45 protein-coding genes and 1 tRNA gene are annotated in these 43,026 nt (G+C 57.9%); 31 read left to right on the plus strand and 15 right to left on the minus strand.

Translation table 11 applies throughout. The features are described 5' to 3' along the window. The first annotated feature begins 73 nt into the window (after positions 1 to 73). The 3 genes from HMPREF2760_RS00855 to HMPREF2760_RS00860 are packed head-to-tail and all read left to right on the plus strand — an operon-like array spanning position 74 to position 1,240. A complete protein-coding gene (locus HMPREF2760_RS00855) occupies positions 74 to 580 on the plus strand; it encodes a hypothetical protein (protein ID WP_141746427.1) in 507 nt (168 codons plus the stop codon). Positions 581 to 599: 19 nt separating this feature from the next. Further along, complete coding sequence (locus tag HMPREF2760_RS13180; RefSeq protein ID WP_083304457.1) at positions 600 to 827, plus strand: HNH/ENDO VII family nuclease; 228 nt, start codon at positions 600 to 602, stop codon at positions 825 to 827. Further along, complete coding sequence (locus tag HMPREF2760_RS00860) at positions 824 to 1,240, plus strand: hypothetical protein (RefSeq protein ID WP_070524775.1); 417 nt, start codon at positions 824 to 826, stop codon at positions 1,238 to 1,240. Before HMPREF2760_RS13180 ends, HMPREF2760_RS00860 begins: the two co-directional genes overlap by 4 nt. A 195-nt stretch (positions 1,241 to 1,435) precedes the next feature. On the opposite strand, the gene HMPREF2760_RS12685 is transcribed toward HMPREF2760_RS00860, so the two are convergent. Further along, complete coding sequence (locus HMPREF2760_RS12685; RefSeq protein ID WP_141746426.1) at positions 1,436 to 1,756, minus strand: hypothetical protein; 321 nt, start codon at positions 1,754 to 1,756, stop codon at positions 1,436 to 1,438. 224 nt (positions 1,757 to 1,980) lie between these two features. On the opposite strand from HMPREF2760_RS12685, the gene HMPREF2760_RS00870 reads away from it, so the two are divergent. The 16 genes from HMPREF2760_RS00870 (at position 1,981) to der (ending at position 18,235) form a co-directional block, all read left to right on the plus strand. Further along, a complete protein-coding gene (locus HMPREF2760_RS00870) occupies positions 1,981 to 2,919 on the plus strand; it encodes a tetratricopeptide repeat protein (protein WP_070524779.1) in 939 nt (312 codons plus the stop codon). Further along, positions 2,919 to 3,902 carry an HAD-IIA family hydrolase gene (locus HMPREF2760_RS00875; RefSeq protein ID WP_070524845.1) on the plus strand — a complete coding sequence of 328 codons (984 nt, stop codon included), beginning with the start codon at positions 2,919 to 2,921 and terminating at the stop codon, positions 3,900 to 3,902. The genes HMPREF2760_RS00870 and HMPREF2760_RS00875 overlap by 1 nt, the downstream gene beginning before the upstream one ends. 191 nt (positions 3,903 to 4,093) lie before the next feature. Continuing rightward, on the plus strand, positions 4,094 to 4,903 hold the full coding sequence (locus tag HMPREF2760_RS00880) for a TlyA family RNA methyltransferase (protein ID WP_070524781.1): 810 nt from the start codon (positions 4,094 to 4,096) through the stop codon (positions 4,901 to 4,903). After that, positions 4,900 to 5,811 carry an NAD kinase gene (locus HMPREF2760_RS00885; protein WP_070524783.1) on the plus strand — a complete coding sequence of 304 codons (912 nt, stop codon included), beginning with the start codon at positions 4,900 to 4,902 and terminating at the stop codon, positions 5,809 to 5,811. The genes HMPREF2760_RS00880 and HMPREF2760_RS00885 overlap by 4 nt, the downstream gene beginning before the upstream one ends. A gap of 38 nt (positions 5,812 to 5,849) precedes the next feature. Next, complete coding sequence (gene recN / locus HMPREF2760_RS00890) at positions 5,850 to 7,526, plus strand: DNA repair protein RecN (RefSeq protein ID WP_070524786.1); 1,677 nt, start codon at positions 5,850 to 5,852, stop codon at positions 7,524 to 7,526. 26 nt (positions 7,527 to 7,552) lie between these two features. Further along, positions 7,553 to 8,737 (plus strand): putative cytokinetic ring protein SteA, encoded by a 1,185-nt coding sequence (gene steA, locus HMPREF2760_RS00895; RefSeq protein WP_070524788.1) that lies wholly within the window; start codon positions 7,553 to 7,555, stop codon positions 8,735 to 8,737. Beyond that, entirely contained in the window at positions 8,737 to 9,696 is a 960-nt protein-coding gene (locus HMPREF2760_RS00900; protein WP_070524790.1) for a copper transporter, read from the plus strand. Before steA ends, HMPREF2760_RS00900 begins: the two co-directional genes overlap by 1 nt. Further along, a complete protein-coding gene (locus tag HMPREF2760_RS00905) occupies positions 9,697 to 10,335 on the plus strand; it encodes an NUDIX domain-containing protein (RefSeq protein ID WP_070524793.1) in 639 nt (212 codons plus the stop codon). Between the two features lie 41 nt (positions 10,336 to 10,376). Continuing rightward, positions 10,377 to 11,255, plus strand: coding sequence for a site-specific tyrosine recombinase XerD (gene xerD / locus HMPREF2760_RS00910; protein ID WP_070524847.1), 879 nt, complete (start codon positions 10,377 to 10,379; stop codon positions 11,253 to 11,255). A 46-nt stretch (positions 11,256 to 11,301) separates the two neighbouring features. Further along, complete coding sequence (locus HMPREF2760_RS00915) at positions 11,302 to 12,432, plus strand: hypothetical protein (RefSeq protein ID WP_070524795.1); 1,131 nt, start codon at positions 11,302 to 11,304, stop codon at positions 12,430 to 12,432. A gap of 165 nt (positions 12,433 to 12,597) precedes the next feature. After that, positions 12,598 to 13,476 (plus strand): ParA family protein, encoded by an 879-nt coding sequence (locus HMPREF2760_RS00920; protein ID WP_180952111.1) that lies wholly within the window; start codon positions 12,598 to 12,600, stop codon positions 13,474 to 13,476. Between the two features lie 9 nt (positions 13,477 to 13,485). Continuing rightward, on the plus strand, positions 13,486 to 14,283 hold the full coding sequence (locus HMPREF2760_RS00925) for a segregation and condensation protein A (protein WP_070532543.1): 798 nt from the start codon (positions 13,486 to 13,488) through the stop codon (positions 14,281 to 14,283). Positions 14,284 to 14,299: 16 nt separating this feature from the next. Continuing rightward, positions 14,300 to 14,914 (plus strand): SMC-Scp complex subunit ScpB, encoded by a 615-nt coding sequence (gene scpB, locus HMPREF2760_RS00930; protein ID WP_070524800.1) that lies wholly within the window; start codon positions 14,300 to 14,302, stop codon positions 14,912 to 14,914. 87 nt (positions 14,915 to 15,001) lie between these two features. Then, positions 15,002 to 15,919, plus strand: a complete 918-nt coding sequence (locus HMPREF2760_RS00935) for a pseudouridine synthase (RefSeq protein ID WP_070524802.1) — start codon at positions 15,002 to 15,004, stop codon at positions 15,917 to 15,919. Continuing rightward, entirely contained in the window at positions 15,919 to 16,620 is a 702-nt protein-coding gene (gene cmk, locus HMPREF2760_RS00940) for a (d)CMP kinase (RefSeq protein WP_070524805.1), read from the plus strand. The genes HMPREF2760_RS00935 and cmk overlap by 1 nt, the downstream gene beginning before the upstream one ends. 1 nt (position 16,621) lies before the next feature. Next, positions 16,622 to 18,235: a ribosome biogenesis GTPase Der gene (gene der, locus HMPREF2760_RS00945; protein WP_070596372.1), complete on the plus strand. Its 1,614-nt coding sequence runs from the start codon at positions 16,622 to 16,624 to the stop codon at positions 18,233 to 18,235. 38 nt (positions 18,236 to 18,273) lie between these two features. On the opposite strand, the gene HMPREF2760_RS00950 is transcribed toward der, so the two are convergent. From HMPREF2760_RS00950 to HMPREF2760_RS13000, 6 genes are all read right to left on the minus strand, one after another. Beyond that, complete coding sequence (locus HMPREF2760_RS00950) at positions 18,274 to 18,882, minus strand: response regulator transcription factor (RefSeq protein ID WP_070596375.1); 609 nt, start codon at positions 18,880 to 18,882, stop codon at positions 18,274 to 18,276. Next, complete coding sequence (locus tag HMPREF2760_RS00955) at positions 18,879 to 19,991, minus strand: sensor histidine kinase (RefSeq protein WP_070596377.1); 1,113 nt, start codon at positions 19,989 to 19,991, stop codon at positions 18,879 to 18,881. Before HMPREF2760_RS00955 ends, HMPREF2760_RS00950 begins: the two co-directional genes overlap by 4 nt. Beyond that, positions 19,988 to 20,785, minus strand: a complete 798-nt coding sequence (locus HMPREF2760_RS00960) for an ABC-2 transporter permease (RefSeq protein ID WP_070596378.1) — start codon at positions 20,783 to 20,785, stop codon at positions 19,988 to 19,990. Before HMPREF2760_RS00960 ends, HMPREF2760_RS00955 begins: the two co-directional genes overlap by 4 nt. An 11-nt stretch (positions 20,786 to 20,796) precedes the next feature. Then, a complete protein-coding gene (locus HMPREF2760_RS00965) occupies positions 20,797 to 21,735 on the minus strand; it encodes an ABC transporter ATP-binding protein (protein WP_070524816.1) in 939 nt (312 codons plus the stop codon). Positions 21,736 to 21,823: 88 nt separating this feature from the next. Further along, positions 21,824 to 22,666, minus strand: coding sequence for a class I SAM-dependent methyltransferase (locus tag HMPREF2760_RS12435; RefSeq protein ID WP_070708408.1), 843 nt, complete (start codon positions 22,664 to 22,666; stop codon positions 21,824 to 21,826). Between the two features lie 13 nt (positions 22,667 to 22,679). Continuing rightward, entirely contained in the window at positions 22,680 to 22,883 is a 204-nt protein-coding gene (locus tag HMPREF2760_RS13000) for a hypothetical protein (RefSeq protein WP_154737134.1), read from the minus strand. Between the two features lie 94 nt (positions 22,884 to 22,977). Between HMPREF2760_RS13000 and HMPREF2760_RS00975 the strand changes: the two genes are divergently transcribed. Further along, positions 22,978 to 23,760 (plus strand): CE1 family esterase, encoded by a 783-nt coding sequence (locus HMPREF2760_RS00975; RefSeq protein ID WP_227486307.1) that lies wholly within the window; start codon positions 22,978 to 22,980, stop codon positions 23,758 to 23,760. Positions 23,761 to 23,778: 18 nt separating this feature from the next. On the opposite strand, the gene HMPREF2760_RS00980 is transcribed toward HMPREF2760_RS00975, so the two are convergent. Continuing rightward, complete coding sequence (locus HMPREF2760_RS00980; protein WP_083304458.1) at positions 23,779 to 25,077, minus strand: site-specific DNA-methyltransferase; 1,299 nt, start codon at positions 25,075 to 25,077, stop codon at positions 23,779 to 23,781. Positions 25,078 to 25,549: 472 nt separating this feature from the next. Here HMPREF2760_RS00980 and HMPREF2760_RS00985 point away from each other — a divergent pair, with 472 nt between their 5' ends. From HMPREF2760_RS00985 to HMPREF2760_RS01000, 5 genes are all read left to right on the plus strand, one after another. Further along, positions 25,550 to 25,729: an antitoxin gene (locus HMPREF2760_RS00985; protein ID WP_070524820.1), complete on the plus strand. Its 180-nt coding sequence runs from the start codon at positions 25,550 to 25,552 to the stop codon at positions 25,727 to 25,729. A 278-nt stretch (positions 25,730 to 26,007) separates the two neighbouring features. Then, positions 26,008 to 27,417, plus strand: coding sequence for a TetR/AcrR family transcriptional regulator (locus HMPREF2760_RS00990; RefSeq protein ID WP_070524822.1), 1,410 nt, complete (start codon positions 26,008 to 26,010; stop codon positions 27,415 to 27,417). A gap of 415 nt (positions 27,418 to 27,832) precedes the next feature. After that, positions 27,833 to 29,452, plus strand: a complete 1,620-nt coding sequence (locus HMPREF2760_RS00995) for a prolipoprotein diacylglyceryl transferase (protein WP_232755704.1) — start codon at positions 27,833 to 27,835, stop codon at positions 29,450 to 29,452. A 152-nt stretch (positions 29,453 to 29,604) separates the two neighbouring features. Continuing rightward, the gene (locus HMPREF2760_RS13140; protein ID WP_256374294.1) at positions 29,605 to 29,736 is read left to right on the plus strand and encodes a hypothetical protein; all 132 of its coding nucleotides are present in this window, start codon (positions 29,605 to 29,607) and stop codon (positions 29,734 to 29,736) included. Positions 29,737 to 29,880: 144 nt separating this feature from the next. Then, positions 29,881 to 30,954, plus strand: a complete 1,074-nt coding sequence (locus HMPREF2760_RS01000) for a hypothetical protein (protein ID WP_070524826.1) — start codon at positions 29,881 to 29,883, stop codon at positions 30,952 to 30,954. Positions 30,955 to 31,032: 78 nt separating this feature from the next. Here HMPREF2760_RS01000 and HMPREF2760_RS01005 read toward each other — a convergent pair. From HMPREF2760_RS01005 to HMPREF2760_RS01015, 3 genes are all read right to left on the minus strand, one after another. Next, positions 31,033 to 31,106 (minus strand) — tRNA-Pro (locus tag HMPREF2760_RS01005). 87 nt (positions 31,107 to 31,193) lie between these two features. Continuing rightward, entirely contained in the window at positions 31,194 to 31,592 is a 399-nt protein-coding gene (locus HMPREF2760_RS01010; protein ID WP_070563521.1) for a YchJ family protein, read from the minus strand. A gap of 6 nt (positions 31,593 to 31,598) precedes the next feature. Further along, a complete protein-coding gene (locus tag HMPREF2760_RS01015) occupies positions 31,599 to 32,777 on the minus strand; it encodes a bifunctional alpha/beta hydrolase/OsmC family protein (protein ID WP_210386338.1) in 1,179 nt (392 codons plus the stop codon). 96 nt (positions 32,778 to 32,873) lie between these two features. On the opposite strand from HMPREF2760_RS01015, the gene secA2 reads away from it, so the two are divergent. From secA2 to HMPREF2760_RS01040, 5 genes are all read left to right on the plus strand, one after another. After that, positions 32,874 to 35,165: an accessory Sec system translocase SecA2 gene (gene secA2 / locus HMPREF2760_RS01020; RefSeq protein WP_070596385.1), complete on the plus strand. Its 2,292-nt coding sequence runs from the start codon at positions 32,874 to 32,876 to the stop codon at positions 35,163 to 35,165. Between the two features lie 87 nt (positions 35,166 to 35,252). Beyond that, the gene (gene odhI, locus HMPREF2760_RS01025; protein WP_010186533.1) at positions 35,253 to 35,684 is read left to right on the plus strand and encodes an oxoglutarate dehydrogenase inhibitor Odhl; all 432 of its coding nucleotides are present in this window, start codon (positions 35,253 to 35,255) and stop codon (positions 35,682 to 35,684) included. Between the two features lie 106 nt (positions 35,685 to 35,790). Beyond that, a complete protein-coding gene (locus HMPREF2760_RS01030) occupies positions 35,791 to 36,546 on the plus strand; it encodes a transcriptional regulator FtsR (RefSeq protein WP_070524832.1) in 756 nt (251 codons plus the stop codon). Between the two features lie 101 nt (positions 36,547 to 36,647). Beyond that, positions 36,648 to 37,241, plus strand: coding sequence for a bifunctional nuclease family protein (locus tag HMPREF2760_RS01035; RefSeq protein ID WP_070524859.1), 594 nt, complete (start codon positions 36,648 to 36,650; stop codon positions 37,239 to 37,241). 300 nt (positions 37,242 to 37,541) lie between these two features. Continuing rightward, positions 37,542 to 38,102 carry a MerR family transcriptional regulator gene (locus HMPREF2760_RS01040; RefSeq protein ID WP_198530989.1) on the plus strand — a complete coding sequence of 187 codons (561 nt, stop codon included), beginning with the start codon at positions 37,542 to 37,544 and terminating at the stop codon, positions 38,100 to 38,102. A gap of 108 nt (positions 38,103 to 38,210) precedes the next feature. Here HMPREF2760_RS01040 and HMPREF2760_RS01045 read toward each other — a convergent pair whose 3' ends face one another. Genes HMPREF2760_RS01045 through HMPREF2760_RS01055 form a run of 3 tightly spaced genes read right to left on the minus strand, consistent with a single transcriptional unit; the run spans position 38,211 to position 41,250 of the window. After that, entirely contained in the window at positions 38,211 to 39,053 is an 843-nt protein-coding gene (locus tag HMPREF2760_RS01045) for a vWA domain-containing protein (protein WP_070524836.1), read from the minus strand. Between the two features lie 56 nt (positions 39,054 to 39,109). Beyond that, positions 39,110 to 39,964 (minus strand): 3-methyladenine DNA glycosylase, encoded by an 855-nt coding sequence (locus tag HMPREF2760_RS01050; protein WP_070524839.1) that lies wholly within the window; start codon positions 39,962 to 39,964, stop codon positions 39,110 to 39,112. Then, positions 39,961 to 41,250 carry a DEAD/DEAH box helicase gene (locus HMPREF2760_RS01055; RefSeq protein ID WP_070524840.1) on the minus strand — a complete coding sequence of 430 codons (1,290 nt, stop codon included), beginning with the start codon at positions 41,248 to 41,250 and terminating at the stop codon, positions 39,961 to 39,963. Before HMPREF2760_RS01055 ends, HMPREF2760_RS01050 begins: the two co-directional genes overlap by 4 nt. Before the next feature lie 115 nt (positions 41,251 to 41,365). Between HMPREF2760_RS01055 and HMPREF2760_RS01060 the strand changes: the two genes are divergently transcribed. Further along, positions 41,366 to 42,160, plus strand: a complete 795-nt coding sequence (locus tag HMPREF2760_RS01060; RefSeq protein ID WP_232755706.1) for a hypothetical protein — start codon at positions 41,366 to 41,368, stop codon at positions 42,158 to 42,160. Positions 42,161 to 42,391: 231 nt separating this feature from the next. On the opposite strand, the gene HMPREF2760_RS01065 is transcribed toward HMPREF2760_RS01060, so the two are convergent. Further along, positions 42,392 to 43,026, minus strand: a 635-nt coding sequence (locus tag HMPREF2760_RS01065; protein ID WP_148138830.1) for an HNH endonuclease signature motif containing protein, incomplete at its 5' end; no start/stop codon positions are given.

Below are 43,026 nucleotides of genomic sequence, written 5' to 3' on the forward strand. Positions count from 1 at the left end.
GTAAAAGAAGCGGAACTAAACCCAGGACGCTTCAGAGTGAGACGTTCGACCAAAGGCTCATGCAGCAGAGAAGATGCTTCTTGCACCGCGCCTTGAGCGCATCGGCTTATTAGAATCCTTCATATCAGTGCCTTGGCGGGAAAGTAAGGAGTACGCGATGCGGTTCAGCCAAACGTCAGCTACGTTCTCTCATTCCTACAACGCGGCCTTCCTCAAGGACCTGAAGTCCGTGCGCTTCAGCACACAGAATGGCGCTCCTTCCTCTTCCAGGTTTCTCGAGACATTTTTGTCGAAGGGGCTAATACCGCAGGTACGTGATGGGCTCGGCGGTTTGCTGTTCTTAGTCATTATGGTCGTGGCCTCGGCCTGCATTTTCCTCTTCGCTCTTCTGCTAAATGGCTTTGATATCTCGTGGCTGCTTGCGTTCTTTCTTGGCGCGTTGTTGTGTTGTCACTTATGTGTTGTCGCGCGTCAGTGGGTGTTGTGTATCAACAGACTGGTAGACAGGTATTCAATCCGCACAAAGAGGTGTGCCTTCCCCGGGAAGTTGGTGGTGGAATTGGCAACAATGTCGATTTAATGAGGCATGGCGCGCCCCTATGGGGATAGATCGAAACCCGGTGAATTTGCACCATATCGGCCAAGATGATCGAACAGCTGTAGTAGAAATTACAAAACAGATGCACACAGAAAACGCTAAAGTTCTCCCTTTATTCCACAGAATGAATGGGAGCGGGTTTCCAACAGATGTAACCCTTGACGCCCGCGCATCCTTTAGGGAGTGGAGACACACATACTGGAAAGAAAAGGCATTGGACTACCTATGACCGGTCAGAAAAAACTCTCAGATAAGCTACTCTCATACTTGTACGGCCACGGACTAAGTAAAAGTGAACTGTCTCAGCTGAAGTCGGTGGCTCCATCTTGGATTCCCGAACAATACTTCCAATTCTGGAAGCATTACACGGCCTTTTCTCCGCCATCGTTAGTTTTCTTCACACCTGCCCCATACGGAGTCTATGAAAACGCCTTCGAAGGGTTTCTAGAAGATTTCCGGTCAGTCGATCTTGTCGATTCAAAACGCTTCTTCCCAGTAGCCTATGATGACGGTTTTGTCTGGGGCGTCTTCGAACAGAAGCCCAATGGGTCGGTTATATGTGGAATGTACGATTTTCAAGAAAAGGACTACGTTGAAGGCCCCTTCAAGACATTCGAGGAGTGGGTTCACAGCTACGGATAAACAGGCTTTGCGAGCCCGGCTCAACTGGATGAATTAACGACGTACTAAATGATCGGAAAGTGGCACAGACGGCACTCCTGGTGCGGCCTTCTAACCGCCAATGACTTCGAAGCACTCACATCAGCTACACCAACCCAAGCAGCATAGCTAACCCCCGACGTGTCTACTTTCCGGGGGTCAGGCCCGTTCACGTGTCTAATTCGCCTCGCCTGGAACAATGGTTGGATTGACTTCTACCCTGTGTTCTTGGGCAGTTTCTTCTGTAGTGAAGGGCACCCCCGAACAGGAAAGAAGCACTACCTGTATGCGACGAAGGGTCTTGTTCTCGCTCCAAATGGCGATTCCCGTTGCATTGAAGTGTGCGTCGAAGGAGTTAGCCCAAACCGGATGGGTATGCAGGGCGTAGCCCTGGCCCGGGATGCCGAAAGGATTCGTCTTAACGCCATGCGCAACAACGGTTGGACCTTTTGGGCAGTCGTCCGTGGTATGCCATTGGAGCACGGAAGCGTAGAGCATGGACTTAGCTCTTCGCAGGTGGCTGCGGGATTAGAGTGCGTGCGTGATGAGTGGCGTTTGGATGAGGTTGCCTGGCCGCCGAATAGTGTGTAGTCGCCAAACTGGGGCCGTAGGTTGTGGGGGACTTCACTAGCAGATGGTTCGTATTGCCGTTTCTGGGGCCGTGACCTGTAGACTGGTTCGGTACATACGGACACGTCTACCGCAGAAAGTGCATGGCTTTAATGTCTGAATCCAACTCCCGTAACCACGGCCGTGGCCGCGAAGGTTCCGCAGAAGGCAACCGTGGGCACTACGGCTCTGGGGGCCGCAAGTTTGAGAAGCACGGCGGCGCAGCGGGGCGTCGAGAAGAGCGTCGCGGTGATCGCCGAGACGACCGCCGAGGTGGCCGCGCAGGCGCTAAACCTCGCCGCAACGACCGCAATGGCCATGGCAGCGGCAAAAACAAGGTCTCGCACCCACAGCGTTCAGGCTACCGTGAGGAGCGCATCAATCGTCGTATGACAGATCCAGACCTGCCATCTGATATCGACATTACGGATCTTGATCCTTCGGTACTTCAGGATCTTTCGTCGCTCTCCAAGGAAAACTCCGAAGCCGTTGCTAAACACCTCATCATGGCGGCAACGTGGCTTGAGGACGACCCCCAACTATCGCTACGCCATGCACGTGCTGCCAAAGACCGTGCCGGACGTGTATCAGTCGTCCGTGAAATGAACGGAATCGCTGCATATAGGGCTGGAGAGTGGAAGGAAGCCCTTGCGGAGCTGCGTGCAGCGCGCCGCATTTCCGGTGGCCCTGGGCTGCTCGCCGTCATGGCTGATTGCGAGCGAGGCCTCGGGCGCCCAGAAAAGGCTGTTGATTTGTGGCGCGGCGAGGAGGCCAAGGAACTCGCGGCGGAGGACGCGATCGAGTTGGCTATCGTTGCTGCAGGGGCGCGATTGGACATGGGGCAGGCAGATTCCGCCGTAGTTACCATCCAACGCGCAAAGCCTTCTAAGGATTCCACGGGATTCTCGGCATGCCGCCTTTCCTACGCCTATGCCAATGCTTTGTTGGAGGCTGGCCGCAAGGAAGAGGCCCGGGAGTGGTTCCAGCACGCGATTGACATCGATGAAGGAGACTGGACCGACGCTGCAGAGCGTCTGGCCGAGTGCAAATAATGAGTATTCTCAAAACCCATGATTCATTGCTCCTCGATCTCGACGGAACAGTATGGGAGGGCGGACAGGCTCTCCAGTGTGTCGTCGACGTGGTGAATTCCTGCGGTATTCCTGCAGTTTATGTCACGAACAATGCATCCCGAAGCCCCCAAACCGTAGCCGGTATGCTCGGCGAGATCGGCTTGGAGACGGATGCGCAACACGTTGTTACCTCTGCGCAAGCCGTAGTCAAGATCGCTCGTGAGGAACTTCCGGCAGGCGCGAAAGTCCTCGTCATCGGCGCGGACTCATTCCGTTCACTGGCGCGTGAGGCGGGTTTCGATGTTGTACACAGTGCCGACGATAAGCCCGCCGCGGTCCTGCAAGGTATGGACAAGTCGGTGGGCTGGGAGCAGCTCTCCGAAGGCGCGTTGGCAATTAATCACGGCGCAAAGTTCTTTGCCTCCAACCTGGATACGTCTCTTCCGACGGAGCGCGGAATGGCTGTGGGCAACGGCTCGCTAGTCGCAGCTATCGTTTCAACTACCGGCGTAGAACCTATTTCGGCAGGTAAGCCGGAACCCGCTATGTTCACTCAAGCAGCTAAGCTCGTGGGCTCGACGAAGCCTCTAGCTGTAGGGGACCGCCTTGACACGGACATTGTTGGCGGCAACAACGCTGCAATGGATACCTTCCACGTCCTTACAGGAGTGTCCCGGGAGCTTGCTCTGATTGAAGCTACTGCGGAGGAACGCCCTGATTTCATTGGTGCAGGATTCCACGAGCTCTCCTTATCGGCCGCACAGGCGCGCCCAGGTTCCCAGGGAGGCTTCCGGGCACGGTTTGACGGCTACGACATTGTTCTTCAAGGCGGGAACGAGAAATCGACGTCGATCGAGGCGCTGCGCACTGTCCTCGAAGTTGCCTGGGCCGGTGCTGAGCCGCCTCGCTACATTCAGCCACGGAGTGAAGCCGCGGAGAGGGTTGTGTCTACATGGCGGTAAAGCCTCATGACCCGCGCGCGGTTTTGGCTCCCGAGAAGCTGGATGCGTCGCTCGCGGAGATTCTCAATGAACCAGCTGAGAGCCTTGAACAAGAACTTGTTCAGCTGGATCGCGCTCATACTGTGCTGCGGGATGCGCTCCAAGACAATTAGCGCTGACCGTCGAGGATTCTAAGGGAAGAGGAGCTTTTCATGCCACCGCAACGCCGCCGTCTCGACGCGGAGCTAGTGCGCCGAAAGATTGCGCGCTCACGGGAACAAGCCGTTGAGATGATCAAGGCCGGCCGCGTGACCGTCGGGGGCTTCAAGGCGATGAAGCCCGCGACGGTGGTTGAGCCCGAGGTATCTATCAAGGTTGAGGCCAGCGAGGGGGATGATTGGGCTTCGCGTGGCGCGCACAAGCTCCTTGGCGCTCTCGAGGCTTTCGACGTCGATCTTAGGGGAAAGCGTGTGTTGGACGCGGGGGCGTCGACTGGCGGCTTTACCGATGTGTGCCTGCGCCGCGGTGCCGCGGAGGTGCTATCTGTCGATGTGGGCTACGGGCAGTTGTTGTGGCGTTTGCAGAATGACGAACGGGTTACGGTGCTCGACCGCACTAACATTCGCCACCTGACACTTGAGCACACGAATGGTCCCTGCGACGCCATGGTTGGTGACCTATCGTTTATTTCCCTGAAGCTTGTACTGCCAGCGATTGCATCGTGCATGGCTGATGGCGCGTGGCTATTGCCCATGGTCAAACCACAGTTTGAGGTGGGCAAAGACCGGATAGGGTCCGGTGGTGTGGTGCGCTCTCCTGAGCTACGGGCGGAAGTAACCAAGGATGTCGCTATCTTCGCTCAGGGGCTCGGGCTCAGCGTGAAAGGCGTGGCAGCATCGCCGTTACCTGGACCAAGCGGCAATGTTGAGTACTTCCTTTGGTTGGTCAAGGATGGATTGTCCACCCCGGAAGATAGGCTTGATGCAATGATCGAGACGGCTATCAAGGAAGGACCCCAGTGAGCAGTAGTGTCGCCGCGGAGGGCACCAACCGCCGCGAAATTCTTCTTGTTCCGCACGCGAGCCGCGCGGATAATCTTGCCGCTACGCATCGCGCGGCGGAGCTGCTCCAGGAGGCAGGCATCAAGGTGCGCGTGTGCGCAGCGGATACCGTCCTTCCGGGCCTGCAGCATGTTCGGCATACGCCAGCTGCTGCCGAAGGTTGTGAATTGGTGCTGGTTCTTGGTGGCGATGGCACATTTTTGCGCGCGGCAGATATGGCGCGCGCCGTCGATGTTCCCGTGCTTGGAATAAACCTGGGCCACGTCGGCTTCCTGGCCGAGTGGGAAGCGGAGTCGCTCGACCGCGCGTTGGTGCGAGTTATCGAGCAATCCTATGAGGTCGAAGATCGGCTTACTATCGACGTCACCGTGTTCGATGCTGACGGGAAACTGCGTGAGCGTAGCTGGGCGCTCAATGAGGCGTCGATTGAGAATCTCAACCGCTCGGGGGTGCTGGACGCCATCCTCGAGGTGGATGGGCGCCCGGTATCTGCTTTTGGTTGCGATGGCGTGCTCATCTCCACTCCGACTGGATCCACGGCCTATGCCTTCTCCGCCGGCGGGCCAGTTCTGTGGCCTTCTCTTGATGCCATCCTGGTTGTGCCAAACAACGCGCATGCCTTGTTTACCAAACCGCTCGTGGTGTCTCCGGATTCGCAAGTCGCGGTGGAATCGGCGTCGGCGACGACTCCGGCTGTGGTTATCCTTGACGGCTTCCGGGAAGTCTCGATGCCTCCAGGTTCGCGCGCGGAGGTCGTTCGTGGTGAAAGGCCGGTGCGCTGGGTACGTCTAGATCAGCAGCCATTCACTGATCGTCTGGTGTCCAAGCTGCGCCTCCCCGTGGAAGGTTGGCGCGGGCCGCGTCACTAGGTTGTTTAGTGCGTATTCAGGAAGGAAGATAGCTCACCGTGCTCGTTGATATCAGCATCTCTGACCTCGGCGTGATTGAAAGCTCCGCAGCGGAACTATCGCCAGGACTCACCGTGCTCACCGGCGAAACCGGCGCTGGTAAGACCATGGTGGTAACCGGCCTACGCCTTCTCGCCGGCGGTCGCGCGGATGCATCACGTGTGCGCGATGGCGCCGCGAAAGCAGCCGTAGAAGGGCATTTTTCTTCCAGTTCTCTTGCCGTAGCGAAGGTAGTCGAAGAATCAGGCGGTGAGCCAGATGAAAACGGCGAGTTCATTGCCTCCCGCACGGTGTCGGCGGCGGGACGCTCACGCGCCTACTTGGGTGGGCGTTCAGTGCCAGCGGCGACATTGGGGGAGTTCGCCTCCCACCTGATTACTGTGCACGGTCAGAACGACCAGCTGCGTTTGCTATCTGCCGATCAACAATTGGCAGCGATCGATCGCTTTGAACCTGCGATTGACAAGGTTCGCACCGCATATACCGATGCGTTTAGCCACTGGCGCGCGTTGGCTAAGGACTATCAGCGTCGTACGGAATCACGGCGCGAGATGGCGCAGGAAGTTGACAGGTTGCAGTTCGCTATTAAGGAAATTTCCGAGCTCGATCCGCAACCAGGCGAAGATGCCGAACTCGTGACCCTTATTAAGCGCTTGCAAGATGTTGATGCTTTGCGTGAGGGCGCAGCCACCGCTCTCAGCGCTCTGGATGGGGGCGAAGGATTTGGGGATGAGGACACCGCCGTCAATCTTGTCGGCGCCGCCGAATCAGCACTCGCTGGGGCAAGTGATACCGAGCTCGCTCGCCTAGGGGAGCGCGTTAGCGAAGTCACCGCGCAATTGACCGATATCGCTGCCGAGCTCACGACGTATTTGAGCGATCTACCCGCCGATCCCAACCTCCTCGAGGAATCCCTACAGCGCCAACAGGAGCTCAAGCGGCTTACCCGCAAATATGCTGCTGATATCGATGGAGTCTTGGCCTGGCGGGATGCCGCTGAGGCCAAACTCGCTACGTTGGATACCTCTACCGAGGCCCTCGAGGCCTTAAAGAAGGAGGTAATGGAGGCCGAAAAGACGATGGTGTCCAAAGCCGAAAAGCTCACTGCCGCTCGCACCAAGGCCGCGAAGAAGCTCGGGGCTCAGGTTACCGAGGAAATTCATGGTCTGGCCATGCCGAACTCCATCTTGACGGCCGTCGTCAAGAAAACGAAGTACTCCAAGTCCGGCGCGGATGAGGTCGAATTTCAACTCAACGGTAAGCCCCTGGCTTCTGCGGCCTCGGGCGGTGAGCTCTCGCGCGTCATGCTGGCCATGGAGGTAGTTTTGGCCAGCGGCGACGGGACCACCTTGGTCTTCGACGAGGTGGATGCCGGCGTCGGTGGCCGCGCGGCGGTGGAGATTGGGCGTCGTCTAGCGCGGCTGTCCACCACCAACCAGGTCATTTGTGTCACCCACCTGCCGCAAGTGGCCGCCTATGCGGACTCACACTTGCACGTGTCGAAGGAGAAATTCACGTCGGGTGTTGCGGATCTGGCCGCCGAGGAGCGCGTTGAGGAGCTCGCGCGTATGCTCGCTGGCCTCGATGACACCGAGACGGGCCGCGCGCATGCACAAGAGCTCTTCGATAGGGCTCAAGCAGAAGTCGAGACTTTCCGCGCGCCTTCCACACCTTGAGCCCCTAACAGGGGAAACTGTCAGACATGAGTCTGTTTTCCCGTAATACCGATCTGCCTGGAGAACACGGCGCGCTGCGTGATTGCACCCCGGGTGGCAAGGGCATGAAGAAGTTTAGCGCTGGTGACTTCGCAGTCATCAACGCCGCCAATATCTCCCGCCAAGAGGCCCAGACCCTCGTGGATATGAAGCCGGCCGCCGTGATCAACGTCGCGGAGTTCTCCACTGGTTCTATCCCGAATTATGGACCCCACATGCTTCTCGACGCCGATGTCACCCTCATCGAGGGCGTAGGCCAAGATTTTGTGGACAATTTCAAGGATGGAAAGAAGGCGCGTCTGACCGAAGACGGCGCCATTTTTGCGGGCGATACCCAGCTTTCTTCGGGAACGGTGGTTACCCGCGACCGGGCGGAGAAGAATTTTGCTTCTGCCCAGCAGGAACTCATCGATCATATGGAGGCATATTTCGGTAACTCCATTGAGTTCATTCATTCTGAAGGTCCGCTGCTCATCGATGGCCTGGGTGTTCCCGATGCAGGGTCCGTCATGGCCGGGCGCAAAGTTCTCGTGGTCTCGCCCACTGAGGAACACCGCAAGAAGCTGACGCTCCTGCGCAACTTTATCCGCGAGTATGAACCCATCATTATCGGCGTGGATGCTGCCGCGGACACCCTGGTCGAGCTGGGGTACCAGCCTCACTTCATCGTGGGTAACCCCTCCGAGGTGAGCTCGGAAACCCTGCGCAGCGGTGCCCAGGTTATTCTCCCCGCCGAACCGGACGGTACTGCTGACGGGCTCGAGCGCATTCAGGATTTGGGGATTGGTGCGATGACCTTCCCTGCCGCTACGGATTCAGCTACCGATCTCGCGCTGTTGCTTGCGGACTACCACGAGGCTCAGATGATTGTTCAGGTTGGCGGATCCCTCGACCTCGACGACATCTTTGCTAACGAGCCGAATGCTACGCCCGCGGCTTTGCTGTGCCACATGAAGGCGGGCACGCGCCTGGTGGATGCGGACGCTGTTATCAACCTTTATTCCGCGCCAAATTCCGGAGCTATGGGATGGCTGTGGGCGCTGCTTGGCATCCTCGTAGCACTTGCCGTCGTTATTTTGATCGTCGGCTTGGGCGGCGATGAATCCTTCCTCCAGAACCTGATCGATACCTGGAATAACTTCGCGTTAAGCGTGCAGGAGTGGTTTAAGTAATGATGTCGCCTAAGTCCCTCATTATCACCGGCCTCGGTTTCGGCGCAGCCCTTGGCATTGCGTTGGGCACGCTGGTGATTGCTCCAAACATGGATTCCGGATCGGGTCCCGGGGGTGAATCGACCAGTGAGGTGCGCGAGAAATACGGAAAGCTGGTTCTTGACAACAACATCGCGGAGGCCCAGCTAGACTCTGCTGATTCCGTTATGGGAGATCTCGGCCGATACGTGGTGGATGGTTCCTTGGCGCAGCGCCCGGTCATGGTTGTGAGTATGCCCGATGCCGACGACGCCGACGTCAAGGCCGTCAAGGATTTGCTGGGTTCTGCAGATTCCACCGATGCAGGAAGCATCAAGCTGACTGAGAAGTTTGTAGCCCAAGAATCCGCGGACAAGCTTTTGTCCCTCGTTACCACCACGTTGCCGGCGGGAGCGAAGCTCGATAAAAAGAAGATTGATGCCGGCACACATGCTGGTCAGGCACTTGCGGCGGGGTTGATGATGGATGCTGAGACCACCGAGCCGCTTGCATCAGTTGATGATCGCGCGACCCTTTTGCGGGCTCTGCGCGATGCCGGCTACATCGACTACAAGGATGGCACTATTCTTCCTGCTCAGGCCGTGGTCGTCGTGGGCGGAGGCATGACCCCGGGAGAGGAAGACGACAGTGCTGCTGCGAAGTACGCCATTGATACGACGGTCAACTTCCTAGAAGGTTTTGATTCGGTGGATACCGCGATGGTTTATGCCGGGCGCGTGGAATCCGCCGGTGACGACGGCGTCTTGGATAAACTCCGAGCCGACAAGACGAAGATCAGCACCGTGGACTCCATTGATCACCCGGTGTCCCAGATGGCCAGTGTTTTAGCCGTGAAGGAACAACTCGATGGTGGCCACGGTGTGTATGGTTCTGCGGCGAATGCTGACAGCGCAGCGCCGGCGCTGCCGAAGGATCTCTAGATGTCACACCATTTTCGTACGGTGGGAACCGAGCTGCTTGTCGACGCCCCCATCATCGCCGTCCGCCGCGATGATGTCGTCATGCCGGGGGAGGTTATTGCTCAGCGAGAAGTTGTCGAGCACCTTGGTGCTGTGGCCGTTGTGGCGTTGGATGAGAACAACCGTATCGCCATGGTGGAGCAGTACCGGCATAGCGTCGGTAAGCGTCTGTGGGAGCTGCCGGCCGGCTTGCTCGATGTGAAGGGCGAAGACGAGCTAGGCGGCGCGCAACGCGAGCTCCAGGAAGAGGCCGGCCTGGTCGCCGAGGAATGGGCAGTGTTGACTGATCTGGTGACCTCCCCGGGATTCTGCGAGGAAGCCGTGCGCGTGTTCTTGGCGCGAGGCCTGTCGAGCGTGCCCAAACTCAACGCCGAAGGCGACGAGGAAGCTGACATGGGCTTTGCATGGGTTCCCCTTGCGGAGGCTGTCGAGCGCATCCTGGTGGGGGAGATTGTGAACTCCATTGCGGTGGCAGGAATCCTTGCGGCATTTGTCTGCGTGCGTGGGGATGCCACCCCGCGCTCAGTTGACTCTCCTTTCGAGCTGCGCCCGGAATCGATCGCGCACCGGCGCCCGGGTCCGGATCTTAAGCAGCTGTGACGCCCTCTAACCCCGCCGCAGCCGCCGGACAAGCTTGGTTGATGCACCTCATGGTGGAAAAAGGTGCCTCGAAGAATACGGTAAGTAATTACCGTCGAGACATTAACCGTTACGTTAATTGGCTTGCGGAATCTGGGATCACGGATTTGCGCCACGTAACCCGCTCGCACGTGGAGAACTACCTCGTTTACTTGCGTAAGAATCTTGCGCAGTCCTCTGCTAGTCGCGCTTTGGTTGTCGCTCGAGGGTTGCATAAGTTTGCCCTGGCCGAGGGGATGATTGAGGAAGACGTCGCGGCGGAGGTTTCCCCACCCAAGCGGGCGCAACCGCTGCCGGAGACTCTCAGCGTGGAGGATGTGGAGGCACTCCTCGATGCCATCCCTAGCGGAGATACTGCAACGCCCATTGATATCCGAGATCGCGCTCTATTGGAGATGCTGTATGGTACGGGCGCACGTATCTCCGAAATCATCGCGCTAAATGTGGACGATGTGACGGGTGAGGGGAGTGCTTCAGTTCGTGACATTGTGTTGTTGAGCGGCAAGGGCGATAAGCAACGGCTAGTTCCGCTGGGTTCACATGCGGTGACAGCGGTGGAGAACTACCTCGTGCGTGCCCGCCCTGTGCTGGCTACGGGAGCCTCTCACGCCCTGTTCCTCAATACTCGGGGCAAGTCTTTATCGCGGCAAAGCGCCTGGGCCGTGATCAAGACCGCAGCGCAGCGCGCCCACCTAAGTACTAAAATCTCTCCGCATACACTGCGTCACTCATTTGCCACCCATCTGCTCGAGGGCGGGGCTGATGTGCGTACCGTACAGGAGCTCTTGGGGCATTCTTCCGTGACGACGACACAGATTTATACCCACGTCACTGCGGATTCACTCCGCGAAGTGTGGCGCACTGCCCATCCACGCGCTTAAGAACGCCTAGAATCGTCACGACTTCAACCTAATGAAAAGGATATTTATGGCTTCAACCACTTCTTTGTCCCAAACCTATCGAGCGGTTGCGCTAGCTTCCGTGCTCTCCGTAGGTTCCCTTTCCGGCGTCGCGTCGGACATCGTGAGCGCAACTGGGGTGCTGCCAGGGTTCGGTACGGCCGCCGCCTCTGCACAAGACGCCACCATTCCGGTGCCGGCTGGTCAGACGACGACCGTTTCGCTGCCAGTTCCTGTCGACGTCAACGTGGCCTCCGATGGTTGGAACGTCACTGCTTCTGGCGGCAGCGCTACGGTGACCGCACCACCCGCGGGAGGACAAATCAGTGTGCCGGTGACCTACCAAGGCGTGACCATGACCATCGTGCTCGTGGCCGACGCCGACGTTACTGCCGATGATCTCAACGACGCAGCTGAGAACGGGGATCCGGGCCAGCTCGGCGGTGAGCAGCAGGACCACGAGAACCCGGACAATCCCGGGGGCAACGGGGGACCGGCGGGGAGCGAGAACTCCGATGACAGCGCAGGTGGTGGTGAGCAGAACGGAGGACAGCATCCCGCCGATGGCTCGGCGTCCGCTGCGGATGGCTCTGCTCAAGGCCACGTGCCTCCTCCGCGAACAGGCCGCGGGTGGGAAGGAATTGATGATTCGAATACTTCCTATGTGAACCTGGAATCCACGATTGACGGCCAAACAATCACTGCCAAGCTTGGGCTCAAACAGGCTCTCGACCTGTACAACCGCTTCAAGCACCTTGAGGATGACGGAGTCACGCTGCGCTACCTCAACGCGGAAGGCGAGTTCGTAGAGGGGGTCAAACGGGAGATCGACAAAGGCTCGCGCACCATGACCCTGACCTACCCAGAGGGGGCGGAGCCGGACAATCCTTTCATCATGCAATTCGTGAACAAGGACACTCAGTCCGCTGAGCTGGTAGTGACGCTTACCGATCCAACCCGTGAGAGCGCGAGTGAGGTGCCTGCGGAGCAGCAGCTGGATTCTGATGCAGCTGACAAGGCCGGGGGAGAGGAACAAGGAGACTCGGGGCTTGGAGTTGGCGCACTTGCAGCAGGTATCGCGGGCCTCGGAGTTATCGCGCTCATCGTGTGGCTCGCGCTTAAGGGACGCCGGTCGAAGGGAGCACAGGAGGACGCCTAATCTAGGCCATGGACTTTATTCACCGGTTTTCCTTAGCTATAATCGCGGCGCAGGCACCCACGGGGTACCCTATAATCACAAGGATGTAAGAATGCGGCGCCGCGTGTTGCTGCAAAGCCGAAGCGGAAAGACCGCAAAGGGGCCGTACAGGTCAAGGAAGCAGGTGTGACTGTGAGCGACGAGGGACTGTTTGAGGCCTCGGAAGCACAGGTCGGGTTAACCGGCCGCCCACTGCGGGAGCTTCCGGAACCGGAGCCATTGGAAAAGCATGGTCCCGCCACGATTATTTCCATGTGTAACCAGAAGGGTGGCGTCGGAAAAACCACGTCCACCATTAACATGGGCGCGTGTTTGGCGGAGCTGGGGCGTAAAGTCCTCCTCGTTGACTTGGACCCGCAGGGTGCTCTTTCGGCCGGCCTAGGCCTGACCCACGACCAGATCCAGGACACCATTTATGACGTCATGCTTGATAGCGAAGTCTCAGTGCATTCCGCTATCGTGCACACCGGTGTGGCCGGGCTCGACCTCGTCCCCGCCAACATCGACCTCTCCGCCGCTGAGATCCAGATGGTCAATGAAGTTGGCCGCGAACATACCCTGGCTCGTGCCCTTCGCCCGGTACGCAAGGACTATGACTTCATCATCATTGACTGCCAGCCTTCACTGGGCTTGCTCACGGTCAATGCTTTGGCCTGCTCGCAGGGAGTTATCATCCCCATGGAGTGCGAGTTCTTTTCCCTGCGCGGCCTCGCGCTGTTGACCGATACCGTGGAGAAAGTAGCGGACCGCATTAACTTCGATCTCGAGGTCATGGGAATTCTGGTTACCATGTTTGATCGCCGCACCCGCCACGCCCGGGAGGTCATGGACCGCGTGGTGGAGTATTTCGGGGACAAGGTCTTTGACACGGTGATTACACGTACTGTTCGTTTCCCAGAGACGTCGGTAGCCGGCGAGCCCATTACTACCTGGGCTCCCAGCTCCCAGGCAGCCAAGCAGTACCGCGACCTGGCTAAAGAGGTCATCGAGCGAGCTAACGGCTAGTCGCTCATTATGACCCAACCGGAGATTACCGGCTTTCGCATCGCCCTGGGCAATTTTGAGGGCCCTTTCGACTTGCTGCTGCAGCTGATTCAGGCGAAGAAGCTGGACGTTACGGAGGTGGCGCTGTCTGAAGTTACCGATGAGTTCGTGGCCTATACGCGTGCTTTAGGGGCAACCGCGGATTTGGATGAAACCACGGAGTTCCTTCTTATCGCCGCAACACTTCTGGATTTGAAGGCCGCTCGATTATTGCCGCGTGGCGAAGTCGATGACTTTGAAGATCTTGAGCTCCTGGAGACTCGCGATCTCCTCTTTGCACGCCTTCTGCAGTACAAGGCTTATAAGCAGGTTGCCGACCAGTTCGCGCAATGGCAGCGCGCGGCCCAGCGGCGTTATCCGCGTGCGGTGGCGATGGAGGAGCGCTTTAGCAACCTTCTTCCGCCAGTCAAGATTGGGCATACTCCAGCCACGTTCGCCGAACTCGCAGCTGGTGTCTTCCGGCCCAAACCCCCGGAAGAGGTTGCCACAGGCCATATTCACCAGGTTGCTGTCTCCGTGCCGGAGCAAGCCGGAAAGATCCTCACGACGCTCAAGATGCTGGGCACAGGGCAATGGATGAGTTTCGAAGCCTTAACCAGGGACTGCACCATCTCTATGGAGGTCGTCGGACGTTTCCTGGCGTTGCTGGAGCTCTACAAGGCCAAAGCGGTTGATGCTTCCCAACCAGAGTCTTTGGGGCCACTTGAATTGTCCTGGACCGGGCTCGACGTGGACCCGGCCGTCGTCGCGGCGGCAAACTGGGATTAGGGTAGGCTACCGAGTCATGGACGATACGTCATCCTTGGCCCCCAGCGACCTCGTAGCCCCGAGCCGACAGGGAGCTTTGCCTCTTATTTCACAGTTGCGCTCACGCCTGGAGTCCATCCTCCTCGTTATTGATTCCCCAGCCAGCGTGGAGGAGCTGGCCCGTGTACTGGATGCGGAGGTCACCGTCGTCAGTGATACTCTGCGTGCACTAGAGCGCGAGCTGAGCGAGCGCGGCTCCGGCATCGATCTGCGTGAGACACCGGAGGGCTGGCGCTTTTATACGCGTAAAGAGAACGCAGATGCCGTCGAGCAGTTTGTTCTCGATGGCACCCAAACCAAGCTTTCCCGCGCGGCATTGGAGACCTTGGCAGTTATCGCATACCGCCAACCGGTCACCCGAGCCCAAGTCGCTGGCGTACGCGGCGTCAACGTCGACGGAGTAGTTCGTACGCTCATGTTGCGGGGGCTCATCCGGGAGATAGAGAGCCCAGAGCCCTCAGCTGGCAACGCACATCACTATGAGACTACTGAGCTTTTCCTAGAGCTACTCGGTATTGATTCCCTCGAGCGCCTCCCGGATCTCGCTCCGCTGCTGCCAGACATCGAGCAGATCGACGAGGACTACTCATAAAGGCGCTGTCTGCGGTAGGATTGCGGCCGGACATCGGCGCGTTTCCGCGCGCCGCAAATTGAAGAACTATTGAGAGGACACATTCCCGTGACTCCACCCGCTCGCCGCGATGGCACACCGGAAAAGAAAAAGCGTGACAGCGACATGATCGTGTCGAACGCTAAGCCGGCCCGCCATCAGCATGTAAAGAAGAAGGCCACCGCAGAATCTATCGCCCGAGACTTGGGCGCGGACTGGCTGGTAGACGGTAAAAATAAGAAGGGCTCCCAGAACCAAGGCGAGCGCCTGCAAAAGGTCTTGGCAAAGGCCGGCGTTGCTTCGCGCCGCCATGCAGAGATCCTCATCGATGAGGGCCGCGTTGAGGTCAACGGCCAGGTCATCATCAAGCAGGGCACTCGTGTTAACCCCAACACGGACGTGATTCGCGTCGATGGCACACGCATCAACGTCAACGAGGAGACCCAATACTTCGTGCTCAACAAACCGCGCGGTATGCAGTCCACGATGTCGGATGACATGGGCCGTCCTTGCGTGGGAGATGTCGTGGCTGATCGCGTGGTAGCAGGCCAGCGCTTGTTCCATGTCGGACGCCTCGATGCGGATACCGAGGGCCTTCTCTTATTGACTAACGACGGCGAACTTGCCAACCGTCTCATGCATCCCAAGTATGAGGTGACCAAAACATACCTCGCGACTGTCCTTGGTGAAGCAGATAAGAAGCTCGTTCGTCAGCTGCGCGAAGGCATCGAATTGGACGATGGTCTTGCGCAGGCGGACTATGTGCAGATTGTGGACAAGAACCAGGGCTATTCGCTGGTGCGCGTCGAGTTGCACGAAGGCCGGAAGCACATCGTGCGCCGCATGCTTAAAGAAGCCGGGTATCCGGTCCAGCGTCTCGTGCGCACCAAACTCCACACGGTGCAGTTGGGTGATATGAAGCCCGGCTCCTTGCGTGCACTGAACTCCAACGAACTGACCAGCCTGTACAAGGCGGTGGGGATGTAATGATTTCAAATATGCCCAATCAAGGCCTCATTCTGGCTGTTGACGGTCCCTCCGGAACCGGTAAGTCCACGACGTGCCGAGCACTGGCCAAGAAGCTTGACGCCAAGTACGTCGATACCGGTGCAATGTACCGCGTGGCAACGCTTGCTGTGCTGCGCGCGGGTGTGGACCCAGCGGATACTGAGGCGGTGATTTCCACGACTGCTGACCTGCCTCTCGAGGTGTCTGATGATCCAGATTCCACCATGGTCGTCTTTGATGGCGAGGATGTCTCCCGCGTCATCCGAGAAGATGAGGTCACCCGCAATGTCTCGGCAGTTTCCGCCATTCCGGAAGTACGCCAAAACCTCGTTGAACTGCAACGTAAGCTTGCCGCCCAGGCTCACCGCGCGATAGTTGAAGGGCGCGATATCGGCACGGTTGTTCTTGCCGATGCCCCCGCGAAGGCTTTCATGACGGCTAGCGCCGAGGTCCGAGCACAGCGCCGTCATGACCAAAACCTGGCTGCCGGCATTGATTCGGATTTTGACTCCGTGCTTGCCGCCGTCGAACGGCGCGACGCCGCCGACTCTTCCCGCGCTACATCGCCGCTGCGCCCGGCGGAGGACGCGGTACTCGTTGATACGTCCGAGATGACCCGAGATGAGGTCCTTGACGCTCTCATTGCCGTCGTCAAAGAATCGGCTGCACAGGAGGCCTGACATGACTAATGAACCGCAGAATCCGGATGTAGATCCGGCGCAGCAGCCGGAAGACTTTGAGACGGAATTTCACTATCCGGCCGGAAAACTTGAAGAAGAGGTCGTACGCGATCCGCACGGCGGCTGGGCTCCGAAGGATTTCGACTCTGAAGACTTTGACTATGAATTCGACGAGTCTGAATTCAGCGAGGCCGATTTTGGTGAGGATGAGACCGAATTCGACGATGAGGCTCCGCTGAGCGAGGAAGAATGGGAAGCCCTATCCCACGCCTTTGGTGTCGGTGAAGGCCATACGGAGGAAAACCTGTGCACGGTGGCCGTAGTGGGCCGCCCGAACGTGGGCAAGTCTTCTCTGGTGAATCGCTTCCTTGGGCGCCGTGAAGCTGTTGTAGAGGACCACCCGGGCGTCACCCGTGACCGCGTGTCTTATGTAGCGGAGTGGAATGGCCAGCGCTTCTTTGTTCAGGACACCGGAGGTTGGGACCCGAACGTCAAGGGAATCCATGCCGCCATCGCCCGCCAGGCAGAGCAGGCGATGGAAACTGCCGACGTCATCGTATTCGTGGTGGACACCAAGGTGGGCATCACTGAGACCGATGCGGTTATGGCTCGGAAATTGCAGCGCTCCGAGGTCCCAGTCATCCTGGTATCCAACAAGTTTGATTCGGAAACCATGTATGCAGACATGGCCGAGTTCTACGCGCTTGGTTTGGGCGATCCGTGGCCAGTATCCGCTCAGCATGGTCGGGGCGGTGCCGACGTCCTCGATGAGATTCTCCGTTTGTTCCCTGCAGAACCGCGTCATTCCTCGATTACCTCCGGTCCTCGCCGCGTGGCGTTGGTGGGCAAGCCGAACGTGGGCAAGTCCTCCTTGCTGAACAAGCTGACGGCGGAGGAGCGCTCCGTGGTAGACAATGCTGCAGGCACCACGGTCGACCCAGTTGATTCCCTGGTGCAGCTAGACCAACGTTTGTGGAAGTTCATTGATACCGCAGGTCTGCGCAAGAAGGTTAAAAACGCGCAGGGCCACGAGTACTACGCCTCCTTGCGCACGCGCGGCGTGATTGATGCGGCCGAGGTGTGCGTCATGCTTATCGACGCTTCCCAAGAAGTCTCGGAGCAAGACCAACGCGTCCTCAACATGATTCTCGAGGCCGGAAAAGCCTTGGTTATTGCCTTTAACAAGTGGGACCTTGTGGATGAGGATCGCCGCTACTACCTAGAGCGCGAAATTGATGAGAACCTGCGCCACCTGCCGTGGGTGACCCGTGTGAATATCTCTGCTGAGACCGGGCGCGCCCTGCAAAAGCTTGAGCCCGCCATGATCGAGGCCCTAGAAAGCTGGGATCAGCGCGTGTCCACCGGTCAGCTCAACAATTGGATGCGTGACGCGATTGCCGCGAATCCACCGCCGATGAATAATAACCGCCTGCCGCGAGTGCTCTTTGCCACTCAGGCGTCGACGCAACCACCGACCATCGTGCTGTTTACAACCGGCTTCTTGGACGCTGGCTATCGTCGCTACCTAGAGCGTAAATTCCGTGAGCGTTTCGGTTTCCACGGCTCGCCCGTGCGCATCGCGGTGCGCGTGCGCGAGCGCCGCCAACGCCGATAGCTCCGCTAGCGGGCTGAAGGCGGAACCACGAAGAGGCCTCAAATCCACCCGTTTGCTTCGGCCCGCCGAGCAGCCTCGAAGCGATTTCCAGCCCGCGTCTTCGCCATGATGGCGGAGACGTGGTTGCGCACGGTCCCGCCGCTGAGGTGAAGTTGCGAAGCGATATCAGCGGAGCCGAGTCCACGGACTAACAGGCGGCATACCTCGATTTCTCGTTCGCTCAGTGGGTTGTCGGGGGCGAAGAGAATGTCCTGAGCAAGCTGCGGATCGATAACGCGCAAACCCGAATGGACACGGCGGATGGCATCAGCGAGTTCATCGGGAGGGGTGTCTTTGACGAGAAAGCCATCTATACCTGCTTCGAGAGCGCGTTTGACGTAACCGGACCGTCCAAATGTGGTGACGATAAGGCTCCGGCAGTCGGTGCTGGCGATACTCTTGGCAGCATCGATGCCGTTCATACCAGGCATCTCAATGTCGAGTAAAGCCACGTCAACGCTGTGCTTAGCGACGAGCTCCGCGACCTCTGTCCCAGAGCCACAGCCTGCAACGACTTCAATGTCCGGCTCGGTATTAAGGAGCGCGGTCAGCGCGCCGCGAACTAGAGACTGGTCCTCGGCAATGAGCACCCGGATGGCGTTCGTCAAAACTGCTTAACCTCCTGCGTATCAGGTCCTTTGAGCGTCACGCGGACTGTGGTCAAACCGCCGGCGCGCTCGATTGTGACCTCACCGCCGGCGGCTTCTGCCCGGCGGCGAAGACCTGCGAGGCCCGTGAGACCGGAAGCAAGTGCACGCGTAGCGTCTTCTGTGAAGCCACAGCCGTTGTCCATAACCTTGAGGGAGTTCTCCGTGAGTAGTACCCAGCATTCGGTAGCCCCAGAATGTCGCACGACGTTGGTGCTAAGCTCCCGTAACGCCCAGGAGAACAGATCTTCATGAGACTGTGGGTGCGTGAGGGTATCCGGAAGGTGAGTTTGTATTCCGGCGGTTTCGAGGATTCGGCGCGCAGCGTGAATCTCGCCGGCAAAGGTGGGGTTCTTCATACGAGTAACAGTCGAGCGGACTTCGGCGAGTGACATCCTTGACAGGGCGCTGATCTCCTCGAGCTCGGCAGCTGCCTTGGCGGGGTCGTGTTCGATGAGCCGACGGGCTACTTCGGATTTGAGGTTGATAGCAGTAAGCGAGTGGCCGAGAAAGTCATGGATATCGGAGGCAATATCTTCGCGTTGATGCGCCAGATCCAAATCATGGCGAAGAGCTGTCTCAGTGTCCTCGCGCTGGGACAACGCTCCGAGGACCAAGATGAGCAGCGGCCAGCCGAAGAGGATGATCGCGAGGTCCATAAAGCGAGGATTCTCGTAGATCCATGCGGGGATACCAGCAAGTATGCCGGTGAGCATAATAACCGTCGCGGCAGTCCTGAACGGTTGTGTATATGCTACGAGCGCTCCGAGATATGGGACGAAGGCGACAGCCCAGGCACCATATCCCGGAATAGATGCTAGGGCGAGTAGCGCGAGGATAACCCACCGAAGGGTGACGCGTTGATCCAAGGTCCAGCCGCGCGGAAAGAAGTCGACAGAACCAAAGGAGAGAAAATAGGCCACACAGAAAAGCACAGTGATGGCCACAGCCCAGGTCCGCTGAGCAGGCGTATAAGTGGGAAGGAACAAGACCTGGAGAAGGACAAGCAGGAGAAAGATCAACCAAATAGCTGCGAAAGCGGCATTGCGAACCTTGAAGCTACTCATCATGCTCGGTTCTTGTCGCGCTTGTGAAGAATCAGGCACAACCCGACGAAAACCATTGTCCATACAGCGATATTAACCCATGCGTACCATAGCGGGTCTTCAATAAAGAGCTGCTCGCTATTGATCATTTGGGCGCCTTCAGACAAAGGCCCACGCGAAAGAGCCTGTGCGCCGTACATCGGAGTGAATCGTCCGACCACGAGTAGCGATTCTTTTAGCGGCATGAAAACATTTCCGGCGAAGGCGAGAATGACAATAGTGGATGTCGTGATAGAGACGGTGTTTTCTGAGGGAAAGAGCATGGCACAGGCCATGCCGTAGAAGCCGAAGGGGATAGCGCAGGCGACGGTAGCAAGAAATGCTAATGCCCACTGGGTCGGTTGCATGCTTGCTGCGGTGAGTGCACCGGTAATGAAGACAGCGGCGATCGGTAAGATCGCGCGGACCGCGATATTGAGGAAATTGGAAATCCCTAGCTGGGAAGAGCGCAGGGGAGTGAGCGCCAATTGCCGGCCCCATCCTGCACGGTTTTCTGCAACCATGGAGCCGGCGGCGCCAACAGCACCTGTAGCACCGGCATAGAGCGCCATGCCGATCATCACCAGGGCAGCAACATTTCCGCCGTTAAACTCGACTTGGCCGTATTCTTGCATGGCGCCGAAGAGAATATAGAAGATGATTGGAAGGCCAACGCTGAAAAAGAGCGTAGGCAGGTCGCGACGTAGCCGCTTTAAGTCGTGGGCAGCGTAGTTGAGGGTGGTGCGAAGAGTAGGGTGCGCAGCGGTGTGGGGGCTCATGTGAAATCTCCTTATCGCGTGGTGTTACTGGATGTAGCGTTGTAGAGCTCGAGGAAGGAATCCTCCAAGCTGTGTCCTGTGATAGTGATGTCGCGAGCAGTGGTTTCGTTAAGCAGGTAGCGTGCCACCGCATCAGAGTCTCGAGCAGTGATGACCAGCCCCGTGTCTGTTTGCTCTTGGTGGATAGCTCCGGGAAGTAGGTTGGCCGTCAGCACATGTGGTACCTCGCCGGGAAAGGTGGCCCGGACGATGCGGGTGGAGTTGGAGTTGCGGATCTCTTCTGTCGAGCCATCGGCTTGAATGTGGCCCTTGTTGAGCATGATGATGCGCTGGGCAAAGGTCTCGGCTTCTTCTAGGTAATGGGTGGTGAGCACGATGGTGCGGCCGGCATCTGCCTCTTCGCGCATAGTTTCCCAGAAGTGGTGTCGGGCACCGGCGTCCATCCCCGTAGTTGGCTCGTCGAGAAGCAGCACTTGCGGATCTCCTAAGAGAGCCAGTCCGAAGCGAAGGCGTTGTTGCTCACCACCGGAACATTTGCTCACGCGGCGCGACAGGATATCTCCTAGATTTGCGCGCTCGATGATGTCGTCAAACGCACGGTGAGATGGGAAGGCCGCGCCGAGGAGCTCGAGGGTTTCCTTGACGGTGATGTTAGGAAGAAGGCCGCCGGATTGCATGACGGCTCCTATGCGTCCGCTTTTAATAGCGGTCTGTGGGCTTTCTCCGAGCACCTGGATAGTGCCGGATGTCGGTGTTGTCAGGCCCAGGATGAGATCAATAAGCGTCGTTTTTCCGGCGCCGTTCGTTCCCAGCAGGCCAACGATTTCGCCCCGATGAATGGAAAGGGAGACGTCGTGAAGCGCTTGTACAGGATTGGGCGAGGCCGCATTAAAAACCTTGCTGACGCCATTGACGTCAATGACTGGTAGGAGAGTGCGTGTTGTGCTCATATCTTCACGCTATGGTGGGCAGATATGTGCAGCGTAGACGTGGTGTCACCAATTAGACGTGACAGTTGTCATGGTTGGGGCGGGCTGGCTACTCGCCAGCGCGGGCCAATAAGAACGCATCCGTCCGATAAGGAATGCGAAGGACTTGGCCGGGGCGAAAGCCCATGTGTTCGAAGAGGTACCAGTTGAGGTTATGTGTCATGCGTTCATGGATCTTTTGGCCATTGCGAAGCCAATATGAGCGAGTATGCATAAGAGCATGAAGGCCTTCGGGGCTCAGCTCGTGTTCCCACGTCAAGCGGAGCTCTTGGCGAAGCGTCCATGGTTCACAAAAAGCGGGATAGAACCCGGGACGGTGGACATCTCCGGAATGCATGATGCGGGAAAGACGCAGGACCCACGGGTCCGCATTGACGTCCAGAGTGTTCCACACCAAGAGGACTTTTCCGTTGGGGCGGAGAACCCGGTCAAATTCTGCACAGGCTCGTTGGACGTCAACCCAATGCCAGGTCTGCGCGCAGGTGAGGGCGTCGAGGGAGGCGTCGGCAAGCGCAGTGTTCTCGGCAGTTGCACGCCAGCACGGCACCCCGAGGCGGTTTAGGACTCGGGTCATGTCAGGGGATGGATCGCTGGCGTAGACAACGGGGTTGCTTAGTGATTCAGTGAGCTTTCCGGTGCCTGCGCCAACATCGAGGACAGTCCGCGCGGAGGCAATGAGCCGTGATACCTCCTGCGGGTAACCAGGACGCACGTCATGATAGGCGTCGGCGCCGTGACTGAATGATTGGGCAGAACGAAGACGCTGCTGAACTGTGTTGAAGCTCGGTGCCTCTTTCCCCGAAGCCGGGCGATAGCTGGGGTAATGCTCGGGAACCGGGAAAGGGGATGAGGCGCTGGGGGAATCAGTTGATTCGGAAGGAGTTGGGCTCATGATGCTCCTAAATCTACCGCGGTGCTGCAGGTTCGTGGATGTCGGTGGGATGTTTTAAGGTGGACGAGGATATTTTCCCGAGGGCGAGCGTGGCGAGGCAAATGATGAGTGAAGATTCTGCAGCATGGCTGCGGTGTTCGCGCACGCTGGCTGGGATCATCTCAACCGCAGCTTGCGTCATGGCGCTGGTCTCGTGCAGCTCGCCTGAAGAAGACACGACTACTTCTCCATCAACAGCAGAGTGGAGAAGTGACCTCGGTTTTCCCGTCGCCCCTATGCTCGTTGGCCCCGACCCCGGGCACACGAAAAAAATGAAGTTGGCCTCCGGACGTAGTTTTCTCCTCCACGTGCCCGAAAACTACACTGCAGATCGATCCTGGCCGGTCCTGTTGTCCTTCCACGGTTATACAGATTCTCCGGAAAACATGGAGCAATACAGCCAGTTTGATGCGGCTGACGCCATAGTCGCCTACCCTGCAGGGGAAAATGCGGCGTGGGCTCCGGCACCTTATGCTGCTACCAGCGCGGAAGAAGACCTAGAATTCGTGCGAGCAATCGTGGACAGCCTGCGCGCGACTTATGAGGTAGACGATAACGCTATCTTCGCTGCGGGCCTGTCCAATGGAGGAGGATTCGCGGCATTCTTAGCCTGCCGTATGCCGGGGACGTTTCGTTCGGTAGCTACTGTATCGGCGGCTTATTACGAAGGCATCCATACGGATTGCTCAGACAAGCCTGTTGGCCGTTTGGATATTCACGGTACAAAAGACCCCGTTGTCAACTATGAGGGCGGCGTGCGGCACGAGACTGCTTATGCTTCGGTCGCAGAAGTGCTCGGGCAGCATCAGCGTCGTAACAAGTGTCGTGGCGACGTTGAGTCCGTACGTCTCACAAACGGTGCCACCAGAGAGACATGGACTGCCTGCCAAGCACCGCTGCAGCACATTCGCATCGAAGGCGGATCCCACGTGTGGCCTGGTGGAAACAACGCTACGAAAACTGAGGTGGGTAAAGGTTTTGCCACCGACGCGGTACTAGACTTCTTCGGTATCCCCGGCCGGCCTGCAGACACCGAGGAACACGGAGTGGCCTAGGATTGATTCCTTCGTGGACTACTCGCTCAGCGTGTAGTGATTAAAGGGGATGCCGAGGGAGCGAACCCGCGCTAAGCAGATATCTGCCACCGTTTTATAACCAGCTTGGTGCGCGGCACTGGTGGTTTCCGTGGGGGCCGGAATCTGTACGAGGTGAAAGGAGCGTTGGCCGCCATCCTCGCGATTGAGCTCGACGACGGCCTGCGCGGTGGTGCCAGAGCCAGCAAAAAAGTCGAGGACTACCGCGTTAGGGCCGCCGGCGATTGCGATGAGGTGCTTGATAAGCCGCACTGGTTTGGGAAAATCGAATACGCCTTTAACACCGAGTGCCTCTTCAGCGTCACGACGGCCTGTACGGGTTACACCGAATCGTTCCCCGTCCAGTATGGAGCGTGGGCGCGCACCCTTCTTTTCATAGTTTTTGGTATAGACAAAGCCGCGTCTGAAAACCAGGTCGTCATAGTGCTTATCAACTTTGTCCCGCCCCCAACGCCAGCGCGCGACCTTCGACTTCCCGTCGGGTTGATGAGGCCAGTATTTATCACCATTCGGACCGACGATGGGAAAGTCGAGGCTTGGTAGATAACCCAAGGTCTTGGAATCTAGGCGAACGAGGGAATAGTTACCCTTCTCATCGCGATGGTTGTAGCGGGTCGATGTCTGCGCCCCTAGATCAACATTGAACCCGGAGTTTTCCGGAGATTTAGCGTAGCAAAGGACATATTCGTGCTCTTGGACGGCATATCTTGAATCATTCTTTCCAGTACCGCCTTTTTTCCAAATGAGCTGGCTTGCAAAGCAATCCTCGCCGAAAACCTCGTTGAGGAGTAGGCGTACATGGGCACATTCTGATTCGCCGATCGAAACCACGATGAATCCTGTGTCTGCGAGTACTTCACGCGCAAGGATCAGTCGCGGAAGCATCATAGAAAGCCATTCGGCATGCCATTGACCAAAGTGCTCTGAGCGCATTTCTCGCCGTTGGCGGAAGTTGTCGCGATAAACAAAATCCTTGCCGGTGTTATACGGCGGGTCGATATAGATGACGTCGGCCTTCATACCGCGGGCAACAAAGCTCTTGAGCGCGGATAGATTATCGGCGACGGTGACTGAATTGGTGGTGGAATCCGAGCCGCTTATCAACGTTTGCCTCCCCGCAGCTTGAGAGGCAGCAAGCGCAGCGGCAGCATTCTTTCCGGGCCACACTAAGCCAAAGGCTGAGTCATCGTTTGTGGGTATTTCTAGCCCATGAGAGGGCGTCGAAGAATCAGGTTGTGTAGCGGGTCGGGGAGTTGGCTCAGAATGAGGGGAAGGCATTGTGGGCAGGTTTGTACTTTGGCGATTGATCTACGGACGAGGGTATGTGCGTTAATTATTGCGCAAAGAACTGAGCGCGGAGCGCAGCCAAAGAAGTGTGTCCTAGAGTGCACAGCAATGCTAACGAAAGCGCGCCTGCTTTTACCAAGTTGTTGAACGAAAAGGGGTAGGTGGAGGGGGTAAACGGATGCGCCGACCCTGAGAATTCTTAGAGTGCTGCTTTGGGTGGGAACGGTACGTCTCATAACTAGGGTGATTAATAACTCGTGTGGCGAAGACTCTGGTGCGTCGGTACGGTGGAGTCTCGTGATGGCTCGCAACGTGAATGCCGCGGTCGATAGTGCACTTGTTCGTAGTGTGCGGAGCCGATCGATGGGGTTCACGCCTACTGATCGGTTGTAGCCGCAGGCGTATTGACACGTTGGTAGCTAGCACGGTTAGAAACAGTAAAAGCAACGAAAGGATTGTAGGAATGGGTATTTTTGACAAGGCAAAGGACGCGCTGAACTCCGATAAGGGCGAGCAGGTTTCGGACAGCGCACTGGACAAGGGCGCTGATCTTGCTAAGGGTAAGCTCGGCGAAGATAAGGCCGATAAGATTGACTCTGCTCGCGACCAGCTCGATGATCGTATCGGTAACGAGGGCGCTTAAGTCCTAAAAATTGAGGGCGGAGGCAGTGTGCCTGGTACCCTGACGTCGCAGGAGTAAGAACCCACTGCCTCTGAAATGCCACGCTAGGCTCGCTCTATAAGTCCTGTCCACGATGTGGGCAGGACTGTATAAGTTTTGTAGCAATGTATATGTTGGTTTCGGCTGGGACATAATATGGGCGAGTTGATAGAGAAAAGGAATCTGAGAGAAACCTTTAAATCCTCCTATGTTGTGTTTATGAATATAAAATCGGTCATTTCCTAGGTAGGCTGAACACTGTGAATACTTCAGTAGGTGTGGAACAAAGTAGCCAGCCCTTTAAGCAGCTTCTGATTGAGCAAGCTGGCCGGGTCATTGCTAAGGCGGGCATCGATGAAGTGCGCCTTCGGGAGGTTGCTGACCAGGTTGATGTGCCTCTTGCGGAAGCTCAGGCACTTTTTGCTTCCGAAGCGGAACTCGTCGAGGCAACTAAGCACTCTCTCAATGATGCACTGACGTCAACTATTGATGTGCACCTACAAGGATTGCCCGAAAATGCGACCGCGGTAGATAAGCTTCGTGCTACCGCGCTGTCCTACTTTTCTTTTGCGGTCGAGGACCCATCCTCTTTTGCGGCTTTTACTGCTGTCTACGCTTCTCCCCGCACGGGATTGACGGCTGAGGACTTTGCTAGCCGTGATGGAGAGGCTGACACCTGCCCCATTATGCGTATTCTTTTTGACCTGACTAAAGACGCTATTAAAGAATCCGGCGGCACGGAGCTCGATGCCTATGGGACGCTGCTCTCCGCTCTGTCGATATTCTCCCACCTACACGGCGTTACACAGCTTGCAGCCGAAGGGATTCTGCGCTACCTCTCGCCAGCGGCGAAAAAGCAAACCTTTAGTGCTGTCATGGATACGCTGAGCGTTGGTCTTTATCCCTTTTTTAGGGGCGAGCGTATCAAGCGCGCCGAACCTTGCGGCCTGGCAGGGGAGCAGCCTGAAACACTCCTAATCAGTGCAGAAAACTTTCCGCGGGGGACTGAAGAAGAGCAGCGGAGAGCTCTGCTCCGAGGTGCCGTTGAGGAGGCTCTAGACCACGGCGTGACTGGCTTGCATATCGGTGGCGCCGCAAAACGAGCAGGACTTAGCGTCCAAGAGGCTGAACACCTTATTGAAAGCGACCAAGAGCTGGCGAGTTTCTTGGAGCGCTATTTGGACAAAATCAACTATGAGTTCATTTACCGTCAGGTAGCCGCGTTGCCGCAGGACGCTAGCGCAGTGTCGAAGATTAAAGCTACGGGCTATGGATATGTCTCGCATGCTTTGCATGACCCGCAAGGATTTGAGGCGCTCATTAAGATCGCATCCGGCCCGATCGTGCCCATGTCGTTTGAGGATGACTTCCTGCCAAACGCGAATAAAGCGGTCGAGCTTCAACGTGATTTCAGCGAGTTCGGCCGAGCCTTTGGGTTCATTATGTCTCTCGTACGCGAGGCTATCGATGAGGTGGACGGGCCGCGCACTCCATGGGTTCTTTTTACATTAGTGATTTCAGTGTGGGCTGGCGCCCACGGTCTTGCCATGCTGAGCACCAACGGGCCATTGCGTGGGTATAATTCCGATTTTATTTTTGGAATTCTGACTCAGTATATGGATATCGAACTCGGCGGCATCATGCGAAGCCTCAATGGCATGGCAGGCTAGTTCAGTGAAATGAGCGTGCGGGATGCTCAACTGAGAGTGATTCGCATCATATTCCTCCCCACTTTCTTAGAGTGAAAGTGGGGATTCTTTTGTCATATCTGAGGGTGGCTGCACCTTGTCGGGGTGGTGTGGACGTGGGCTTTGGCTGGGCGCATTCATTGCGTGAAGGGGGTAGAAATCGGTCTGGAGCGACTAATGTTTACGGCGTGAACTGCAAAGATGTCGATGGCCGGTGTCTCTGAATGGGGGTAGCAAGTAGTTGCTCAAGTGTAGAAAATATACTCTGCAGGTTGTATGGTGGCCACGTCCGAACTTTAATCGCAAGCCTTATAAGGCTAAGCGGGTTTTCACTTCAGTTTAAGAAAGACTAACTATGCGCCCTACTCGCTCTCGCATTGTCGCCACTGTAGCGGCAGTGGCTACCTTTTCTTCCGTTATCGTTGCTCCTCAGGCAATTGCGGTAGAGGAACCGGCAGAATCTTCCTTCGTTCACGAGGAGAATGGCACTGGCACTCTTGATGTCAACGGCACTGCCTTCGACGAAGACGGCAACCTGGTTGATGAAGACAACGCTGGTGATAACGCGATTGAAGAGCTTGACCGCGACTCTCGCAACAACGACATCAGCTTTTATGACGCGGAAAACAGCAAACCGACGACGCTTGATGAGCTGAAGAGCACTGAAGCATCGACGGCTGACGCTTCGATCAAGGTCGTCGAGAAGGACGGCAAGCTGGTCTGTGAGATTTCTGATGCTCCTGGTAAGGAAGGCGAGATTCTTGAGCGCAAGCTCGACCTAGCTCGTGCATTCTATGATGGCGGCAACAAGCTGCTGCAGACCGTATGGGAAGTTATTCCTGTTGTCGGCGATCTCGTCCCGTCGGACTTCATCAAGAAGATTGGCGCAAGCTCGTGGGAGCGGATCGCTGAAATGGTCCGTGAAGGCGAGAAAGACAAGGATGTCACGTGGGACCTCGCACGTGCGCAGGGCATGGCTATCGCAAAGATCGAGAACTCCGATGCTGATGTCGATTTGAAGAACCCGGATGCGGCGAAGAAGACCGTCTCTGGGCTCATCAAGTTTGCTGATGGTGCTTTCGGTACTGGAGTGGCTACCGTATTGAAGGTTTTTAATGCCGCCGTTACGATTGCTGGCCTTTTCCCGGGCGCTAGTGCCGCTAAGGACTTGAAGCTGAGCGATACTCAGCGCAAGGAAATTGAGTCCACCCTGTCTGGTATCTCGACCGCGGCTTCTGCGTTGGCCGAGGTTAACGCACCGGCTGGACAGAAGTGTGCGGACATGCTCAATGGCAAGCAGGTCAGCGACGAAGCGCCGGATTCCACCTCGACAACCGAGTCCTCTGAGCCTTCTGAGTCCGCCGAGCCTTCTGATTCCGAGAAGCCCTCCGAGTCCACTGAGCCTTCCGAGTCGAGTGAACCCTCCGCATCAGATGAGGCTTCTGAGTCCGCAGAGTCGACTGCGCCTGAATCTACTGAGTCCGAGGCGGCCGAACCTGAGGATCCGACGGAGGAATCCGAGCCTGCTTCCACTACCTCGGCCCCTGTAGATTCCGATGATGAGGATAATAACGGTGAAGACGGGGAGCCTGGCCGTGATGGCAAGGACGGTGCCGACGGCAAGGATGGCCGCGATGGACGCGACGGTGAGGACGGCCGCGATGGTCGCGATGGCCGTGATGGCAAGGACGGCGCCGACGGCAAGGACGGCCGTGACGGTCGCGACGGCCGCGATGGGCGTGATGGCAAGGACGGCGCCGACGGCAAGGATGGCCGTGACGGTCGCGACGGCCGCGATGGGCTTGACGGCAAGGATGGCATCAACGGCCGCGATGGCGTCGACGGCAAAGATGGTAAAGATGGTGAAGACGCTGATATGTCCTCCGCTGTTGGTTACTCATTCCTTGGAGCGATTCTCGGTGGCGGTCTAATCGTTTCCATCTTCGGCGCTATTGATTACCTCTACCTGCTGGGCTACCTGCCCAAGGAAGGCATTCCGTGGCGCGCTAACCGCTAAGACCAACTCGTAGTTCCAGCCTGAGCAGAGAAATCTCAGGCAGAGCAATACAGAACAGCCCCATTGCATCCGCAGTGGGGCTGTTTGCATGAGCGATTGAGGGGTAGGCAAGCGCAGCATTGGGCCAAAGCTTGCTGTTTATAGCAGCGTGAGTGCGTATTTCAGAGCTGCCTGTGATGGCGTTTGCCCTTGTGTTGGGCTGGCACAACGAACACAGCGGTGTTGACCAGATGGTTTATCGCAATAAGAGCAGCATTCCTGTGGCGGTTCTAGGCGATGAGTAGGTCGTAAACACCGGACTATAGAGTGGGAAGCGTGACTGCAACAGTCCTTTAAGCACTAATTTCTTTTTCATGCGCCACGCCGTCCGCGGTGCCGCCGACCCATTGGAGGTGAAGTAGGTGGGCAAATCATCTCAGCTCGCAACTATGAAGAGCTCGCGGAGGCGGCCGCGCCGGTGGTGGGAAATCGGCGTAATCCTGCTCGTCGTCGTGATCATCGCCGGCAGCGTACACGTGGCGCGTAATACCGCAGGGATATCCGTGGGAGAGTTGGACCCGATTGATCGGCGCGCCTTAGAGGAGTACTCGGAATACGCCGCTGCCGTCGCAGATCGTCCGGAGTCGGCGGCCTGGCTCAATGCGGCCGCTACCGAGTTCCCCACGCTGCTAATCAGCAGGAAGACCCACTTTTCCTACCTGATCAACCCCTCCCAAGAAGTCTCTTCGCCCTTCGCTGCCCCTGTAGACATGGGCGATAACCCCGCCGGCCTCGAAGTCTATCGGTTGGACCGGATCTACCCGAGGCTGTGGCCGATTAAGATTGCCGGCGGCAACTTCAACACGGTGGGCGAGACCACGACGGTCCAGGGGAGCGATGTCTACTACCTCAAATTCGGCGAGGATAATTTTGACAAACAATTCTCCTCAGAACACTTCATTACCTTCTTCGCGCATGAATCCTTCCACTTCTACGGTCAAGCTCGGTGGGCTTTGGACTCGCGTGTCTTTGGCGAGCTCTCCCCGCATGGGGTGGAGCTGCTCGACGAGAGAATGCGGCTGCTCGATGCAGTCCGCGACGCGGGTGCAGACCAAGCTCGGCTGAGGGAACTGGCCACAGAATTGCTCGCTCTGGAAAAGGAACGCCTAGCTGCAGATCCTGACTACGTCAGCCAAGAACGCTGGATGGAAACCGTGGAAGGCACGGCTACCTACCTCGGGATAATGGCCTCACGTGCGGTGGGGTATGACTTTGGCCCGATGTACTTCGACAACACTAAGGAAGCGCGTTTCACCGACGTTGTTCCGTTCCTAGAGTCCGGGCAGATCGACAATGACTTTCTGCGCAATCGATTGCCATATGAGGCCGGCGCTCAGTTGTGTTTGCTGCTTGCAGCATTAGCGCCGAGCGGGGAATGGCAGGCCTTTCTCAATGAACAATCTCCGGATTCTCACCGCACGCTTATCGACGCCCTGGGCCACGTCCTTAGCCAAGAGAAGTAGATCCGCTAAACAGGGCCGCCAATAAACTGGGCGAAAAAGAAAGGCTGGTCAGAAAAGCTCTGACCAGCCTGGATGCTGTCGGACTAACAGGATTTGAACCTGCGACCCCTACACCCCCAGTGTAGTGCGCTACCAAACTGCGCCATAGTCCGCCGCCGCACCATTTGGTGCAACTGCTACAGATTACACCAGCGGTATTCGCTTCGACAAATCCCAGGTTGATGCGCGTTTTGAAGGCTCTAGAACTCGCCGGTGGAATATACCCACTGCCCGTCTTGCCGACGGAAAGAGGAGCGTTCCCGCTGAGAGCCTTGTGCGGCGCCCTTATAGAAGGCCTCGAACTCAACGACGCCGGTATCGTCCAAGGGGCCGCCGGCGACGGTATCGATAATATCGAGGCGGTAAAAGTGGATGCCGTTATCTGCGAGGTTGAGGCGCTCAGGGCGGGTCTCTGGGTCCCAGGTCCGGAGCAAATAGTCCTCGTCGCCGGTGACGAAAGCACTGAACCGCGAGCGCATCAGCGCCTCGGCCGAGGGTGCGGGCGTGCCGGCGTGGTAGCGCGAGCAGCACTCGCCAAACGTCAAGCCGGTTCCGCAGGGACAGCGGGCAGCCGGATCAAGAGGGTTGAGAACAATCATGTGAATCTATTGTGCCGCGGTTGTCACGGTGGTGGTCACCTCGACGGTGAGGAGGGAGTCGATGGTGGTGGACGTGGAGGCGTCGCCAAGCGCGCGTTGTTGATCCGCGCTAAGGGAGGCGGGGAGTGTCACCGTACGTGTAAATCGGGATTCGGACTCTTGGGTAATGCTGACGGACACAGCTTCGAGAGCCTTCGCGTCGATCTTCTGTGCCTTGCCCGCCGCCTTGATGGCCTGGGTACTTGCCACAGCCAGTGCGGACATGAGGAGGCCTTCAGCGGTAAAACCTTGGCCCTTGCCTCCGCTCTTCTTCGTGCGGTCAGCGGTCACAGAACGGTCGTTGTGGCGTACTACGACGCCCATCCTCGTGCCCACCGCAGGGATTGCCACCGCGGAGTCATCTGCGACCGGCGCGGGAAGGTTCTCCGGAACGATGAACTGCTCCGCCCACGCGCCAATCAGGTCGGCAGCGCGTGCGGCCGCGCCTTGCTTGGTGACGAGGTGATCAGCCTTATCCAAGGCGACCAAGGACTTGGGATAGCGCGTGGTGCGGAAAATGTTCTGCGCATTGTCGATGCCAACGGTCTGATCAATGGGGGAGTGCAGCACCATGAGTGGTTTGCGTAGGCGCGGAAGGTACTCCTCCGGGTTGGTCTCAGCAAGGTCTTCGAGGAAAAGGCGCGAAATGGTTAGCGCGCGGCCGCCCAAGGTGACCTCTACCTCGCCATTGGCGTCGACCTCGCCAATCTTGTCGGCGTAATGCAGCACAGAGTGCGCGGGATCGAAGGGGGCACCGATGGTGGCGACGGCTTTGAGGGAACGAATTCCGTTGGCCGCCGCGAGGGCAGCGGCGCCGCCCAGCGAGTGACCCATGAGGAGTTGCGGTGCGGAGTAGTTCTGGGCCAGCCACTCGGCGGCGGCCTGGATGTCTGCAACGTTTTGGCTGAAACAGGTATCAGCGAAGTTTCCCTCGGACTGTCCCAAGCCTGGGAAGTCGAAGCGCAGGGTGGCGATACCAAAGTTTGTCAGCTGCTTGCTCACGCGGGCGGCACCGGGTGTATGGCGCGAGCCGGCAAAGCAGTGCGCGAAGATGGCGAAGGCTTGCGGAGGGGAGTCTGGGAAATCGATGGTTCCGGCCATCGTGGTACCGGTGCTGGAGGGGAGCGACACGTTCACGGATTGCATGCCCACAAGGATATAAGGGCAACTGCACGCCTGCGAACCGGGGTTGACTAAAGTCGATAGAAGACCTGTATGACGCACAAGGATGGAGGAGTGCTCATGGGCGCATTCGATTGGTTCTGGAAGGCAATGGGCGCGCAGTCCGAGCGCAACAATAAAAAGTCGAAAGCCGTCGTCACGGCTGCGGATTCCGCGGTGGAAGAAATTGCCAACCTATCGGATGCAGAGGTTGCCACCACCGCACGGGAATGTGTGAAGGATGGCACGATTGCGGATAAGTCGCGTTTCCTCGCTGCTCTGGCCGTGGCCAGCGAACGCAAGCTCGGCATGCGCCCATTTAATGTCCAGTCCCAAGCCGTTCTCCGCTTGCTTGAGGGTGATGTCATCCAGATGGCCACCGGTGAGGGAAAGACCCTGGTGGGCGCAATGGCCGCGACTGGTTTTGCGCTGACCGGAAAACGCGTCCACCTGGTGACGGTCAATAACTATCTAGCGGCGCGCGATGCCGAGTGGATGCGCCCGCTCGTGGAGTTCTTCGGCCTCACGGTGGCCTCGGTCACCGAGAAGCTCGGCCCGGAGGAGCGCCGCGCGGCTTACCTATCTGACATCATCTATGCGCCAGTCAACGAGCTCGGTTTCGACGTGCTACGGGATAACCAGATCACCTCCCGTGAGCAGACGGTGCAGGCGCGCGCAGATGTTGCGTTGGTGGATGAAGCGGACTCCGTGCTTGTCGACGAAGCCCTCGTCCCCCTCGTCCTCGCCGGAAACCGCCCGGGTGAGGAGTCCACAGGCCACATCACCAACGTGGTTTCGCGCCTGCGCGAGGAACAGGACTACGTTATTGCGGAGGACGGGCGCACGGTAGCGCTGACCGACGATGGAGCGGCGCGAGTCGAGCGCGAGTTGGGCATTGATTCGCTCTACTCCGAGGAGAATATCGGCTCCGTACTAGTCAAAGTGAACTTGGCGCTGCACGCGAAGGCGCTGCTCATTCGTGACATTCACTACATCATCACGGACGGAAAGCTGCAGCTTATCGACGCCTCCCGCGGCCGCGTAGCCGAACTGCAGCGCTGGCCCGACGGCCTGCAGGCCGCTGTGGAGGCCAAGGAAGGCTTGGAGGTATCGGAAGGAGGGCGCATCCTCGACACCATTACGCTCCAGGAACTCATGCGCCGTTACCCGTTGGTGTGCGGGATGACCGGTACCGCTGTGGAGGCGACCGATCAGCTACGGCAGTTCTATAACCTCCACGTATCGGTCATCGATAGAAACAAGGAACTGCAGCGCTTCGATGAGGCGGATCGCATCTATGCCTCGGTGGATGAGAAGTCCCGCGCCATCGTGAACGAAATCGTCGCGATCAACAGCACCGGCCAACCAGTTTTGGTGGGCACCCACGACGTCGCCGAATCCGAAGATCTCGCCGCTGCGTTACGCGAACGGGGGATCGAGGTAAACGTCCTTAATGCGAAGAATGACGAGGACGAGGCGCGCATTGTGGCGGAGGCTGGCGACGTCGGCCGTGTCACCGTTTCCACCCAGATGGCGGGCCGCGGCACGGATATTAAGCTGGGCGGCGCTGATGAGTCTGACCGCGATGCCGTCGTCGAGAGGGGTGGTCTGGCGGTGCTCGGCACCTCGCGGCACCGTTCCTCGCGTCTGGATAACCAGTTGCGCGGTCGCGCTGGCCGCCAGGGAGATCCGGGCAAGTCCATCTTCTTCGTTTCCTTAGAAGATGACGTGGTTAAACAGGGTGGGGAAGATGAATCCTTGTCCGCCCGCCCCGATGCCGACGGGCTCATCGAATCCAAAAGGGTTCGTGATTTCATTGCACACTGTCAGCGCGTGACCGAGGGGCAGCTTCTAGAGATTCACGCGCAGACCTGGAAGTACAACCACCTGCTCGCAGATCAGCGCATCATCATTGATGAGCGGCGAGCTAAGCTGCTCGATACCGACCAAGCCTGGCAGGAGCTGGCTGAGCGGGCACCGGAGCGTGCTGCTGAGCTTCGTGACGTCCCCGCTGAAGCGCGCGAGCGGGCGGCCCGTGAGATTATGCTCTTCCACCTCGACCAGGCGTGGGCCGACCACTTGGAGTTGATGGATGATGTGCGGGAATCTATCCACCTACGTGCCATCGCCCGCGAGACGCCAATCGACGAATACCACCGCATCGCGGTGCGCGAGTTTAAAGACCTAGCGCAGCGCGCGGTTAATGACGCCGTTGATACTTTTAAAACCGTGCTTATCGATTCAGATGGCGCCCATCTAGAGGATCACGGCCTGTCCCGCCCGAGCGCAACGTGGACTTATATGGTCTCCGATAACCCACTATCAGGGGGCGGAAACTCCGTGCTCAAGGGCATAGGAAACATTTTCCGTTGATGTAAATTGCGGAGAGGCGACTCGCGCGGGCGGCGGAGTCGCTAATATGGAATGAGTCAACATTGATCCGACCCTTCGGAGGTAAAAATGAGCGAGAATACCGGAACGCCGGAACCGCAGGCAGAAACTACTTCTGTCTTCCGCGCAGATCTTCTCAAGGAGATGGAAAACGGCACCGCGGCGGGTTCTGACGCCTCCGTTGCTGGAGCTGAGAACTTGGCTGAGGGCCAGGCACTGCTCGTCGTCAAGCGCGGTCCCAATGCAGGCGCTCGCTTCCTGCTTGATCAGCCGACCACCACCGCCGGCCGCCATCCAGAGGCTGATATCTTCCTCGATGACGTCACCGTGTCTCGTCGCCACGCGGAGTTCCGCGCGAAGGACGGTCAGTTTGAGGTAGTCGATGTCGGATCGCTCAACGGAACCTACGTGAACCGCGAGCCGCGCAATGCTCAGGTACTCGAAGTGGGCGATGAAATCCAGATTGGTAAATTCCGCTTGGTATTCATTGCCCCGAAATAAGGCAGTGCCTGTCCTAAAGAACTAGGGGAGAAGGCCGGGGGAAGCTTCCACCTGAGCTCCCCTTTTGTCATAGTGAAATCGTGAAGAAAGCAGTAGTAGTCCTATCGTGAGCGCACAGAAGTCCACCGCCGCTGCCGCAGCAGCGTCTTCCGTGGTCAAGAAGACCAAGCCTGCTAAGCAGAAGCCCATGTCTATTGGCGTAACGCTGAAGCACGTGCAGAAGCAATTTCCGGATGTGACGGTGTCGAAGATTCGCTTCTTGGAATCTGAGGGGCTGATTACTCCAGAGCGCACCGCGAAGGGCTACCGCCGCTACTACCAGAAGGACCTTGATCGTCTTCGCTATATTCTGACCGCGCAGCGCGATCACTATACGCCGCTCAAGGTTATTCGGGAACAGCTAGACGCGATGGATTCGGGGCAAGTTACCGCCATCGTGTCCTCCCAGGCCGAGGCCCTCATCAGCGCCGAGCAGCTGCGCGCGCCGGTGGTCACTCGGCTTACCGACGCCGATGTGGCCGACCAAGCAGGCACTACGCAGGAAAACATCGCCAAGCTGGTTTCTGTGGGACTGATTAAGCCGGATCCGGCGGGCTTCTTTGATACGGATGACGTGTCCATCGTGGCCGCGGCCGTGGCGCTGGAATCCTTCGGGTTTGAGGCGCGACAGTTGAAGTCGCTGCGCAATGCTGCCCGCCGCCAGGCGGACATGATTTCGCAGGTGGCAACGCCGGTGGCGCATTCGAAGTCTGATACTGCCCCGCAACAGGCCGAGGAGCTTTCTCAGCAGATGGCGGCCCTTGTTCTGTCGCTTCACGGGACGTTGGTCAAGACCGAGCTTCGTGACGAATTCCGCCCTTAAACCATACGGGCTTTTATTTCCGTAAGTTTGGCGCCGACTTTTCTACGCCACTTAACCGGCCCGACAACCATGTGCAAGGAATGTGTGTAAAAGTGGATTCCATGAACACTGAAGTATTGAAATTTCTAGGTATCCACCCCGTTGGCCCCGAAAATAACCTATGTGCTCTTTTCTATTGGGCGGAGGCGGACCGGCACGTGCCGGTCTGGGTCTCACCCATCGACGGCGCGCGTGTCCTCCAAGTACTTGAGCGGCACTTTAATGCGCGCCCAAGCACGTATGAACTGCTCATCGCCTTTGCGGATCAGCTAGATGGCATCGAGCATATTTGCGTGTCCGAGTACCGTAAGGGCGTTTTCATGGTTGATCTCCTGGATGGTACCGGCGAAGAGCACGATGCCCGCTTGTGCGACGCTCTTGTCCTCGCAGATCACTATGGGTTGCCCATTCATTTTGAGAAGGATGTGCTCGACGAGGTAGCCATTTACATTAGCGATGAGGACCTTAAAGAATATTACGGCCTAGAACGCGAGGCAGAATCCCTGGAGACGTTCCCGGAGAAGCGCATGCGCGAGTTTAAGGAGCGCCATTCCCAGCAAAGCGCGCTGGAGGACGATGACTTCGAGCAGATGATGCGTGATTCCGGAATCTCCGAGGAAGATTTGCTCGGCGGCAAAGATGGTGAAGAGGAGTAAAAGGGGAGTTTAAGCTCCCTTCCACATAATTCAGCCCTAAGCCCTGATCCCAGCTAGACATTAGAAGCGGCGCCCTCTGTGGCGTCGCTTTAGTCGTGCTACCACTGAATTTTTTAATGACACGCGTGTGACTAATGATGACAAAGTGACTCAAAAAGTCTAAAGTTCTACTAGAGGTTCACGGAGGACGACTCTTGACGCGGTCGCTGACGTGCCCTTTAATAGAAAAATAGAACTCCCCTCAAGTATCACTGGAGTAATTACGTGAGCAGTAAGAATAACCGTCCCGAGTCCAGCGCACTGCCGCTCGAAGATTTCGCAGCCAACGACTACGTTCAGGAATCCCTTTTTGATGTCGGGCCCGACGAGGAGCTGGGCTACCGCGTGCCCATCGCTTGTCAGGTAGCCGGCATTACCTACCGCCAGTTGGACTACTGGGCGCGCACGGACCTGGTGAAGCCCTCGATTCGCACTGCTCGCGGCTCTGGTTCCCAGCGCCTGTACTCCTTTAAGGACGTGCTGGTTCTCAAGATTGTCAAGCGCCTTTTGGACACCGGCATTTCTTTGCAGAATATTCGCCTCGCGGTGGAATCCCTGAGGGATCGCGGAGTTAATGATCTTGCTGAGCTCACCCTCGTCTCCGACGGCACCACGGTTTATGAGTGCCGCTCGAACGACGAAGTCATCGACCTTCTTGCCGGTGGACAGGGCGTGTTTGGCATCGCTGTCCCAGGCATCCTGAAGGAGCTTTCCGGAACCATCACTTCCTTCCCGGCCGAGCGCGTTGTGGAGGACGAAGAAGTCGACGTTGTATTTGGCCTCGACGAACTGGCTGCTCGGCGCAAGCTCAAAACCTCCTAAGGAAGCCATCCGCCGCCGCTCCTCTTAGTCACTGCAGCTCACGTCAGTGCTCTAGAGGAAGCGGCGGCTTTTTTGATGTGCGGCGTCGATGCGCCTGAAGTGTCCCGGTTATCGTGCCCCGGCGGCGTTGGCGATGGCCTTTTTGTCCTCTTGGGCATTTGAAGGGTCCGAGATGGTCTTGTAGGAGTCAGCGAGCTTTTCGAGCTCGGCGTCCTTTTCACCTTCACCGATATGCACCACGCTCAAGCTAACGCCCTGACCGCGCGCGGCTTTGACTGCCTCTGTAAAGCTTGCGTCATCCATATCTTGTTGGGTCCCAGTAGTAACGAGCACGACGCGGGCGTCTTTGCCCGTTTCTGCCTTTTGGTCCGTGGCGTTATTCAGTGCCGCGACCACGGCGCTGCGAGTTTGAGGAACGCCACCAGTGCCGAATTGCCGTACTGCGAAGGCCACGTTCTCGGCGTCGCCATAGGCTACATTCTGACGGAAGCCCACGGTGGCCGTGGCTGAAATGGGTGAGGAATAGTTCCAGAGAGCCACCTGGCTTCCCTCCGCGCCGACTGCCGACGCCGCCTCCGCCACGCCCTCGGTTACCTCATCGAAGTACGGCGCAAGGTTGTCGGAGGTATCAAGAAGGAACAACGTATTCGGCGCCACCCCTTGATCTTCCTTGTTTTCAGTGCTGGGCGTGGCTGATACCGATTCGGACGGCTGTACTGACTTCGAGGGCGTGGTCGATGCAGACGTAGTGCTAGCGCTTACACTTGTTGGTTTCTGTACGGCCGATGACTCAGTGGTTTTATCCGCCGCTACTGGCTCGCTCGAATCGGATTCCCCTCCGCGGAAGAGGAAGAATGCGCCGATAACCAACGCCAAAACCGCGAGGACGGCCACGATGATGACCCACGGTGCGATTGCATAGTTATTCTTTCCATCCGAGTGCCGGGCCATCTTTTTCCTTCCGCGCTGGGGTCTCGGGGCAGTAGAGGGCGCCCCGACGGGTCACATCAATGGTCTCTCATTGTAGCGCTCAGTGCTGCTCTAATTTGGGAGACAAGCCGCGCGCGGAGTGGCTCGGAGGCGTCGGCAAGCGCGCGTTGGCGCCGCACATACTCCGACTTTCCCTCTGGCGTTTCGATGGGGACGACCCCAAAGCCCCACTCGCGGCAGTCATATGGCGAGGCCTCCATGTCGAGCGTGCGCGCGGCCACCGCCAACCGGAAGGTATCGAGGAACAAGTCACCTGGCACCAACGGGCCCAATTTCCACGCCCATTTATATAAATCCATAGTCGCATGGACGCAGCCAGCCTGGTCGTTGTCCGGTTGGTCCTCACGGGTCAGCACCGTGAGGTTAAGCGGGCGGGCGGGCTCAGTAAAGAAACGGAAGGCATCGTAGTGCGTGCATTTGATGCGGTGCTTGTCGACGACTGCGTTCGTCCCTTCCGCTCCCAACCGCAACGGCAGGTCATGGCGAGGGGAATCGGTGTGGTACACAATGGCCCATTCATGCAGGCCAAAACAATCAAATTGGGTGGGATTGTGCGCCGTCTTTTCCAGAAGTTCCAGGATGTAGCGCACGGTTCCGCCGCGGCGTTCGAGGAAGGCCTCGGTGTCCATCGTGATGCCCTCGGCAGTGCGGCGGTAGTAGCGCCATTCGCTGTGCGGAGCGTTCCCTTCCAGGGTGACCCCTACGCCTGGGTGCCAACGGCGCAGATGAGAGGGGCGGACGGGGTAGTACTCGAAAAGGAAGTCGTAGACAGGGTGATACGAGCCTGGGTGGCGATAGCGAGCGAGGAACTCATTTGCTTCCTCCTCGTGCTGTCGCATCCGGGCTTGCCAATCCTTGGGCGCGAGAATCATCGTTGTCCAGCACTGCCTCGACGGCGGCGGTTGTTACGGCCGCGGCGGCGGTGCCCCGGTGCTTCCTGCTTAGGCTGCTGTTGGTTCGGTGGCCCGAGCGGCTCGCCCTTCGGCTTGCGCGCACCGGTCATCTGGGCAAGTTCGGGGCTGCTGGCGGGGTTGGCGCGGTCACTGATGTCGAGGTCGGTGTGGTCCACTCCGGCCTTTGCAATGAGCTTGGCCACCTCTCCGCGCTGCTCGTCGGTAACGAGTGTGACGACGGTGCCTGACTCACCGCCGCGGGCGGTGCGGCCGGAACGGTGTAGGTAAGCCTTGTGCTCGGCGGGTGGATCTACGTGGACGACGAGGGAGACATCCGCAATGTCGATACCGCGTGCGGCGATGTCCGTGGCGACGAGCACGGGTACGCTTCCGTCGGCGAAGCCCTCAATTGCCTTGGTACGTGAACCTTGGCCCTTATCGCCGTGAAGCGGCAGTGCGTTAATACCGACTCTGCGCAGCTTCTTCGCCTGCCTGTCGACTCCGTGCTTGGTCCGCATGAACATGATGGTCTTTCCCTTGCGCGCACCGAGCCGCAGGACGACGTCGTTGCGTGCCTCGCGCGTGCCGATGAAAATGAGGTGGTGCTCCATCGTGTCCACGGCGGCCTCGACGGGGGCTGTGGAGTGGGTTACGGGGTCGTGCATGAACTGCTCAACCAACTTGTTGACCTCACCGTCGAGGGTGGCGGAGAAGAGTAAGCGTTGGCCGTCTGGTGGGGTGAGTTTGAGCAGTTTGCGTACCTGGGGAAGGAAGCCCATGTCCGCCATCTGGTCGGCCTCGTCGAGCGCAGTGATGGTGATCTGGTCGAAGAAAAGCTTGCCTTGGTTGATGAGATCCTGTGCGCGGCCCGGCGTAGCAACAAGTAGGTCAACCGGGCGTGCTAATGAGCGAATGTGGTTGTTGATGTTGACACCACCGACAACCGCCAACACCCGCAGCCCCAGCGCGGCTGCGGGTTCTTCCAAGCGTTGTTGGATCTGCGTTGCCAGCTCACGCGTTGGCGCCAACACGAGACCGCGTGGGTGCGCAGGGCGCGAGACACCGGATTCGGCAAGTCGAGTGAGCATGGGAAGGCCGAACGTGAAGGTTTTCCCCGAGCCCGTGGGGCCGCGACCGAGGACGTCCTTGCCGGCGAGGGCGTCGGGAATCGCGGCTTCTTGGATAGGGAAGGGGGTCGTGATGCCCTGTTTGTCAAGGACGCGGACAACATCGCGGGGGAGGCCGAGTTCGGCGAAAGTATTCATCGGGTGGAAGTCTAGTTTGCTTCGCTGCCAGATAGAAAAGCCAGTGCGGGGAATGGGCCTAGCATCCTGCACTGTTGGCAGTAATGTGATGTAGGTCTCTGCTAAATTGATCGGCATGACGAACCCTTTCGGTAGCCCGCAACAGCCGCCCCGTGGATTTGGCCAGAACCCGCAGCACAACCAAGCACCGCCTGGCTTTATCAATCAAAATCAAGGATCTCACGTCGGTGGCCCGGCGATGCCACAGCCGCCCGAAAAGAGGCCCAGCTCGAAGACAGCATTGTGGATCGTTCTGGCGGTAGTTCTTGTATTCGCCATCATCGCAGGCGTCGCTATTTTTGCTGCAGTTTCTTTCTTCAAAGATGTTGCTGCCGATTTTGATGATGCGCCACAAGACGTAAGTGCTTCCGACAATGCCTATTGGAACAGCACATATGACTCCGATGAGGTTGACAGGATCCGCGCCTCCGAGGTTTCTGCCCCGGTGCCCGCTCCGCTCATTGACCTTTCGGACGAGTGCTATGAGGACACGTCATTCTTCGGGCAGGCGGACTATCTGGGCCTAGATGTTCAGTGGGTTCCGACGATTTCTTGCATCTATGGTCCGGACAGAGAATTCGTGGCTCAGTACACAGAGAACAAGGATGCTATACGCGATACTGAAAGCGTTGGGCTCGCCGGCACCGTCGAGGACTTCACCTCGGCCCGCGGCTCCCAGATTGGCGCTTTTAGTGAGGAAGATGAGTACGTGATTGCTGAAGTGCTTGAGGATGGCAATGCGGTTATCGAGTACGTCATGGACGGCTATGATTCCAACGGGGACGAAGCGGACTTGAATGATTTGGCCAACTATCTCGTGGGTGCGGGAATCCTTGACTCGGCTCTGGGTGGTTCGTCGGTGAATGCCTAGCTATCTTCGGCGCCGCACGCGCTTGACGACGCTTCACCCACCCCAAGTGGCCCGTCAACCCTCATCCGGTTGGTGGGTCTCGTTCTTTAAGGGCTTAAATGCACGTTGTTCCTGCCGGTATTTGAAGTGTTATCAAGGATCACCGATCTGCCCGTCAACCATCTTTGGGTTGGCGGGATCGGTGGCTGGCGGTGTCCTTTCTGCTGTTGCTGCGTGTGGTGGTTGTGGGTGTTAGCTGCAGTCGGGTGGTTCCTCTGGTGGTTGTCCTGCTTGTTCGGCGTTGAGTCTGGCTAGTGCTTCTTGGTATTCGGGCATTGCGGTGATTGGTGTGCCCCAGGGTGGGATGAAGCTGACCCCGGTGTTGAGCCGGTACATGTAGCCGCGGCCGGTAGGCCTTTGCGGGTCATCATCGTTAATACCGTTGTGGTAGGCGCACAGGAAGGTCAGGTTCTTGATGTTGGTGTAGCCGCCTGCCTGCCAGGGGATGAGGTGATGGACTTGGCAGTAATCAGCGGGCTTGTTACAGCCTGGTCTAGAACAGGTGTGGAATTCAGCGTGCAGGGTAAGGCGTTGTTTGAAGTTTGCTCCACGCTCTAGTCGCCAGGTGTTGATGGGTCCTTCAATGGGGTGGACGATGGTGGCATAGCCTATTTCGGCGAATTTGTGGGTGAGGAATTCCGCCCCGGTCATGCGCCCACCGTTAGTCAAGTTGAGCTCTATTTCGTCCCCGTCGCCGTTTATGATCTGGTCGAGCTCGTTCAGGGTGACGATGACTTGGGTGCGCACCGCGGGTTTGGAACCGGTGCCTTCTTTGAAGAAGACGTCGTTGGCTGCTTGAAGCAGGTCGGTGTTGGTGGATTCTAAGA

Source organism: Corynebacterium sp. HMSC065D07 (assembly GCF_001810695.1).
In the GTDB taxonomy this organism is placed as follows: Bacteria; Actinomycetota; Actinomycetes; order Mycobacteriales; family Mycobacteriaceae; genus Corynebacterium; species Corynebacterium hesseae.

Coding starts and splice junctions, on each gene's coding strand:
- HMPREF2760_RS01050 (WP_070524839.1), bottom strand. CDS start 39,964: ATGATTCTCGCGCCCAAGGATTGGCAAGCCCGGATGCGACAGCACGAG.
- HMPREF2760_RS01035 (WP_070524859.1), top strand. CDS start 36,648: ATGAACACTGAAGTATTGAAATTTCTAGGTATCCACCCCGTTGGCCCC.
- HMPREF2760_RS00985 (WP_070524820.1), top strand. CDS start 25,550: ATGGGTATTTTTGACAAGGCAAAGGACGCGCTGAACTCCGATAAGGGC.
- HMPREF2760_RS00965 (WP_070524816.1), bottom strand. CDS start 21,735: ATGAGCACAACACGCACTCTCCTACCAGTCATTGACGTCAATGGCGTC.
- HMPREF2760_RS01000 (WP_070524826.1), top strand. CDS start 29,881: ATGAAGAGCTCGCGGAGGCGGCCGCGCCGGTGGTGGGAAATCGGCGTA.
- HMPREF2760_RS00925 (WP_070532543.1), top strand. CDS start 13,486: ATGACCCAACCGGAGATTACCGGCTTTCGCATCGCCCTGGGCAATTTT.
- scpB (WP_070524800.1), top strand. CDS start 14,300: ATGGACGATACGTCATCCTTGGCCCCCAGCGACCTCGTAGCCCCGAGC.
- odhI (WP_010186533.1), top strand. CDS start 35,253: ATGAGCGAGAATACCGGAACGCCGGAACCGCAGGCAGAAACTACTTCT.
- HMPREF2760_RS00900 (WP_070524790.1), top strand. CDS start 8,737: ATGATGTCGCCTAAGTCCCTCATTATCACCGGCCTCGGTTTCGGCGCA.
- HMPREF2760_RS00980 (WP_083304458.1), bottom strand. CDS start 25,077: ATGCCTTCCCCTCATTCTGAGCCAACTCCCCGACCCGCTACACAACCT.
- HMPREF2760_RS01010 (WP_070563521.1), bottom strand. CDS start 31,592: ATGATTGTTCTCAACCCTCTTGATCCGGCTGCCCGCTGTCCCTGCGGA.
- HMPREF2760_RS12435 (WP_070708408.1), bottom strand. CDS start 22,666: ATGAGCCCAACTCCTTCCGAATCAACTGATTCCCCCAGCGCCTCATCC.
- HMPREF2760_RS00915 (WP_070524795.1), top strand. CDS start 11,302: ATGGCTTCAACCACTTCTTTGTCCCAAACCTATCGAGCGGTTGCGCTA.
- cmk (WP_070524805.1), top strand. CDS start 15,919: ATGATTTCAAATATGCCCAATCAAGGCCTCATTCTGGCTGTTGACGGT.
- HMPREF2760_RS00975 (WP_227486307.1), top strand. CDS start 22,978: ATGAAGTTGGCCTCCGGACGTAGTTTTCTCCTCCACGTGCCCGAAAAC.
- secA2 (WP_070596385.1), top strand. CDS start 32,874: ATGGGCGCATTCGATTGGTTCTGGAAGGCAATGGGCGCGCAGTCCGAG.
- steA (WP_070524788.1), top strand. CDS start 7,553: ATGAGTCTGTTTTCCCGTAATACCGATCTGCCTGGAGAACACGGCGCG.
- HMPREF2760_RS00855 (WP_141746427.1), top strand. CDS start 74: ATGCTTCTTGCACCGCGCCTTGAGCGCATCGGCTTATTAGAATCCTTC.
- HMPREF2760_RS01055 (WP_070524840.1), bottom strand. CDS start 41,250: ATGAATACTTTCGCCGAACTCGGCCTCCCCCGCGATGTTGTCCGCGTC.
- HMPREF2760_RS13180 (WP_083304457.1), top strand. CDS start 600: ATGGGGATAGATCGAAACCCGGTGAATTTGCACCATATCGGCCAAGAT.
- HMPREF2760_RS01045 (WP_070524836.1), bottom strand. CDS start 39,053: ATGGCCCGGCACTCGGATGGAAAGAATAACTATGCAATCGCACCGTGG.
- HMPREF2760_RS00875 (WP_070524845.1), top strand. CDS start 2,919: ATGAGTATTCTCAAAACCCATGATTCATTGCTCCTCGATCTCGACGGA.
- HMPREF2760_RS00905 (WP_070524793.1), top strand. CDS start 9,697: ATGTCACACCATTTTCGTACGGTGGGAACCGAGCTGCTTGTCGACGCC.
- HMPREF2760_RS00880 (WP_070524781.1), top strand. CDS start 4,094: ATGCCACCGCAACGCCGCCGTCTCGACGCGGAGCTAGTGCGCCGAAAG.
- der (WP_070596372.1), top strand. CDS start 16,622: ATGACTAATGAACCGCAGAATCCGGATGTAGATCCGGCGCAGCAGCCG.
- HMPREF2760_RS01060 (WP_232755706.1), top strand. CDS start 41,366: ATGACGAACCCTTTCGGTAGCCCGCAACAGCCGCCCCGTGGATTTGGC.
- HMPREF2760_RS00870 (WP_070524779.1), top strand. CDS start 1,981: ATGTCTGAATCCAACTCCCGTAACCACGGCCGTGGCCGCGAAGGTTCC.
- HMPREF2760_RS00860 (WP_070524775.1), top strand. CDS start 824: ATGACCGGTCAGAAAAAACTCTCAGATAAGCTACTCTCATACTTGTAC.
- HMPREF2760_RS00955 (WP_070596377.1), bottom strand. CDS start 19,991: ATGATGAGTAGCTTCAAGGTTCGCAATGCCGCTTTCGCAGCTATTTGG.
- HMPREF2760_RS12685 (WP_141746426.1), bottom strand. CDS start 1,756: ATGCTCTACGCTTCCGTGCTCCAATGGCATACCACGGACGACTGCCCA.
- HMPREF2760_RS00960 (WP_070596378.1), bottom strand. CDS start 20,785: ATGAGCCCCCACACCGCTGCGCACCCTACTCTTCGCACCACCCTCAAC.
- HMPREF2760_RS01015 (WP_210386338.1), bottom strand. CDS start 32,777: ATGCAATCCGTGAACGTGTCGCTCCCCTCCAGCACCGGTACCACGATG.
- xerD (WP_070524847.1), top strand. CDS start 10,377: ATGCACCTCATGGTGGAAAAAGGTGCCTCGAAGAATACGGTAAGTAAT.